The organism is Paraburkholderia sp. RL17-383-BIF-A (genome assembly GCF_046028015.1).
Lineage (GTDB): Bacteria > Pseudomonadota > Gammaproteobacteria > Burkholderiales > Burkholderiaceae > Paraburkholderia.
In genome coordinates, this window is the sequence record NZ_JARESR010000027.1 from 1 (window position 1) to 57,671 (window position 57,671).

The following is a 57,671-nucleotide window of genomic DNA, read 5'->3' on the forward strand; positions in this document are numbered from 1 at the left end:
CCCCCCCCGGGGGGCCCCCCCCCCCCCCCCCCCCCGCCGCCTCAACACCCGTGCGACGGGGCTTTCAGCCCGAACGCACGGATCTGTCACGACCACGTTTTTGGAAGGTTTAAGGAAAAATAAGTACCGCCATTGACGCGGGCTCGCGCATGATCTATTTCAGATAGAAAGCTACCGCTCGCCGGTAGGTCTGACAGTCATGTGTGTTGACAGCCCAGCTGGCTGTCAAACTGACGGGCAGGCTGCCGGTATTCGTCCACGCATGCCCGTTTCGAACACCATGTACACGCCTACCTCTTCTGTTGCGCGCCGTTGCCGTGCGGCGGCCCGCTGATCCGGCCGTCATGAAGGCTTGCCGCCGCGCTCTCCCCACGGTGCCGCTCGACGCCCATGTCGCGACGATGCTGGCCGCCGCCATCGCGCTCGCCGTGTTCGTGATCGACGCGCTGACGCCGCTCGATATCGCAATCGCCGTCTTGTACGTCGTGGTCGTACTGCTGATCGCTTCGACCGGCAACCGCTCGTTCACGGTCACGACCGCCTGGGGTTGCGTCGTGCTGACGCTGCTGGGCTTCGTCATGTCGCACGACGAGGCCTACTCGAGCGGCGCGGTCGCGCGCTGCGCGGTAAGCCTGCTGGCGATCGCCACCACGTCGATGCTGGCGTTGAGGAACCAGGCCGCGACCACCACGTTGCGGGAGCAGGTGGAACTGCTCAACCTCGCGCACGACGCGATCGTCGTGCACGACATGAACGACCGCATCACCTTCTGGAATCACGGCGCCCAGGCGCTGTACGGCTGGACCGCGCAGCAGGCCATCGGGCAATCGCTGCAGGAAATGACGCAGACGGTCTTTCCCGTCCCCTATGACGAGATTCGCGCCGAGTTGCTGCGCTCGAACCGCTGGGTGGGCGAACTCACGCGCGTGCGGCACGACGGCAGTGTCGTCGTGATTTCGAGCCGCGCCGCGCTGTGGCGCGACGAGAAGGGCAACCCGCGCGCGGTGCTGGCGACCAACAACGACATTACCGGGCGCAAGCGGGCGGAGCAGGCGCTCGAGCGCAGCGAGGCCTTTTTGCGCGACGCGCAACGGCTGAGCAACACCGGCAGCATCGCCGTGCGCTTTCCGGACGGCGAGACCTGGTGGTCCGACGAGGCCTACCGCATCTTCGACTACCCGCGCGATACCGTGCCATCGATCGACGCCATGCTCGCGCGCACGCATCCCGATGATCTCGCGCTGGTGCGTGGCGGATTCGAACAGGCCGCTGGCGGCGAAACGCGGGTCGATATCGAGCACCGGCTGGTCATGCCGGACGGCAGCGTCAAGTATGTTCACTACGTTGCCCGTCTCGCGACCCGGCAGCCGGGCTACAGCGAGTATGTCGGCGCGCTGATGGATATCACCGGGGCCCGGCGCGCCCAGGAAGCGCTCGCCCGTTCCAACGACGAACTCGCTCACGCGACGCGGATCACCATGCTCGGCGAGCTGGCCGCTTCCATCGCGCACGAGGTCACTCAGCCCATCGCGGCGATCATGACATCCGGCGGCGCGGCGCTGCGCTGGCTGAACCGTCCGGCGCCGGAAATCAACGAAACGGCGCAGTCCATCGCGCAGATGATCCGCGACGCGAAACGCGCGGACGAGGTGATCCAGCGCATCCGCGCGATGGCGAGAAAGCGCGACCGTCTGCCGGCGACGGTGGATCTGGACGGGATCGTCGGCGAGTCGATCGAACTGGTGCGGCGCGAACTCGATCGTCATCGTATCGAGTTGCACGTCGACCTCGCGGTGCCGCCGCTGACCGCCTACTGCGATCGAGTGCAACTGCAGCAGATCCTCATCAATCTCATCATGAACGCCGTACAGGCGATGGCGGAGGTGGCCGGGCCGCGCAAGCTGCTGATCGCCACGCGCCGCTTCGACGACGAGCGGGCCGAGGTGATGGTGCAGGACTCGGGCACGGGCATCAGCGAAGAAAACGCCGGCCGTTTGTTCAATACGTTCTTTACGACCAAGGACGATGGCATGGGTATGGGACTGTCGATCTGCCGTTCGATCGTCGAGGCGCACGGCGGCCTCATCTGGGCCGAATCGCCGCAAGCGGGCGGCGCGGTGCTGAAGTTCGTTCTGCCCGTCGATGAAGGGAGAAGTCATGAGCAGTGATCCGCACAGCGATGTGAGCGCCGATGCCGGCACTCACGCAATCAGCTCGATGGTATACGTGGTCGACGATGACGAGTCGATGCGCGACGCCGTCAGGAATCTGTTGCGCTCGGTCGGGCTGAGTGTCGAAACCTTTGGCTCCGCGCAGGAGTTTCTCGCTTTCGACATGCCGGACGTGCCGAGCTGCCTGATCCTCGACGTGCGTCTGAAAGGACAAAGCGGGCTCGCGGTGCAGGAGCAGATCGCGGCGAGCGAGTTGGGTCTGCCGATCGTCTTCATGACCGCGCACGGCGACATTGCCATGACGGTCAAGGCGATGAAGGCCGGCGCCAAGGATTTTCTGGCCAAACCGTTTCGCGATCAGGACATGCTGGACGCCGTCGCGCATGCACTGGCGAGCGACGAGGAACGCCGCGCGGCGAGGCGCTCCGTGGCGGACCTGCGCCGCTGCTACGAATCGTTGACGTCGCGCGAACGCGAAGTCATGGCATTCGTCGCCGCCGGTCTGATGAACAAGCAGATTGCGGGCGAGCTGAATCTGAGCGAGATCACCGTCAAGATTCATCGCGGTCAGGCCATGCGCAAGATGGGCGCGCGCTCGCTCGCCGATTTCGTGTTGAAGGCGGAGGCGCTCGGCATCAAGCCGCCGCAAGGCATGGCCACGCCGGCGCGCAGTTCGCGCAGTTGAGCGCCGCCGTGCGCGACGGCGCAGTTTGTGCGTAGAGTCCGCGACCCTCGGGCTAGCGGACTCATACGCAGGTATAGGTAGTTCACCGCTTCTGTTCAGGGAAGCACGGCCGTTCCAACCCATTCTCACACGCGCCCGGCGCTTGCGCCCGCGAGGCGCGGCGTAGCGCTGCCTGCGCGGTTCGCAGCGCGACTAAACCTGAATATGAAACGACCCAACCATTGGTCATTTCAGGCAACCGTATGTAGGGCTGGTTGGGCCCACCGCCGTGCGATACCTTGGAGTCCATGCAGCGCCGCTCTCACCGGGCACTGTCACATCACTTACTCGGATGACCCGATCATGATCAGTTCGTCGATGTCGTATCCCGAAACCGCAACGGATGTCGTGCGCAGGACGCTGGTGAGCCGGGTCGGCACGGAGCATCAATGGCGCTGTCCCACCGACGAGGATACCGGCGCGCATGAGCGCGGCAACATCCTCGTGTCGCGTTGGACCCGTCACGACACGCAGCCGATCGCGGTCGTCAATCCTGGCAGCGTCGCGCACCATTGCGTGGCGATGAATCTCAAATGCACGTCGCTGACGTTCTCCCATGCCGAGCGTACGCTCGTGCGCGGCAGAGTGACCGCGGGCGCCGTGCAGATCACCGCACCGGAGGTGGCGTGCCGCGCCGTGTTCGAGTCGCCCGCCGATGTGCTGCATCTGTTCGTGTCGCAGCAGGTGCTGGGTGAATGTTTCGAAGACACGTTCGGCCGGCCGCACGCGGGCGACATCCGTATCGACGATCCCAGGCTCGTGCGCGATCCCGCGCTCGAACGTCTTGGACAGGCGCTCGCCGTTTCGCAATCCGAAGACGCCGCGCTCGGCAAGGTCTTCACCGACAGCGTGAGCCTCGCGATCGTGTCGCGCGTGATCGCACGGCACTTCACCGTGACCGGGCGGCAGACGCGCGAGGCAAGCGCCTTGCCGGCATGGCGGCTTAGCCGCGCGATCGAATTCGTCGAAGCGCATCTTGCCGAACCGATCGGTCTCGCCGATATCGCCAACAGCACGGGGCTCACGCGGATGCACTTCGCCTCGCAGTTTCGTCGCGCGACCGGCATGCGTCCGCACGACTACCTGTTGCGTCGCCGGATCGAACATGCACAGACGCTTTTGCGCGAGACGAAATACAACGTGCTCGACGTCGCATTGAGTTGCGGCTTCCGTTCGCAGGCTCACTTCACGACGGTGTTCAAACGCATTGTTGGAGAAACGCCTTACTGCTGGAGGATGAAAGCGAATGTCGATCGGTAAACAGATTCACGCGTTTCTGGAAGTGAGCGAGACATTCCTGCGGCAGCCCGCGGTCGCGATGATGAGCGACGCAGGGTCGCCGCCGAGCGGCGCGCGTGCCTCGCATGACGACAGCGTGTTGCGGGTTGGCGCATTGCTCGTTCAGCAGGAAACGGGCAACAGGCAACAAGGGTAATGGCGGAAATGGTGGTCGAGGCCGCGGCGTCATGCCGGCATATCGACCGGGTGGTGCCCGAGCGCATGCGGATGCGTTGATCGGCCCACAGCGCCGGCAATTCCGGCCGGACCGTCCCGATGATCAATGGGTTTATCTGAAACAGGAGTGCAATCATGCTGATGAAAGCGAGTTTCACCGATCCGTGGCTGCAGACCATTGGGTTGTTGTCTGTCCTGTCCGGCAATACGGACGCTGCGGCCTTCGACGTAGCCACGGTGGCGGCTCACGATGGGCGCAAAGAGGCGCATTTGCCGGTGATGGGCGAGCGCTTCGAGGTTCAGGTGCAAGTGATCGACCGCCCGTCGCAATCCACCGCCACGGTGGTGTGGCGCGACCCGACGCATTGCTCGTATGGCGACCAGGTCTGGCACGCCAGCCGTGCACGGGTGGCCGGCATTTGTGCGGTGAGCGGGCGGGCGATTCGTCCGGGCGATGCGATCTATAAGCCCCGGCCTTGCAGGCCGGCACCGCTCAATGTCGGGGCGATGATTCTGGAGCGAGTGGTCAATGAGGCGGTTCTGGATTGATCGGGGAATGTATGCGGCAGGAAGGGAAAGAAAAAGGCGCGAATCGGATTCGCGCCTTTTTGTTGGCTCAGCAGCGCAGGAGAGTGTCCGGGAGATTTACAACAACCCGTTACGACAACCCGCTACAACAACCCGCTACAACAACCCGCTACGACAACCTCCGCCGCCCTCGCGGAGGCCCGCCCATTATTCGCCGGAATGTGCCTCGCCAATCACCTTTCCGCGGAAGATGTAGTACTGGTACAGGTTATAGCCGATCATCACCGGAAAGATCAGGCCGATGCCGATCAGCATGAACACCAGCGTGGAGGTATCGGAGGCAGCCTCGACAATCCCCAGCTTGCCCGGAACGAAGTCCGGGAACAGGCTGACAGCCAGCCCGACGAACGACAACACGAACAACGCAACCGAGGCGCGAAACGGCCCACGCGCACTGCCGAGATAGAGCGACCCCATGATGTAGGCGAAGGCAAGAGCCGAGGCGAGCCCCAGCGCAGCCAGCAGATGAAACACGCCGTGCTGCGTCCACCGATCCTGTCCGACCTCGCTGATGAACCACGTCGCCGCCGTGAGCACGACGGCCGCGGCCACCGTGACAAACGCGCTCAGCAAGGCGAGGCGGCGCGACCATTGCTCGATCGAACCTACGGTCTTCTTCACGAGGTAGGTGGACCCGAGCAGCGTGTAACCCGCCACCACGCCGATAGCGGTCACGGCGATGAACACGCCGCTCATGTCACCCGGAATCAGGCCGGTGATCACCTTGCCGAGTATCACGCCCTGGGCGATCGCGGCGACCAGGCTGCCGATGCCGAACACCTTGTCCCAGGCCGGACCGTGCGACACGCTGTGACGGAATTCGATCGCGGCGCCGCGCATGATCAAGCCGGCAATCAACAGCATTACCGGTAAATACAAGTCCTGCAGAAGCAGCGCATACGCGGCGGGGAAGGCGCCGAACAGGGCGCCGCCGAGCACGACGAGCCATGTTTCGTTGGCGTCCCAGACGTGGCCGATGCTCTGCACCATCACGTCGTGATCTTCGCGGCGCTTGCGCAGCAGGCTGAGTATGCCCACGCCGAGATCGAAGCCGTCGGTGACGACATAGAACACCAGCATCAGGCCGATCAGGCCGAACCAGGTGATGGCGAGCATCGTGTGAGTGGAGCTGTCCATGAGATGTCCTTGCAACGGGAATGGTTTAGTACTCGGTGACGGTCGCCGCCGCTTCGGCCTTGATGGCCGCAGGCGGGTTCAGCGTGAGGTCGGGGCCGGCGCGCAGCCAGTTGCGCGCGAGCACGAAGAAGGTGCCGAGCAACACGACGTAGAAGCAGAAGAACATCACCATGCTGAGCGTCACCGACGAGGCCGCCACGGTCGACACGGCATCTTTCGTGCGCAGCAAGCCGTACACGACCCACGGCTGCCGTCCCACTTCGCGCACGATCCAGCCGGCTTCGACCGCGACATAGGGCAGCGGAATGCACAGCACCCAGGCGAACAGCAGCTTGCGTTGTTCGAGCAGCCGTTCGAGATTGCCGCGTGTTTTGCGCAACACGTACGCGGTCCAGAAGGCCAGCACCATGAAAGCGAAACCGATACCCGCCATCACGCGGAACGCGTAATACAGCAGCGGCAGCATTGGCGGCTGGTCGGCCGGCGCGAAGTCGCTGAGGCCTTTGACCTCGCCGTGCAGCGTATGGGTGGCGAGAATGCTCAACATGCCGGGCACTTCGATCGACCAGTCATTGCGTTGCGCTTTCTGGTCCGGCCAGGCGAGCAGCGACCACGAGGCAGCGGTGCCGGGCTGGTTGGTGGTCCAGTGTCCTTCGATTGCGGCGCCTTTGGCCGGTTGCGTTTCGAACACGCTGCCGCCGCTCGAATCGCCGAGCCAGATCTGCAGCGGCGCGGCGACTACGAGCACGAGCAAAGCGATCCTGAACGAGCGCGCGAAGAACTCCGGATTGCGGCGCTTGAACAGGTTCCACGCGGAAATGCCGGCGATCACGAACATGCCCGTTTCGATCGCCGCGACCCACATGTGCGTGACGCCCCACACCATATCCGGATTGAAGATCGCCGCGGCATAGTCGGTCACGATGATCTTGCCGTTCTCCACCGTCACGCCCGCCGGCGTCTGCATCCACGAATTGGCGACCATGATCCAGAAGGCCGAGATGCTGGAGCCGAGCGCGACCATCGAGGTGGCGAACAGATGCACCGCGCGCGGCACGCGGCCCCAGCCGAGCAGCATCACGCCGATGAAGCCGGCTTCGAGCATGAAGGCCATCGCGCCTTCAAAGCCGAGAATATTGCCGAAGAACTGTCCGCTATAACGCGAAAAGCCGGCCCAGTTGGTGCCGAACTGAAACTCCATCGGAATGCCGCTGACCACGCCCACCGCGAAATTCAGCACCAGCAGCTTGCTCCAGAAGCGCGCGTGCCGGTAATAGCCGACGTTGCCGGTGCGCAGCCACAGCACTTCGATCAGAACGAGGAAGGCCGACAGACTGATGGTCAGAATCGGCCACAGAATGTGAAAAATGGCTGTCATCGCGAACTGGGCGCGAGACAGATCGAGGACGTCACTAAGATGCATGATGGGCTCCCGCAGCGCCGATAATCGCCGCCTGATGAGTGGAGTCGGGACCGACCGCCGCGGCGCGCGCGATCTTCACCGGGACGGATTTGTACGACGGGGTGCGGCTTTTCGGATCGAACGCGTACAGCGGCACGAGCGGATTGGCCTCCGGGTAATACGCGCCGCAGCAGCCGTCGGGCAGCGAATAGTCGATCACCTTGAAGCTGCGGATCACGCGCTCGATTCCATCGGTGGACAGCGCGTACACATCCACCCGGTCGCCCGGATGCAGGTTGCGTTTCTGCAATTCACGCGTGTTCATGAAAATCACGTCGCGTTGGCCGAACACGCCGCGGTAACGGTCCGAGTGCGAGTAGAGCGTGGTGTTGTACTGGTCGTGGCTGCGCATGGTGGTGAGCCACAGCGCGTCGGGATCGTTGTGAACCGGGTTTTCGTCGAGTCCCTTGAAGACGAGGAAATTCGCGCGGCCAGTCGGCGTGGCCCAGACGCGTTCGCGCGCGCTCGAAGCGAGATGGAAGCCACCCGGCACGCGAATCCGTTCGTTGTACGCCTGGAAGATCGGGTAGACGATCTCGATCTTGTCGCGAATGCGGTCGTAGCTCGCCACGAGGTGTTCCCAATCCACGTGGGAGTGCGCGCCGAGCGTGGCACGCGCAATGCCCGCGACGATCGCCGGCTCGCTCTTCAGATGCGGGGAGGCGGGCTCGTTGCGGCCGCCGGAAGCATGCACCATCGACATCGAATCTTCGACGGTGATCGACTGTGGACCGTCCGCCTGGATGTCGATCTCGGTGCGGCCGAGGCACGGCAGAATCAACGCGTCCTTGCCGTGCACGAGGTGGCTGCGATTGAGTTTGGTGGCGATGTGCACCGTCAGGTCCAGCTTGCGCATCGCCGCCTGCACGCGGATCCAGTCGGGCACCGCGGCGGCGAAATTGCCGCCTAGCGCCATGAACACTTTGGCGTCGCCGCGCATCATCGACTCGATCGCGGCGATCACGTCATGGCCGTGCGCCGCGGGCGGCCGGAAGCCGAAGGCCCGTTCGATCCCGTCGATCAATGCCGGCGAAGGCTTCTCCGTGATGCCGACGGTGCGGTTGCCCTGCACGTTCGAGTGTCCGCGCACCGGGCACACGCCCGCGCCGGGCCGGCCCACATTGCCGCGCAGCAGCGCCAGGTTGGCGATCTGCTGGACATTTTCGGTGCCGCGGTGATGCTGCGTGAGCCCCATGCCGTACACGAGGATCACGTTTTTGGCCTTCATGTAAATGTCGGCGGCGTTCTGGATGTCGTCGCGAGACAACCCGCTTTGCTGCGTGATCGCCTCCCAGCGGGTGGCGCGCAGATCGGCGACCAGGTCCGCCAGACCGTGCGTATGTCCTTCGATGAACTCGATATCGAGCACGCGCGGCGCATCGGCGGCGAGCGCCGCGTCGTCCGCCTCGATCACGGCTTTCATCATGCCTTTGAGCACGGCGACGTCGCCGCCCACGCGCACCTGATACAGAAACGAGCTGATCTGCGTGAAGCCCAGCGTGGCCATTTCCAGCGGATTCTGCGGCGACGCGAAGCGCTCCAGCGCGCGCTCGCGGAACGGATTGAACGAGACGATTTTCGCGCCGCGCCGCGAGGCGCTGTGCAGATCGCTCATCATGCGCGGGCTGTTGGTGCCGGGATTCTGACCGAAGATGAAAATCGCGTCGGCTTCCTCGAAATCCTCGAGCAGCACCGTGCCCTTGCCGACGCCGATCGATTCCGGAAGGCCGACACTGGTCGCCTCGTGGCACATGTTCGAGCAGTCGGGGAAGTTGTTCGTGCCGAACTCGCGCACGAAGATCTGGTACAGAAACGCGGCTTCGTTGGACGCTCGTCCCGACGTGTAGAAGTCGGCCTGATCGGGGCTATCCAGGCCGTTCAGATGCCGCGCGATCAGCGCGAAGGCATCGTCCCATTCGATCGGCAGATAACGATCGGAGGCTGCGTCGTAGGCCATGGGGTGGGTCAGGCGGCCGGCCATTTCGAGGTCGTAGTCGTCCCACGCGGCCAGCTCCGAGACGCTGTGCGCGGCAAAAAAGCCGGGTGTGCAGCGATTCGCGGTGGCTTCCCACGCCACCGCCTTGGCGCCGTTTTCGCAGAACTCGAACGACGACGTGTGCTTCGGATCCGGCCACGCGCAGCCCGGGCAGTCGAAGCCTTCCGGCTGGTTCATCCGCAACAGCGTCTTCGCGCCGGACACCGCTACGCCTTGCAGCGCGAGCGCTTCGCCGGTTGCCTTCAGCGCACCCCAGCCGCCCGCAGGCTCGCTGTAGATGCGGATTGTCTTTCGTTTGGACATGGCCGTTTCCAGGTGTTTCGTTGAGGGACATGAAGTGGAAGGATGGGCCGCGCCCGCACTGGGATCTTGTTTAAATGCCCGTCTGTTTCGGATTCGCACGCCGGATACGGTGTGGGCCGGCGGCGCCAGGGCGGCATGGCGGCACGCGCCGTGCATTTTCGAAAGCTCGCAGGCGTTCTGAAAAGATCGGCGCAGTGGCGCGGCGAATAATGGTTTCCACCCGGCGAGGCCACGCGAAGTCCGCGCAGCGGCGCCGCATTCCTTGCGACTCATTCGCTGCGACTCAATCCACGCCGATACCTGGGCACCACCGGAGCATCGAGATGCGCTATCTGAACGAATCACACCGCGACACGAGCGGCACCGATCTGATGTTTGTGCCGGCCGCCGAGCGCGCCGACGCCATGGACTGGCGCGCTCAGGTTTTGGCTCCGGTCGAACCCGCCGCGCTCGGGCGCTGGACGCGCCGGGTCGTTGTCGCGACCGCGGTCTGGTCGGTTTTCGAATTGCCGTTCGAGATCTGGGTCAGCCTGTCCACGCGCGATGCGGCTGCGTGCGTCATCGCCAAATTGCTGTGGGTCGCGCTGGTGGGCTTTGTTCTGTCCGGCAGCCGGATGGCGCGGATCGTCTACGCGTTCCTTTGCACGATCGGCCTGATGGCGGTGGCCTTCGGGCTGCCGGTCGAATATCGCGTGTTTCCGCTGGGATTCGTGCTGTCTTCGGTGGAGTGCCTGCTGAAAGCGACCGCCTTTGTATGCATCGTGTCGGCCGGGGTGTATCCCGACGAGGAATGATCGGGCAGGCGCCGCTTGCGGCGCTTGCTTGCGTTTCCTTCGCTTCTTTTTTCGTTTTTTTTTGTGCTTCCCGCGTAGCGCGTGTTGCGGCGGCTCAGGCCACGCGCGCGCTATTCAATGCCGAGAGCGCGCGCGTCATCGCATAGGCGCTGTGCACCGCGGTTTCGAATGCGCGCTCGTCGGCGAGGCGTCTTCCGTCGACCGCGACGACCCACCGTGCGCCGTCGTGCTCGCACACCAGGCGCCGATCGGCCATCAGATCCGCATACCAGCGCCAGATTTTCGGGTCCGCGATGGTGGCCGCCGGTTTGACACTGGAGGGCACGGCGGGTCGCTGCGATGGGTTGATCATGGAGTACCTCCGATGATTGGCGAGTGGTCGGACGAGAGGGAACGTTTCGGTCACGTCCAGTTCTTCCAGTTTTCGATCGTGCGGTAGTCATCGTGCGCGTTGCTCTTCCGGCGTGGCGTGCTCAGCCTCGCAAAGCCGTTGCCGGCCTCAGCCTTCCCATTGCGCGTATCGCCACTGATGCGTCGGTCTTGCGGCACGGTCCGCTCGGCATGCCGCGGCAATGGAAGCGGTAACGACTGCTCGGTCTGCCGCAGCGCTCGCGATGACGAGGCGGCCGCGTTGCCCGCCGCGACGGCAAACCGTTCGAGCGGCAACTGGGTGTCGAGGTCGGTCTGGTCGAGCGTCTGCACGATGCCGAGCGTGGGCGGCGGATTCACCGCGCCCCAGGCCGCGAGCGCGACACACACGACGGCGGCTGCATAGCCGTAAGCGGGGCGAAACCGGAAGGCTTTCTCGGTGCGCATGACGTGTTCTCCGGGCGCCGGCCGCGAAGGGCTGCGCAACTGAATCGGGTGAGGGAAGACTGACGGGGCCCAGTATCGTGGTCCGGGCGGCCTCGATCTTTCGCCGCAGCACGGTTGCTTGCCGATTCGCACGCAGGAGGCGGCGTAGGCGCGTCATGCCTTGCCTGGCGGGCAAAGCCGGCCGGATAGGCCGGCCCGGCCCGGCGCATGACGCAGTCATACGTTGGTGTGATACGGGACGCGCTCCGCGGACCCGGCAATTGCGCCGCAGACCGCCACCAGCCGGGACTGGGCCCGCTGGTGGCAGGCACTGGCGGCCCGCCTCATATCCCTATGGATAATAGTTTCAGATGACTTTCCCATTTAGTATGGGTTCGACGACGCAAGCTTTGCACTGAGTGCGTTGGTGCAACAGGCGAAATCGCCATAGCGTGCCTGTCCCGCTAATCAACCAGGCGTGAGTGCAGCATGATCAAGATCGGTCGAGTCATAGTGTCGCTGGAAATGCGTGAGGTGTACCTGGAGAATCGATTGCTTCAGGTCGGCTCGCGCGCATTCGATATTCTCGAATTGCTGATCCGCGCGGCAGGCAAAACGGTGACGAAAGACGAAATTCTTCGGCATGTCTGGCCGGACTCGGTGGTGGAGGAAAACAATATCCACGTGCAGTTGTCGTCGCTCAGGAAGATTTTCGGCGCCGATAGCCAGGTGATTCGCACGATCTCCGGCCGCGGCTACCGCCTGACCATTCCGGCCGAACCGTCCGGGCCGGCCGACGTGCACGGCGCCGTTGCGGCGAGGCACGCAGAAGCGGCTCGCTGGAGCAGCTTGCCGGTCTGCCACACGCCCCTGATCGGCCGTGACGCGGCCATTGTCGACATCGCCCGCGCGCTGAAGGGAACGCCGATCGTCACGTTGCTCGGCTCGGGCGGCATCGGCAAAACGCAGCTCGGCATTGCGGTGGCGAAGTCGATTGCGGATATCTCGGACATGGACGTGTGTTTCATCACGCTCGCCTCGGTGCAGAACGCCCAGGCCGCGATCAACACCGTCGCCGACGCGCTCGGTGTGGTGCGCGCGGACGCCGACTTGCCGCTTCAGTCGCTGGTCGCCGCGATTCGCGGCCGCAAGCTGCTGGTGCTGCTGGATAACTGCGAACATGTGATCGAGTCGGCGGCCACCATTTGCGAACTGCTGGTGCAGGCCAGCGCGGATCTGCGCATTCTGGCCACGAGCCGTGAGCCGCTGCGCACGCGCGACGAGAAGTTCTACTGGGTCGCGCCGCTCGACACGCCCGAAGCGGGCGCAAGTTCCCAGGCGATTCTCTGCTGCGCGTCGGTGCGCATGTTCCTCACGCAGATGAACGCGCTCAACGCTGCGGTCGATAGCGACCGCAGCAGCCTCGAGATGGTCGCGACGATCTGCCGCCGGCTCGACGGCGTGCCGCTCGCGCTCGAACTGGCGGCGGCCCGCGCAGCGGTGTTCGGCATCCGCAAGCTGGTTGCCGAACTCGACGACCGTTTCCAGTCGCTCACGGGTGGCCGCCGAACCGCGCCGCCGCGCCAGCAGACGCTGGAGGCCGCGCTCGACTGGAGCTATCAGCTGCTCAGCACGACGGAGCGCCTGGTGCTGCACCGGCTAGGCGTGTTCCCGGCCCGCTTTTCGCTCGAAGCCGCGTGTGCCGTCGCCGCCTGCGCACGACTGCCGTGCAACGAAGTGACGGAGGCGATTGTCGGCCTTGCTTCGAAGTGCTTTCTCATGACGACTTTCGACAGCAAGACCAAAGAGTATTTCCTGCTGGAGACGACCCGTGAATATGCGTTGCGCAAGCTGCACGAATCGGACGAGGCAGACGCAGTGTTGAGCAGACGGGCGGCCTACCTCGCGCCCGCTTACGAGCAGCCATATGGTCGCGTGTTCGGCGCGGCGGCGCTCGGCGGCAAGCTGGCGATGGAAGCCGTTGCCTCGCGATGAGATCGGTATTGACCGCGTTTCGCAGAGCCGTTGGTCGCGTCGGGCCTCATGTACGATGACGGCGCTCGAATTTTTTGTGGACTCTGCAATGCCTGTTCCTTCGGAACTCGAACCGATGGTGTATGTGATTGACGATGAGGAAACGGTGCGTGACGCGCTAGTGCGCCTGTTGCGTTCGGCAGGCTTCAATGCGCAAGGTTTTGCGTCGCCCGCCGAGGTGTTGTCGCAAGCATTTCCGCACGTGCCGATGTGCATTCTGCTGGACATGAACCTGAAAAGCACGAATGGCTTCGACGTGCAAAGCCAACTCGCGCAACAGGGCGTACAGGTGCCCGTTATTTTCCTGACCGGCTACGGATCGATTCCAATGTCGGTGCGCGCGATCAAGGCGGGTGCGCATGAATTCCTCACCAAGCCGATCGACGACGAGGAGCTGCTCGAAGCAGTGCGGCGAGCGTTGGCGGAAGACGAGGCCAACCTCGCGGAGCGCGCGTTCCATGCGGATGTGCTGCAACGTGCCGCCGCGTTGACGCCGCGCGAAATGGACGTATTCGAACTGGCGGTGGAAGGCAGGATGATCAAGCAGATGGCACATGAACTCGGCACGCAGGAAGTGACGGTGAAAGTGCACAAACGGCGAGTGATGAGCAAGATGCAGGCAAAGACGCTCATCGAACTCGCCAGAATGTGGGAAGTGATACGCCGCACGCGCTGAGCCTCCTGAAGCAGTGAATATCGCGCCGGATATTTTTTTCTGTGATTACGTCGGCGCAATTGGAGTATTGGCAGCTATGAGCTTTGTTTGCATCGTCGACGATGACGCATCGGTACGAAGTGGTGTCGGAAACCTGCTGAAAGCGGTGGGTTATACGGCTGTGACGTTTTCGTCGGGAGAGGAATTCCTTGCTTCTCCGGAGGTTGACGATGCGCTGTGTGTCCTGCTCGATGTCAGGATGCAGGGCATGCCAGGCCTCGAAGTGCAACGCCAACTGAACGCGGAGGGCAGAAATATCCCGGTGGTATTCATGTCCGCGCATGGCGACGACGTGACCGTGGCGCGCGCGCTGCGGCACGGCGCCATCAGCTTCCTGCGCAAACCGTTCGCGGAAGAAGTGCTGCTCGATTCGATCGAGCTGGCCATTGGACGCAGGAACGGCGCGGCCTGAGCGCAAGCGTGCGCATCGCGTTCGTTCAACGGTCCGGGATCGCGAGACGCGATCAGCCGTAGCGCGCGGCGGGTGCATCCATCGCGTCCCCCGCGGCGCCGCGCGTGCGGGCATAGTGTTCGTGCCAGCGCTCGACGGTTTCGCTCTCGCCGGCCTCGGCCAGCATCTGCAGCGCGTAGGCCCGGGTCGTTTCGAGCAGGTGATAGCTCATGGCCGAACCGCGCGGCCCGAACATGAGCAGCGACTTCGAGACGAGACCGGCGATCGCTTCGGTCACGTCGTCGACGGAGAGGTCTTCGCATGCGGCAATCGCACACGCCTCACCGAGATGGAAGCTGCCGCGAAACACGCCGAGTCGGCGCAACACGGTGCGCTCGCGCTTGCACAGAAACTGACTGCTCCAGTCGAGCGCCGCCTTCAAGGTTTGCTGGCGTGCCGGCGCGGTGCGCAGTCCGCCGGTGAGCACGCGAAAGCGATTGTCGAGTTGCGCGACCAGTTCGCCGATACCCAGCGCGGTGACTCGGGCCGCGGCCAGTTCCAGCGCGAGCGGCACGCCGTCCAGCCGCCGGCAGATCGTGCCGATCAGGTTGAGGCTTTCGCTGTCGGGGCGAAAGTGCGGATCACGCGCGCGGGTTCGCGCAATGAACATGTGGACCGCGCTGTAGTTGAGAATGTCTTCAGGCGCGACGTCTTCGCGGGGCACCTCGAGCGGCGCCACCCAGTAAATCTGTTCGATGCGGGTTCGCAAGGGCTCGCGGCTCGTTGCGAGGATCCTGAGATTGGGATTGACCTCGATGAGTTGCTCGCAGATGGTCGCGGCCTCCTGAATCACATGCTCGCAATTGTCCAGTACGAGCAGCAGCTCGCGTGCGCCGATGGCTTGAATCAGGTGCTCAGGCGTGGTCTCGGCCTGTGTGGCATGCAATCCCAGTGCCTCGGCGATTGCGCTCAAGGTCGCCTCCGGGTGTTCGACGACCGAAAGATTGACGAAGCGGACCGCCTCGAACGACGCTATCTGGCAGCGCGCCACTTCCAGCCCCAACTGTGTTTTACCGATGCCGCCGGTGCCGACCAGCGTCACGAGCGGCGCGGAATCGAGCGCGGCGATCACGTCCGCGAGTGCCTGCTCGCGCCCGATCAGCGGGGTGCAGCAGTGCGGCACGTTGTGCGCGGCGGGGCGCTCGTCGAGGCGCGGCGGGTCGGCAGACGCTTCGTCCGTCGAGGTGCCTGCGTCGTGTGTACGGATCAGGCGATAGCCGCGGCCCGGTATGGTCTTGATGAGGTCCTTGTCTTCGCCGAGCAACTTCCGCAGCGCGGAAATATGCACCTGCAGATTGCTTTCCTCCACCACCGTTTCCGGCCACACCTGCTGGAACAGCGCCTCTTTGCTGACCAGCCGCCCGCTCGCGTTGATCAGCACTTCGAGAATATCGAACGCGCGCGCGCCGACGCGCAATGGCCGGCCTTCCAGATAAAGCTGCCGAAGCTCTGGCGAAACGTCGACTCGTCCGATCTTTATCATGACCATTCCGCTTGGGGTTTCGTGATTGCACATCCAGGCAATGGAGACGATCTTATGAGCAGCGCGATCTCCTCAGGATGGGGAAATCATTAACGATAGTTAACGCTGCAGTTCGGAAAGCCTGAAGGCGCGCAAGACGCGGGTGATTCGAAGGTGATTCGCAGGTGATTCGCAGTTGATAACCGTGACTCTACCGGCGCCAGTTTGCGGAAAGATTAAAAAAATTTAATGGCATCCGTAAATCGGATGTCGCGCTTTTCGCGGATAATCGGCCGATTGGCGGGTAATTCGCCCGAGGGCATGCTGTTGCCCCCGGCGGTGCATCAAATGACGATGGGAAGGCGCGAGCGTTAAATGAAAATCTTGCTCGTCGAAGACAACGAACAGGTTGCGGGATTTCTGAAAAAAGGCCTCGTCGAGGAAGGCCACGTGATCGATTCGGCCGACAACGGCCGGGACGGCATGTTTCTCGCCGCCAGCGAAACCTATGACGCCATCATCATGGATCGCATGTTGCCAGGCGGGATCGACGGCCTGGGGATCATCACGGCCTTGCGCGCGACCGGCAACCGGGTGCCTATCCTGATCGTGAGCGCGCTGGACGACGTCGACGAAAGGATTCGCGGCCTGAAGGCGGGCGGTGACGATTATGTGGTCAAGCCGTTTGCATTCGGCGAAGTGCTGGCGCGGCTCGATGCGCTGACCCGTCGCGCGCATGAAAGCTACGCGGAGACGACCCTGAAGGTCGGCGATCTCTCGATCGATCTGCTCTCGCGCAAGGTGGCGCGCGCCGGCAAGCCGATCTTGCTGAAGCCGCGCGAGTTCAAGCTGCTGGAGTACCTGATGCGCCACGCCGACCAGGTCGTCACGCGCACCATGCTGCTCGAAAATATCTGGGATTATCACTTCGATCCGCAAACGAACGTCATCGACGTTCACGTAAGCAAATTACGCCACAAGATCGACGCGGGCTTCGAGCGGTCCTTGCTGAGGACGGTTCGCAGCGCCGGCTACATGCTGACGGCGAACGAATAGCGCGACAGGGGCAGGCGGGGGCAGCATGATCGAGTTGGCAGGCTTCGGGTTTGAAACACTCTGTGATGACGGTGAGTTCCTGCTGTCCCGTATCGACCGGCGCGACGGCACGCCAACGTGGCTCACCGTCACCTTGCCGGCGCAGCAACCCAGCGCCACGAGTCAGGCGCGTCTCGAGCATGCGTATGAGTTGCGCGGCCTGCTCGACGGCCGGTTCGCCACCCGGCCGCACGCGCTGATCGAACACCGCGGCAGTACGGCGCTGGTGCTCGAAGACCCGGGCGGCGTGTCGCTGGCCGCGCTGCCGAAAGAGTCTTTGCCCCTTGGCCGCTTTCTGCTGGTTGCCGCCAATCTCGCGTCGGCGCTCGGCGCGCTGCATGGGCGCGGTCTGATCCACAAGGACATCCGGCCAGCCAATATTCTGGTGAATCCGGAAACGGGCGACGCGGCGTTGACTGGTTTCGGCATTGCCTCGCACGCGAGCGGCGAGGCGCTGGCCGGCGCGCTGCCTGACTTCACGGCGAGCGCGCTCGCCTATCTCGCACCGGAACAGACCGGCCGCATGAATCGCGCGATCGACTCGCGCGCCGACCTCTATTCGCTCGGCATCACGTTGTATGAGATGTTGAGCGGCGAGTCGCCGTATCGCGCGAACTCGCCGATCGAGTGGATCCACTGCCATATCGCCAGAACCCCCATTCCGTTGAACGAACTGGCCGGCAACGTGCCGCAACAGGTCGCCGCGATCGTCATGCGGCTGCTTGCGAAAACCGCCGAGGATCGCTATCAGACCGCGCAGGGTCTTGAAGACGATCTGCGCCGCTGCCTGAATGCCTGGGAACAAAACGGGCGCATCGAACCGTTCGCACTCGGCGCTCACGACTTGCCCGAACGCCTTGTGATTACCGAGCGCCTGTATGGCCGCGAAACGGAAACGCAGGCACTGAGCGCCGCGTTCGATCGCGTGGTGCGGCAAGGGGCGGCGGAACTCGTGCTCGTGTCGGGCTATTCCGGGATCGGCAAATCGTCGCTCGTGCATGAACTGCGGACCAGCCTCGGGCCGTCCGGCGGGCACTTCGCCGCGGGCAAATTCGAACAGTACAAGCGCGATATCCCTTATGCGACGCTCGGGCAGGCGTTTCAGAGCCTGACGCAGCATGTCCTCGCCCAGGACGCGGAGCACCTGGCGCGTTGGCGCGGGCGGCTCGCCGAGGCAGTCGGTGCGAACGGTCAACTGATCGTCAACCTGATTCCGGAAGTCGAACAGATTCTCGGCCCGCAGCCGCCGGTGCCCGAGCTTTCGGCGCAGGAAGCGCAGGTTCGCTTCCAAGGCGTGTTCGGGCGCTTCATCGGCGCATTTGCGGACCCGGAACATCCGCTCGTGCTCTTTCTCGACGATTTGCAATGGCTCGACGCCGGCACGCTCAGTCTGCTCGAAAGCCTGCTTGCCGCGCCGAACCTGCGTAATCTGCTGCTCGTCGGCGCCTATCGCGACAACGAGGTAGGGCCTGCCCATCCGCTCGCGCGCGCGCTCGTGGCGATCCGCGAGTTGGGCGTGCCCGTCCACGATATCGTGCTCGCGCCGCTGCAGCTTGGCGACGTGGCGCGTCTGATCGGCGAAGCGCTGCATGCCGCGCCGGCCGAGGTCGCGCTGCTCGCGCAATTCATTGTCGAGAAAACCGGCGGCAACCCTTTCTTCACGGTGCAATTTCTCAAGATGCTCGCCGAGCACCGGCACCTCGCGTTCGATCCGGTGAGCCGCGTGTGGGTATGGGACATGGCGGCGCTGCGCGAGGCGCGCTTTTCCGACAGCGTCGTCGACCTGATGGTCGGCAAGATCGAACGTGTGGCGGATGCCGCGCAGGCCGCGCTCAAACAGTTTGCGTGCTTCGGCAACAGCGCGGCGACCGCGATGCTCGCGCGAGTCAGTGGCAATTCGGACGCGGGCGTACACCGTGCGCTGGCCGATGCGGTGGAAGCGGGCCTCGTGTTCCGGCGCGAGCAGGGCTATGCGTTTTTGCACGACCGGGTCCAGGAAGCGGCCTACGCGCTGATTCCCGAAAACGAGCGCGCGGCCGCTCATCTGGGGATCGGCCGGATGTTCGCGACCAACGCGAGCGCCGCGGACATCGAGCAGAACATCTTCGAGATCGTCAACCAGTACAACCGCGCGATCGAAATTGTCGACGACCCCGCCGAGCGCCTACAGGTGGTGGAATTCAATCTGATTGCCGGGCGGCGCGCCAAGACGTCGTCCGCCTATGCGTCGGCGGCGACGTACCTGTCGATCGGCAGCGCCATGCTCGGCGACGCGGGATGGGAGACCTGCTACGCGCTCAAGTTCGCGCTGGAGAGCGGCCTCGCGGAGTGCGAGTTCCTTACCGGCGACACCGGCTTGGCCAAGGAGCGGCTCGCGGACCTCGCGCGGCGAGCGGTCGATCTGCCGGATCGGGCAACGGTGGCGTGGTTGCGTGTCACGCTGTTCACCGCGCTCGATCAGAGCGATCTGGCGGTGCAGATCTGCCTCGATTATCTGCGCGAGGTCGGCATCGACTGGCAGCCTCATCCCAGCCGCGAGGAGGCGCGCGGCGAATACGACCGGCTTCTCGCGCAGATCGGCGATTCTCCGATCGAGTCGTTGATCGATCTGCCGCTTCTCACTCATCGCGACCGGCGTGCCACGCTCGATGTGCTGACCGCGGTGCTGCCGCCGGCCTTTTTCAGCGACGAGAATCTCGTCTGCCTCGTACTGTGCCGCATGGCGAACCTGAGCCTCGAACACGGCAATAGCGACGCGTCGTCGATCGGTTATGCCTACCTCGGCATGGTGGCCGGCCCGGTGTTCGGCGATTACGAGGCGGCGTTCCAGTTCGGCCGGCTCGGCCTCGCGCTCGTCGACGAGCGCGGGCTGCAACGTTTCAGGCCGCGCGTCTACATGTGCTTCGCGTATCACGTGATGCCGTGGACGAAACACATTCGCACCGCTTTGCCGCTGTTGCGGCGCGCGTTCGACGTCGCCAGCGAGAGCGGCGACCTCACTTACACCGGCTTCAGCAGTTGCTGCCTCGTCACGAGCCTGCTGGCTGCGGGCGATCCGCTCGCCGATGTCGAGCGCGTGGCGCAGCAGCGTTTGGGCGTGGTGCAGGCCGCGAAATTCGGGCTGATCGTCGACATTATCGGGTCGCAGTTGCAACTGATTCGAACCCTGCGCGGGCTGACACCCTCATTCGGCTCCTTCAACGATGAGGCATTCGACGAAACTACCTTCGAAGCGCATCTTGAAGCCGATCCCTGTCTCTCGATCGCGACGTGCTGGTACTGGATCCGCAGGCTGCAAGGGCGCTATTTCGCGGGAGATATAACGGCGGCGACGGCGGCCGCCGCGAAAGCGGCGCCGCTCTTGTGGACCTCGTCCGGTCACTTCGAAATCGCCGAATATCATTTCTACGCTGCCTTGGCATGCGCGCGCCAGTACGACGAGGCGCCGTCTTATCAGCATGAGGCGCAATACCGGGCGCTGGTCGAGCATCAAGCCAGACTCGTCACCTGGGCCGAGCATTGCCCGGGCAATTTCGCCTGCCGTTCGGCGCTCGTGGCCGGCGAGATCGCGCGTATCAACGGCAACGAATTCGAGGCGATGCGCGAATACGAAAATGCAATCCGTCTCGCCCACGAGCACGAGTTTCCGTTGATCGAAGGGCTGGCGCATGAAGTGGCCGGCACGTTCTATCTGGCGCGTGGCTTCACGACCATCGCATTCGTCTATCTGGGCAACGCGCGGCTCGCTTACCTCCGGTGGGGCGCGTTAGGAAAGGTCGAGGCGCTCGACCGGCGCTATCCGAACCTGGTCCACGAACCCGCCGCCATTGCGCCGACGCGCAGCATCGTGGCGGAGCAACTCGATGTCGAAACGGTCGTCAAGGCATCGCAAGCCATTTCGGGCGAAATCGCCTTCGACAAACTGATCCGCACGTTGATGACCATCGTGCTCGAACATGCCGGCGCCGGACGTGCGCTGCTCGTTCTGCCGCGTGACGAGAAATTGTGGGTCGAGGCGCAGGCACTCGCGAATCGCGAGGGTATCGAGGTCCAGCTTCACAGCGCCGTTGTAACGCCGCGCGATGTGCCGGCCTCGATTCTGCATGCCAGCATTCGCACGCAGGAGCGCGTTCTGCTCGACGACGCGTCGCTGCCCAATCCGTTCTCGACGGACGAATACTTCCGCACGACGCGTGCTCGCGCGGTGCTCTGTTTGCCGCTCGTGAAGCAGGCGAAACTGATCGGCGTGCTGTACCTGGAAAACGATCTCGCGCCGGGCGTGTTCACGCCGGCGCGCCTCGCAGTGCTGGAGCTTCTCGCGTCGCAGGCCGCCATTTCGCTGGAAAACGCTTCGCTGGAAGAGAAAGAGGCGCTGCTCGAAGAGAAGGAAGCCTTGCTTCACGAAGTGCATCACCGGGTGAAAAACAATCTGCAACTGATCAGCAGCCTGCTCAACTTGCAGGCGGCGCGTGTGACCGACAAGGCCGTGGCTGAACTCTTCGCCGACAGCCGCAACCGGGTGCGTTCGATGGCGCTGGTGCACGAGAACCTGTATCGCGCCGGCAATTTTGCGCGGATCGAGATGGCGACCCATGTGAAGAATTTGTGCGGCCATCTGGCGCGCGCCTACGACATGCGGCAGATGGAAGTGGAGTTGTCGGTCGAGGTCGACGATGTGCAGCTCGATATGAACCGCGCCGTATCGTGCGGGCTGATTATCAACGAGCTGGTGTCCAACGCCTTGAAGCACGCGTTTCCGCACGGGCGCGGCGGTTGCGTGCGCGTCGAACTCGGCGCGCTCGACAACGAGCGGTGCAGGTTGACTGTCGCGGACGACGGCGTCGGCATCGCGCCGGAATTCTCACTGGAAGAGGCGGACTCGCTGGGCCTGCAACTGGTTCACGACCTGACCCACCAGTTGCACGGCACCGTGGAGCTGAGCCGCGGCGGCGGCACGACCTGCAGCATTCTTTTCAACGCAACCGGACGTGGATAAGCACACTATGGCGCCCGCCCGCATTCTTGTAGTCGAAGACGATCGCGTTGTCGCCCGAGACATTGCGCAGCAGATGAGCCGCGCGGGCCACACCGTGGTCGGCATCACGGCGCGTGGCGAAGACGCATTGCCTCTCGCCGCCGAGACCGAACCTGATCTGATCCTGATGGACGTACGGCTGGAAGGCAAGCTCGACGGCATCGACACCGCGCGGCTGCTTCGCGAAAATATGAATCTGCCCGTGGTTTTCCTGACCGCATATGCCGACGAGGACACTGTCCGGCGCGCCACGGTCACCGAACCGTTCGGCTACGTTCTGAAGCCGTTCGACGACACGCAATTGAAGACCGTCGTCGAAATGGCGCTCTACAAGCACGGCGCGGAACGGCGGCTGCGCGAAAGCGAACAACGCTATGCCGTCACGCTCTCCAGTATCGGCGACGCGGTGATCGCGACCGATCGCGAGTCGCGCATCAACTTCATCAACCCGGTCGCCGAAGCGCTGACCGGCTGGCCGCGCGAGGCGGCAATGGGGCGGCCGCTCGCGGAAGTATTCCGCGTGATCAACGAGACCACCCGCGCGCCGGCCGAAGACCCGGTGGCAGCCGTGCTGGCGGCCGGCACGATCGTCGGGCTCGCGAATCATACGGTCCTGCTGGCGCGCGACGGGCGCGAGATCGCGATCGACGACAGCGGTTCGCCAATCGTCGACGAGCGCGGCGACATCCTCGGCGTGGTGCTGGTGTTTCGCGACGTGACACAGCGGCGTCGCGCCGAAGAAGCCGAAATACTCCGCGAGACCAATGCACGCCTCGAATCGGCGATGTACGGGTCCAACGTCGGCGTGTGGGAAATCGACATGCCCGAGGGCGATCATCGCCGGGGCTTCGCGCGCTTCTCGAACATCTGGGAGTGGCTGGGCTATACGCGTCCGCAGACCTTGCTGGACTACGACGCGTATATGAGCATCCTGCTTCCGGAGGACCGCGCGGGCACCGAAGCCGCGATGCTCCGCTACCTGGGCAAAGAGGTCGATGTGTTCGAGGTGGAGAACCGCCTGTGCCATAGCGACGGAACCGTGCGGTGGGTGCTCGTGCGCGGCATGGCAACGTGGGACGCCGACGGCAAACCGATTCGCTTCGTCGGCAGTCTGGTAGATATTACCCAGCTGAAATTCACGGAACAGGCACTGCGTTCGAGCGAGGCGCGCTTTCGCGGCACCTTCGAAAATGCTGCGGTCGGCATCGTGCACTGCGATCTCGACGGGCGGTTCCTGCGCGTGAATCAGCGCTCGTGCGATATCGTCGGCTATGAGCGCGAGAGTTTGCTGGAAAGGCGTTTCCAGGACATCGCCGATCAGGAATTCCTTGCTGCGAGCGCGGAGAAATTGCGCCAGTTGAGCGAAGGCCGGCTCTCGCACTATTCGGAGGAAATGCCGCTCTTCAGGCGCGACGGCTTGCGGGTTTGGGTGAGCGTGTCGGTCGCGCTTCAGCGTGATTCGAGCGGACGGGCGATCCACACCATTGCGATTCTTCAGGATATCTCGGCGCGTAAGGCGCTCGAAGATACGGTGCGGGTTGCGAAAGACGCGGCGGAATCGGCGAACCGCGCGAAAGATCAGTTCCTCGCCAACATCAGCCACGAATTGCGCACGCCATTGAACGGCATTCTCGGTTACGCGCAGATCTTGCGGCGCGATGCGGCGATGACCGAGCGGCAATTGGCGAGCCTGAGTGTCATCGAACAGAGCGGCGAGCATCTGCTCATGCTCATCAACGACCTGCTCGACTTCGCGCGTATCGAGGCGGGCAAGCTCGAACTGAATGTGACGGATGTGCCGCTCGGGCCGTTCTTGCGCGTGATCGCCGAGATAGTGAGCGTTCGCGCCGACCAGAAGCAGCTCATCCTCAACTATGAGGTGCCGCCGAATCTGTCGAAGGTGATTCGCGTCGACGAGAAGCGCCTTCGTCAAGTGTTGTTGAATCTGCTTGCCAATGCGGTCAAATTCACGGACCGCGGTGAAGTCACGCTGGCAGTACGCATGATTAGCGACGCACGGCTGCGGTTCGAGGTGCGCGATACCGGCGTCGGCGTGAGTCCGGACAGGCTCGAGACGATCTTTCAGCCGTTCGAACAGGCCGGCGATTTCACCCGGCGCACCGGCGGCGTGGGTCTCGGGCTCGCGATCAGCCGTCAGTTGGTGCGCATGATGGGCGGTGAAATCAAGGTGGTGAGCGTCGTCGGTCAGGGCAGCATGTTCTGGTTCCAGCTCGATGCGCCGGTTTCGTATGCGCAGGCCTCGGATTGCGCTGCGGCGCTGGAGATCCTGGGCTGTGACGGCAATGAGCGCCATGTGCTGGTGATCGACGACGTTGCCGGGAATCGTGCGCTGATCGTCGACGCGCTGCAACGCTGCGGCTTTCGCGTTTCGGAGAGTGCCGATGGCCGCGATGCGTTGGCCAAAGCAATGGTATCGCCGCCCGACCTGATCCTGCTCGACACCGTCATGCCGGTGATGGGCGGCATCGAAATGCTCGGGCATATTCGCGCCTCGGAGGAGTTGCGTCATGTGCCGGTGATCGCCGTGTCCGCGGACGCATCGCAACGCAATGCCCAGGCGAACCTCGGTGCGGGCGCGGACGTCTTTCTCGAGAAGCCGCTCGATCTCGACCGGCTGTTAAAAGAGATCGCCGCGCTACTCTGCTTGAAATGTTCGATTCGTCCAACGCCTGTCGGAGCGGACGCAGCGCTGATCGCTCCGCCGCGCGATGAACTGGCCGTGCTGCATCGCTTTGCGTTGCTGGGGTCGATGCGCGACATCGTGCGTCATGCGGATCGTCTCGTCAGCCTCGACAGCCGTTATGAACCCTTTGCGGCGCTGGTGCGCCGTCTGGCAGCAGGCTACGAGTCGCAAGCCTTGCTATCGCTGATAGAACAACATCTGGATATCAACTCGTGAGCTTAGCCGAACCATTCGATACCGATACGCCCGTTGTGCTCGTGGTTGACGACACGCCCGCCAATCTCGGGCTGGTGGTCGAATGTCTGGAGAGCAATAACCTGAGGGTGGCGATCGCCCGCGATGGCATGGAGGCATTGCGGCGTGCGGAACTGGCGCAACCCGATTTGATCCTGCTCGATGTGATGATGCCGGGACTCGACGGTTTCGAAACTTGCCGGCGACTCAAGGCGATGGAGAAAACCCGCGACATTCCGGTGATCTTCATGACTTCCCTGACGCGTACCGAGGATAAGATCACGGGCTTTCGTGCAGGCGCGGTGGACTACATTACCAAGCCGTTGCAGATGGAAGAATTGGCCGCGCGAGTGGATACGCACCTGAAACTGCGGGCGTTGCAGCAATTGCAGGAAAAGCACAATGTCCAGTTGCAACAGGAAGTGAAGACCCGCAAGCAGGCCGAAGAGGCGCTGATCGAAGTGATTCATGGTGTGCGCAACGTGTCGAACGCCATTGCTCACGATTTGCGCACGCCGTTGACCGAATTGCGTGCGCGGCTCGAAGTGCTGACTCGCACGTCGAAACGGCTGGGCAATGAGGAGATACTGCCGGAGTTGGAGGTGGCGCTGTCGGATGTCGACCGGGTGATCAGTATCTTCAACGCGCTATTGCGTCTTGCCGAAATCGACGCGGGTGTCAGGCGCTCGGGTTTTGCGCCGTGCGATCTGAAGACGATTGTTTCGGATGCCGTTGAATTTTATCAACCTGTAGCTGAATTGCGCGGGGTCGCGTTGTCGCTGGAATGCGGGGACGATCTCACGGCCGTGGCCGATCAGCTTTTGCTGGCGCAAGCGATCGGCAATCTGATTGACAACGCGCTGAAGTTTGCGCCGGACTGTGGTGAAACCAAAGTGGTTGCGATTCGCCACGACGACATGATCTCGATCTCGGTGGCGGACGACGGTCCTGGCATTCCGGACGCGCAAAAGCCCAAGGTGACCGAGCGTTTTTATCGCGGCGACGCAAGTCGCGGAACCCCCGGCGTGGGGCTTGGCCTGGCGCTTGTGAAGGCGGTGGCGACGCTGCACCGGGGATCGCTGGAGTTTGCTGACAATAACCCTGGCCTGATTGCGACGCTAAGGGTCAGTTGTCGTCTTTGAGGTTTGAAGCGCCTCGATTCATCGAGCGGGATTTTGCGGGCTTGAATGTTTTCCTGACCCGTCGAGCGTTTGTCGGCTATTGTGCATCCAGACACGACGCGATTCGTTGCGTCAAACGTAGCCAGGCGCGGCAGATTGCGACCGCCCGCCATCACTCTGGACAAATGCCACGCATGATAGTCCGCCAATCCCGAGCCCCGCCGCCAGATCCCCATCGCATACTGTCCGCCGGCATTTTCGATGTCGACGGCGTGCTGCTCGCGTCGCCCCATGAACGAGCCTGGCGCGAAGCGCTCACAGGCTTCGCCGACCCAGCACGCTTCACCACGGCGATCTATCAATCCCAGGTGGCCGGCAAGCCACGGTTCAGCGGCGCGCTTGCCGCGCTGCAAGCGCTGGGGGTCCCGAATGCCGCACAACGTGCCGAAGCCTACGCAGAGAGCAAGCAGAGGCGGCTGGAGGCGCTGATCGGCGCAGGAGCCGTGTCCGCCTTCGCGGACGCGCTTCGCTTCGTCAATGCGGTGAGGACGCTGGGTTTTCCGATTGCCGTTGCGTCGTCCTCGAAAAACGCGAACGACATGATACGGCGCATCCCGCTCGACGATCACCACAGCCTGTTCGATGTATTCGGCGCCAATGTGTGCGGCCGCGATTTGCCTGCCGGCAAGCCGGATCCGGCGATATTCCTGCTCGCTGCCGCGGAGCTGCCCGCCGTGCCTGAGCACTGCTTCGTGGTCGAAGACGCGCCGGCTGGTATCGAGGCCGCCCGCGCCGCTGGCATGGCGGCACTTGGCGTCGCGCGCCTGCACGACGCGACCTCGCTGCAAGCGGCAGGCGCCGATCTCGTCGTGACCAGTCTGGACGAAGTTGATCTCGATCAACTGTCTCGTGGAAGGCTTTGCCGGCGGATTCATGAAAAGTCCTGAACAGTTGGATGAAGTGATGCGCCCAACCGCCGATTCGAGCTGGATCGTGGCCGAAGGTGGCTACGACTCGTTGCTTGAGCGCAGCCGCGCCGCGCGCTTCGCGATCAGTAACGGCTTTTTCGGTGTGCGCGGCGCGCGCGCGATACACCGTGGCGGCCGCTGGGTGGCCACCTCGCGGACCCTCGTCGCGGGACTCTTCGATACGGCCAGTGAAGAACCTGGCATTCCCAAGCTCGCCGTCGCGCCCGATTGGCTGAAAGTCCGGCTTCTGCTGCAAGGGCAGCCTCTGATTCATCACGATCATGACGAAGCGCGGCAGGAGAGGATTCTCGACATGCGCCGCGGTGCGTTGATCAGCAAGGCGCGCCTGTCGAACGCGTCTGCTTTTGGCGTCAAGTTGCGCAGTTTCCATATGACGTCTCTCAGCCAGCGCGCGATTGGAATGCAGATCATCCTGCTGGAAATGGAGCAGGGCGGGATCGAGGTGACGCTGGAAGCGTCGATCGATGCAGTGGATATCGGTCTCGTGTCCGAACGCGCGGAGCAGGGCCTTAGCGTGTGGCGCGCGGCATCCTCCGGCACACGCCTCGCAATGGCCACCGCGGTATCGCTGCAGATCGACCACCAGCTCGTTTCTCCTACCGTATGCGGCCCGTCGCAATGGTCGTGGAAGTGGACCTCGACCCCGGGGCAGGTCGTCTGTCTCGCGCGGATGGTCGCCATGGCACGCGCAGGCAAAGAAGCTATCGATCCCGCTCGCGGCGCGCAGGCCGCTTTGAACTCCGCGCAGACCCTCGGCTGGCCGGCCGTGATAGCGGCGCACGAGAAGGCCTGGGAAGAGCGCTGGGCATGCAGCGACGTCGAGATCGACGGCGATTCGCGCGCGCAACGCGCTCTTAGATTCGCGCTCTACCATCTGAACGGCGCGGCCAATCCAGCCGACGACGACGTTTCGATCGCCGCGCGGGCGCTGACGGGCGACGACTATCACGGACATGTCTTCTGGGACACGGAAATCCATCTGTTGCCGTTTTACACGCTGACGTGGCCCGAGGCAGCAAGGGCGCTGTTGATGTATCGCTTTCACACACTCGCCGGGGCGCGGGGGAAAGCCGCGGCAATGGGCTGGCAGGGTGCGTTGTATGCGTGGGAGTCCGCTGATACCGGCGCGGAGGCGTGCCCTGCTCAAGTTGTCGGCCCTGATCGGAAGCTGGTGGATGTCAAATGCGGCAAGCAGGAACAGCACATCAGCGCGGACGTTGCGTACGCCGTCTGGCAATATTGGCGGGCCACCGGAGATGACGCGTTCCTCCGCGAGGCCGGTGCCGAGATTGTTCTGGAGACGGCACGCTTCTGGGCGAGCCGCGCGAAGAGGGAAGCGGACGGCCATTGTCATATTCGCGGCGTGATCGGTCCGGATGAATATCACGAATCGATTGACGACAATGCCTTTACGAACGTGATGGCGCGCTGGAATATCCGGCGTGCCGTCGAGACTGCGGCATTACTGCGTGCGCGCTGGCCGGAGAGTTGGCAACGTCTCTCGGGGCAACTCAATCTCGACGAAGCCGAACTGCAGCGTTGGAGCACGGTTGCCGAGGCGATAGTCACGGGCTTTGATTCGAACACCGGTTTGTTCGAGCAGTTCGCGGGATTCTTCGCGCTCGAAGACATCGACATCGCCGCCTATGCGGCCCGTTCAGTGCCGATCGACGTCGTGCTGGGCCGCGAGCGCATCCAGCGATCCCAGCTTGCCAAACAGGCCGATGTCGTCGCCCTGCTGGCGCTGCTGCCTGAAGAGTTTCCTGGCGACGCCGCGGCGGCGAACTTCAACTACTATGCACCGCGCTGCGGTCACGGCAGTTCGTTGAGTCGCGCCATGCATGGCTTAGTCGCTGCGAGACTGGGTCAGTGCGAAGCGGCGCTCGACTGTTTTCGCAGAACCTCGGCCATCGATCTCGACGACACGCATGCCGCCATGGAGGGTGGCGTGCACATTGCCAGCCTCGGTGGCATGTGGATGATGGCGATACTGGGTTTTGCGGGCGTGTCGCTTGCCGATGACCATCTATGTCTGGCCCCGGCATTGCCCGCGTCGTGGAAGAACGTTGCCTTCGCGATGCAATGGCGGGGTCGTCATCTGCGGATCAGCATGGGTGAGGCGAGTGACGGCATTCGTGTAACGCTGGAAATGGGCGAAGCGATGAAGCTTGCAATCGGTGGTGAGATGTTCATGCTGAGCCGCGCGGCGCCGCTGCTCGTGAATCGCAAAACGCACATTGTGCCGGCCGCATAACAGGCGATGCCTCGGGATCGAGCCGTTCGATACCTTCGGAGGTTGATCTACACCACGTCCCGGGCAACGTCCCGGTACGGCACCGTACCGATTTTCCTCGCCATTGCGTGCACCGTCATCTTCACTCTCGCGAAACTCGCGCTGGATGAGTCCCTGTTCTAAGCGAATCACCATTGGCTAGCGTGAGGCCGTCGACCAACTGACGGCGATCGCGGCCTGAAGCATGACCCACGGGATAACGATCGACGCTCACGCGTCGATCCCCCATTTCACTGGAGACAAGCATGGCAACTGAAACCAACCCCATCGCCGACATGACGAGAATGATGCAGGAATTCAAGATCCCAGGGTTCGATATGGCGCCGATCATCGAGTCGCGGCGCAAGGACATGGCGGCTCTCGTCGAGGCGAGCGAAGCGGCGCAATTGGCGATGCAGGCGCTCGTGCGCAGGCAGACCGAGATCGTGACCGAGGCAATGGCGGGCATCCAGGAATCGGCCAAAGCCTTGGGGGCCGGCGGCGCTCACGCGTCGGATCCTGGCCGGCAGGCAGCATTGTTGAACGACGCTTATCAGAAGTCGCTTGCCGATATGAAGGAGCTTGCCGAGATGGCGCGCAAGTCGCAGGTGGACGCAATGGCCATCATCACGAAGCGGGGCACCGAAAGTCTCGCGGAAACGAGAAAGCTGATGCAGGCCGGATAACGGCACGGGTAGGGGGTACGCTTCGGGTGCGCAGGCCGCTGCGTATCCGGGCCGAATCGCTGATACGTCGCTAACTCGGAATGCACGGACGCGTGCTTGAGCGTGTGCGAAACGTCGCTACGGCGGTTCACGAACAGATGTTTTTCTTCGCCTTTAAAGCGCTCCCCGGCGGATAGCGGCGACGACTTCTTGCAGACCGCCTTTCCCGCTTTGACCCGAAGCGGTGTAGCGAACGCGCAATTTTGCTGGCCCGGCCGGATTGGTATAAAGTCAGTCCGTAATCGTCACGCGATGGATACCCATTGCCGCTCCCATCCCTCATGGGTCTGCCGCCAGTATGAAATACAAAGACTATTACGAAGTCCTGGGTCTCGAGCGAAGCGCGTCTCAGGATGACGTTAAACGTTCGTATCGGAAGCTCGCACGCAAGTATCACCCGGACGTCAGCAAGCATGCCGACGCCGAAGACCGTTTCAAGGAGCTGGGCGAAGCCTACGAGGTGCTCAAGGACCCCGAGAAGCGCGCGGCCTATGACCGCATGGGCAGCGAATGGCGCAACGGCCAGGAATTCCAGCCGCCGCCGAACTGGGACGAGGGTTTCGAATTCAGCGGCGCGGGCAACGAGGCCGGCGAGCAGGCCGATTTCCACGATATCTTCGAGAAGATGTTCGGCGGCGCGCGCGGTGCGCGTGGCGCGCATCCTCGGCAGCGGCCTTTCGACGCGCGCGGCGAAGACCATCACGCCAAGGTGCTGATCGATCTCGAAGACGCGTATCGCGGCGCGCAGCGCGCGATTTCTTTGCAAATGCCGGTAGTCGATCCGCAAGGCCATGTTTCGCTGGAAACGCGAACGCTCAATGTCACCATTCCGAAGGGGATTCGCGCGGGCCAGCATCTGCGGCTGAGCGGCCAGGGCGCCGCGGGCGCCACGCCCGAAACGGCCGGCGACCTCTACCTGGAAATCGCCTTTCGGGAACACCCGCGCTTTCACGTGGACGGCCGCGACGTCTCGCTCGACTTGCCGGTGGCTCCGTGGGAGGCCGCGCTCGGCGCGCAGGTTACCGTGCCCACGCCCGATGGTTCCGTCGAGATGACGGTGCCGGCGGGTTCTGCCGGCGGCAGGCGCTTGCGGCTCAAAGGCAAGGGCATTCCGGCCAACCCGCCTGGCGATCTGTATGTGATTCTGAACATCGTCCTGCCGCCGGCGGATAGCGACGCAGCGAAGGCCGCTTACGATGCGATGCGGCAGGCGTTCAATTTCGATCCGCGCGCACACTTCTATCGGTGATCATCGTGAAAGAGACGACTACGACGACCTATTTGCAAGGCCAGATTGTCGATGAGAACGTGGAGTTCACGCTGGTCGAATTGAGCCGGGTGAGCGGGGCATCGGAGGAGGAGTTGACGCTCTGGGTGGCTGAAGGCGTGTTCGAGCCCACGGGCGAGCGGCCGCAGGAATGGCGCTTCAGCGGCGCCGCGCTGCGGCGCGTGCAGACTGCGCAGCGGCTGGCGCACGACTTCCAGATCAATCCTCCGGGTGTCGCACTGGCGCTCGATCTGCTCGACGAGATCGACCTGTTGCGCTCGCATGTAAAACGCGCTCGAGGGACTTAGGCGAGCCTGCGCGTCATTCAGCGTTAGACACGCAAGCCCCTGTCTGATATCGCCGCGACACGGCGCTTCGAGGGCGACGCAGTATTGCGTCGGTTGAACCCATTTCAGGCGCCATGTTCGAAGGGCGATTGATGCGAATCAACCCATGCGAAGTTGCAGTTGTCGAGCGGCGTGCCGCGTGGTGCAACGCGGTATCGCGCGTGCGTTCGCGTATCGGCCATTCGGACACTCTCTCAGTTGACTGTAGTCAATGGTTGGTTCGTTCATCCGGATAATCTGAATTGGATTGAGTCCCGGCGAGTCATGGACTCTCTTCTCGGGAGGATACGGAAAATGAATGCGGGCGATATCTGTACAAGAGACGTTGTGACGTGCGGACTGAACACGACCGTGCTGGAAGCATGCCGGATCATGCGCGATCGTCACGTTGGGGATGTCGTGGCCGTGGAGACCAGCGCGGATGGAAAGCTTCATGCCCGTGGCGTGCTGACCGACCGCGATATCGTGCTGGCGGTTGTAGCACGAGAAGTCGATGCGTTCGGGCTTTTCGTCGGCGATGTCATGTCCTCGCCGCTCATCGTCGCGTACGAGGGGGAAGACGTGTGGCAACTCGTCAAGCGGATGCGATTGCATGCCATACGGCGCATGCCGGTGGTCAGCGAGTCGGGTGAACTGGTCGGGCTGCTTTCGTTCGACGATCTCCTCGACGCGGCATGCGCATTCCTCGCCGAACTATCCCTTGTGACAGCGCGGCAGCCGCATTTCGAGGAGAAAAATCGCGCCTGAGCTTTTCTGCCGCATCAGGCATGTGTGCGGGGCACGAGGGTCGTCTGGCGTGCGTCGGCCCAAGCATGCAAGTCAGGCCATCTGACCGATGGTTCTGCGAAAACGCTGCAATGCCATTGCAAACAGAACCGACCCGATCGCGATCAGAATCAGGAACGGCCGCCACGCGACATCGAGGCCGGCGCCGCGATACAGGATGGCCTGCCCAAGCTCGACGAAGTGAGTCGTGGGTGCGAAAAGCATAACGTCCTGCACGATCTTCGGCATGCTTTCCCGCGGGGTGATGCTTCCGGACAGCATTTGCAAAGGCAGCAGCACGAGGACCACCAGCATGCCGAACTGCGGCATGCTGCGCGCGAGCGTCGCCATGTAAATGCCCATCGAGGTCGTGGCGAACAGATGCAGCGCGGTGCCGACCATGAACAGGGCCACCGAGCCTTCAATCGGCACATGCAGCGCGCCGCGCACCACGAACGTCAACGAGGCCGTGGCCACCACCATGACCACGAGCCCCATCGACCAGATTTTCGCCAGCATGATCTCTGCCGGCGTGACCGGCATGACGAGCAGATGTTCGATCGTGCCGTGTTCGCGCTCGCGGATCAGCGCGGCGCCGGTGAGGATGATCGACAGCATCGTGACATTGTTGATGATTTCCATCAGCGCGCCGAACCAGGTCTGATCGAGGTTCGGATTGAAGCGCATATGCACGGCGAGATCGACGGGCGGCGCGGCGGTGTCGCGGTAGCGCGCCGCAAATCCGGCAATCTCGTCGGTCACGATCTGCTGCACGTAGCTGCTGCCCGTGAACGCCTGACTCATGCGGGTCGCGTCGACATTCAACTGGATCGATGCGGATCTTCCGGCCAGCACGTCGCGCTGGAAGTTCGGCGGAATGTCGAGCGCGAACGTGTATTCGCCCGTATCGAGCCCGCGGTCGACCTGCGCGGGGGTGATCAGGCGCGCAATGCCGAACTGCGGCGGGAAAAACGCCGAGGCGATGCGGGCGGACAACGGCGAGGCGTCTTCGTCGACGATCGCGATCGGCGCCATATGCAGCGTGTCGGGTTGTGCGGTAGCGGCGGAATAGATCGCCACCGTGAAGGTGTAGGCGATCAGCACGAGCATGGTCGGGTCGCGCCACAGGCTCCACAGTTCCTTGACGCCGAGGCGGTAGATGTTCGAGAGGCGGCGCACAGTCAGGTCTCCTGCTTCTTGAGCAACGCCGTGGTCAAGCCGAGAACCACCGGTATGGCGGCAAGGAGCGGCCAGAATTGCGCCTGAAGATCGGCGAATCCCAGCGCCTTGTTGATGACACCGCGGCTGATCGTGAACATGTAGGTCGCCGGATAGATGGAGCCGATAATCCGCCCGCTGCCTTCCATCGACGACAGCGGATTGATCAGGCCGGAGAACTGGATCGCGGGAATGAGCGTGCCGATCATCGTCAGGAAGATGGCGGCGATCTGGCTGCGGGTGAACGTGGATGCCAGCATGCCGATGCCGGTCGCGACGATGCTGTACACCAGCACGGCGGCAAGCAGTGTCAGGAAGTTGCCTTTGACCGGCACGCCGAAAGCGATCCGCGCCAGCAGCGTCATCAGCAGGAAATTGAGCACGGCTAGTAACACGTAGGGCACCTGCTTGCCCATCAGGAACTCGCTGCGCGTGACCGGTGTGACATACAGATTGATGATCGAGCCGAGCTCACGCTCCCGCACGACCGCCAGCGCGGTCAGCATGGCCGGCAGCATGAGGAGCAGCAGCGGGATGATCGCGGGCACCATCGCGGGCGCGCTCCTCACGTCGGGGTTATAGCGAAAGCGCGTCTCGATGTTGACCTGCGGCGCGGGCGTCATGCCGAGCCGGTGAATGCTCTGCTCCATCAGCCAGGCTTGATGGAGCCCGAGCACATAGCCACGGATGGTTTCCGCGCGCTGCGGCATGGCGCCGTCGATCCACACGCCGAGTTGCACGGGCGTGCCGCGCTCCAGGTCACGTGCGAAGTGCGGCGGAATTTCGATCGCGAGCGACAGCTTGCCGCCGCGCATGCGCTTGTCCAACTCGTCGTAGTCGCTGAGCGGGGCCTGTTCCACGAAGTAGCGCGAGCCCGACATGTTCAGCGCATAGTCGTGACTCAGTTCAGTCTGGTCGCGGTCGAGGACGGCGTAGGTGAGACTTTCGACATCGAGACTCACGCCATAGCCCATCACGAGCATCAACACCAGCGAACCGAGCAGGGCGAGCGTGGCGCGCACAGGGTCGCGGCGCAGTTCGAGCGCCTCTCGCCACATATAGGTGAACGCGCGGCTGAGGCTGAAGGCGCTCGGGCGTGAGCGGTTCGGCGACTCGGGCAGCGCGCCCGTGCCGGATTCGCTCGCGCTTGCCGGCGCTTCGATCGTGGTTTCGACGCTACCGCCTTCTTCCGCCTTGTCGGCACCCGCTTCGACCAGGTAGCCGATGAAGGCCTCTTCGAGCGTCGCCGCGCCGCGCAAGCGTACGAGTTCGGCCGGTGACCCGGTCGCGAGCACGCGGCCGGCATGCATCAGCGAGATGCGGTCGCAGCGCTCCGCTTCGTTCATGAAATGCGTCGAGATGAAGATCGTGACCTTGTCGCGGCGGGCGAGCTGGATCATCAACTGCCAGAAATTGTCGCGAGCGACAGGGTCGACGCCTGAAGTCGGTTCGTCGAGTATCAGCAGCTCGGGCTTGTGCACCATGGCGACGGCCAGCGAGAGGCGTTGCCGCATGCCGAGCGGCAGGCTGTCGGGCAACGCGTCGCGTACTTCGTCGAGGCCGAAGCGGCTCACCATCTCGTCGACTCTGGCGGCGATCGCCTCTGGCGGCACATGAAAGAGCTGTGCATGCAATATCAGGTTCTGCTGAACCGTCAGTTCGCCATACAGCGAGAATGCCTGCGACATGTAGCCGACGCGGGCGCGCGTGTCGATGTCGTTGGGATCGACTTCGCGTCCGAACAGCCTGGCCGTGCCTTCGCTCGCGGGCAGCAGGCCGGTTAGCATTTTCATCGTGGTCGACTTGCCGCAACCGTTGGAGCCGAGAAAGCCGAAGATCTCGCCGCTGCGAATGCGAAAGCTGACGTGGTCGACCGCGACGAAATCGCCGAAGCGCATGGTCAGATCGCGGGCTTCGATGGCGAGCTCGCCCGCGGCATCGGCGGGCAGTGGTTCGACGACGACCGGCTGGTGACCGCGGCGCCGTTCCTCGGGCAACAACGCGATGAACGCCGCTTCCAGCGTGTCGCTGTTCGTGCGCGTGAGCAGGGCGCGCGGCTCGCCGGTTGCGAGGATCCGGCCCGCGTCCATCGCGACGAGCGTATCGAAGCGTTGAGCTTCGTCCATGTAAGCCGTCGCGACGATCACGCTCATGCCGGGGCGGCCCGCGCGAATACGCGCGATCAGATTCCAGAATTGCGCGCGAGCGAGCGGATCGACGCCGGTGGTCGGCTCATCGAGAATCAGCAGATCGGGGTCGTGGATCAGCGCGCAACAGAGCGCCAGCTTCTGTTTCATGCCGCCGGACAGTTTGCCCGCCGGCCGCGCGAGAAACGCCTGAAGGCCGGTGCTGCGAGTCAGCGAGTCGATGCGCTGGCGGCGCTCGGCGGCATCGTGGCCGAAGAGCCGCGCGAAGAATTGCAGGTTCTCCTCGACCGTCAGCGTCGGGTACAGATTCTTGCCCAAACCCTGCGGCATGTAGGCGATACGAGGGCAGACGAGCGCGCGGTGCCGGCGCGAGCGCATGTCGCCGCCCAGCACTTCGACGGCGCCTTGCTGAATGGCGCGGGCGCCCGCGGCAAGCGCCAGCAGGCTGGACTTGCCGACGCCGTCCGGGCCGATCAGCCCGGTCATGCGGCCTGCCGGAAAATCCAGCGTGAGGTTGTCGAGCGCAACGGTCTTCGCGTAACGCAGCGCGACGTCGCGCAGCCGGACGACCGGCGGGGCGTCTGCCGTCATCGCGCCACTCACTGCGCCTTTCACTGCGGCACCTTGATCGCGAGCGAAGCGGGCCACGCGGCATGCTGATCGATCCTGATCCAGGCGACACCCGGCAGGCCTGTCTTGACGAGCTTCAGATGCTGGAGCAGCAGTTCGCGGTTGATCCTCGCCTTGACGCGGAACATCAGTTTTTGGCGCTCACTGGTGGTTTCCACGGTCTTCGGCGTGAACTGCGCGGTGCTGGCCACGAACGAAACGGTCGCGGGAATCACATAGTTGGGCGCCGCATCGAGTATCACGCGCACTTCGGCGCCGAGTGCGACCTTGCCGACTACCGTCTCCGGCAGGAAGAACGTCATGTAGACATCGGAAAGATCGGCGATATTCAGGACCTTGCCACCTGCTGGGAGCACTTCGCCGGCCTCGGCGATCCGATATTGCACGCGGCCGTCACGTGGCGCCGTCAACTGGCTGTCGCTGATGTCGGCTTCCACACGCGCCACGGTCGCGAGCGCGGCATGCTCCGCGGAATGCGCGGCGACGAGTTGCGCGCGCGTTGCATCGACGGCGGCCTGGGCTGCGGTGACCTGAGCGCTCGCGGCGCGCACCGTGGCTTGCGCGCCGCGCTCGCGGGCGCGATCGTCGTCGAGTTCCTGCATGGAGGACGCGCCGTCGCGCGACAGGGTTTCCGAGCGCGCCAGTTTGCGGCGCGCGGCGTCGAGTTCGCTTTCGCGCTGGGAGACCACGGCTTCGGCTGCCACCTTGTCGCTCTGCCGCTGCACGACCTGCGCTTCGATGCTGAGCGCGGTGTTGATCGCCTGCTGATGCTGTGCGCGGGCTTCGGCGAGTTGCGCGTCGAGCACGGTCACTTGCATCGTCGCAAGCGGCTGCCCCGCCTTGACGAAGTCGCCTTCGTCGACGGTAATGGTTTCGACACGGCCAGGCAGTTTGGTCGCCACGTCGATTTCGGTCGCCTCGATGCGGCCATTGCCGCTCACGAAACCTGCCGCGGGACCCGAGTCGTGCACCATCGTCCACGCGTAGTAGGAGGCCGCAACGATCACGGCCAGTAAGGCAACGGCAGCTATCTGTTTCTTTCTGCTGGGGCTCATGGCAATGGGCCTTGATTGAGTGTGATGTCAGCGGCTGAAGGCGAGGGCGTCGGTTCCGCGTCCTGCACGCCTCCACCGAGCGCGGCATACAGCGCGACGCGGCTCGCGAGCAAGGCGCGGCGCGTCTGGATCAGCTGCTGTCGAGCGTTGAGCAGGTCGCGCTGTGCGTCGAGCACTTCCAGAAAGGGCGTCGCGCCGTTGTCGTACCGGAGCCTGGCAAGGCGCGCGCGCTCGGACTGCGCGACGAGCGTGTCGGTTTCCGCCTGAACCTGCGCGGCAAGCCACTCTCGCGCCGAGAGTGCGTCGGCTACGTCGCGAAAGGCTTCTTGAATGGTCTTTTCGTATTGCGCCACCGCTTCGCCTTCGCGGGCGTTGGCAAGTTCCAGGTTGTTGCGATTGCGCCCGGCGTCGAAGATGGGTAGCGAGATGTTGGGCATGAAGATCCACGCGCCGCTACCCGAGGCGAACAGGCTATGCAGATCGGTGCTCGTCGAGCCGACCGCACCAGTGAGCGTGACGCGTGGAAAGAACGCCGCGCGCGCCGCGCCGATATTCGCATTGGCGGCGCGCAGCCGGTGTTCCGCCGCGACGATGTCCGGACGCCTTTCCAGCAACGATGACGGCAGTCCTGCCTGCAGGTCCGCGTACACGCTCGCGTCGTCCAGCGGGGCAGACTGCAACGGGGCGGGTGCGCCGACCAGTACGGCGAGCGCGTGGGCCTGAGTGGCGCGCGACTGTTCGAGCTGCGCAACCAGCGTCTGCGCCTGCTGCAACAGAATTTCCGACTGCCTGAGATCCAGCTTCGAGATCGCGCCGACTTCGAAGCGTCGGCGGAAGATGCGCAGCGATTCCGAACGGCTCGCGATCGTCTCCCTCGCCACGGCAATGCGCTCATCGAGTTCGCGCAGCAGCAGGTAATTGTCCGCGACGTTCGCGATCACGCTGAGGGTGGCCGCACGGCGCGCGGCGTCGCTCGCCAGAAATTCTTCGAGGGCCGCGTCTTTCAGGCTGCGTACGCGGCCCCAGAAGTCGAGTTCCCAATTGCTTTCGGTTAGTCCGACCTGATACGCCTCGGCGTCGATACTTCCGCCTGGCAGCAACACGCCGGGCGCGCGGAAACGGACATAGGAGCCGCCGGCGGCGATCGTCGGAAAAGTATCGGCGCGGCGAATGCCGTAGGTTGCACGCGCTTCTTCGACACGCCTCACGGCAATGCGCAGATCGCGGTTTCCACTGAGCGCCTGCTCGATCAAGGCCTGCAGTTGGGCGTCGGGAAAGTAGCTGCGCCAGTCGATCTGAACCGTTGGCGATGTGCCGTCGGCGGGTGCTGGAGCGTCGGCGGACGGAGCGGCGGCCCACGTATCCGGAACCGGCAGCGCGGGACGCACATAGGACGGCGCGAGCGACATGCATCCGCCCAGGTTGAGCGCCGCGGCCAGTGCGAGCGCCGATGCGAACCCTGTGCCGCTGGGAGGCGAGCGGCGTGTTGCTGGCGGCGGTCGTGAGTGCGACGATGAGAACATGAGAGCGTGTGAGTCTGGTGAGTTCGGTGGGATGCTTCGATCGAGGCAACGGCCTGTGCCGGCGCCGACTACGCAATGCGCATCGCGCTCGCCGGGCAGGCGAGCGATGACGTTCGAGTCGACGCGTTGCATGCGTCAAGACCGGACCCGCGACCGGATCCTGAAGCGCTTATCCTGCAAATACTTATAACCGACGCTACCGATGGGACAACTTGATCTGGATCATCCCGTTACGGACTGGTCGGGCCCGTTTTCTGTGTATCGCAATGTATCCACTCCGCGGCCCGATACATGACGTTTCATTCGCGGACATTGGCGACACAAGCCAGATACGTGTGGAAGGTCTAATGCTTCCAGGCCGGTTCATCTGGCTCAACGCTTTCGCACATAAGGGGAATAGCCATGTCTGAACAGATCAATGATCGGCGTCGTCGTTTGCTGGGGACGGCCGTTGCGGGCCTCAGCCTGATGGAACTCGGGCTGAGCGGACGCGCCCACGCGCAGTCCGGCGGCACGAAGACTGGATCGCGCGTCACGTCCTTCGATAACCTGAAGCAGATCAACGCCGGGACGCTCAGCATGGGATATGCGGAAGCGGGCCCGCAGAATGGACCCGTGGTGATCCTGCTGCACGGTTGGCCCTACGACATCTACAGTTTCGTCGAAGTCGCACCGTTGCTCGCCGCCGCCGGCTACCGGGTCATCGTGCCGTATCTGCGCGGCTACGGCTCGACGCGGTTCCTGTCGGCTGACACACCCCGCAATGGCCAGCAGGCGGTCGTCGCCGTGGACATCATCGCGTTGATGGATGCGCTGAAGATCGACAAGGCGATTCTCGGCGGCTTCGACTGGGGCGCGCGCACGGTGAACATCATCGCGGCGCTGTGGCCGGAGCGATGCAAGGCGATGGTGTCGGTGAGCGGCTATCTGATCGGCAGTCAGGAAGCCAACCGGACGCCGTTGCCGCCGAAGGCGGAACTGGCATGGTGGTATCAGTTCTACTTCGCCACGGAGCGCGGCTATGCGGGCTACGAAGCGAACCGCCACGACTTCAACAAGCTGATCTGGCATACGGCATCGCCGAAATGGGATTTCGACGATGCAACCTTCGAGCGTTCGGCGGAATCGTTCAATAATCCGGACCACGTCGCGGTGGTGATCCACAACTATCGCTGGCGTCTGGGGCTGGTCAAGGGCGAAGCGCAATACGACGCGCTGGAGAAGCGCCTCGCCCAGGCACCGGTCATTACCGTGCCGACCATCACGATGGAGGGCGACGCGAACGGCGCGCCGCATCCCGAACCGGCCGCGTACGCGAAGAAGTTCACCGGCAAGTATGCGCACCGGAACATCGGCGGCGGTATCGGGCACAACCTGCCGCAAGAGGCGCCCAAAGCATTCGCCGATGCGATCATCGACGTCGCCCGGTTCTGAGGGCGATTGACCGTCCCGCGCCTGCCGCGTCGATCTATTCGACGCGGCCGCGCTGCATGACGCGCTCGTGCGCATCGCGCCCACCAGTGTGATTCACCCGTTGACCGACCTGCCGCCGCTGCCAGAAAGCCGCACTCGCCACCGTCCCAAACCGCTCGATTCTTCAGTCAAATCACCCTGATTGACCAGGGGTATTTACCTACAAAACAGTACGCCAGACGCCGGTTTAACAAAGTTAGAATGTTTCATCTAATTCTGCGCGGCAGAAGCGATTCGAGGGGGCCGGGGCTGTTGGGTCAGCATCTGCATGCTTGCGAGCTGTTTTCGCCCACCTCGTATCGAGCGATTTGTGGGCTTAACGAAGGAGTGCAGAGTGGTTTTTTCGACGCCAGATCAATTTATCTCGATGCAAAGTGCCAATGTTGCTGTCGCGTTTTCGTTGGTACAGCAAACATTCCAGTATGTTGAAGACCTGACCAGATTGAACCTGCAGGCCGCCAAGGCCACGCTCGCCGAGAGCGAACAGGCCTGGCAACTGGCATTCTCCGGTAAGACACCCGTCGAATTATTCGTTCAGCAAGCCGGTAACGCGAGACCGGCAGCGGAGAAAGTGCTGTCTTATAACAGTCACGTACTTGGCATTGCGAATCACGCGCAGGCCGAGTTTCTGAAGGTATTCGAAGATCGCTGCGCCCAGTCCAACGCAAGAATGCAGACGGTCGTAGACGACTTTGCGCGCAATGCCCCGGCCGGTTCCGAGGTCGCGGTCACCGTCTTCAAGTCGGCGGTTTCCAGCGCGGGCGCCGCCTACGACGCAATGCGCAAAGCCACCGCGCAAGCCATTGCCATGGCGCAGGCAGGTCAGCCGACAAGCCCTGTGCCGACGCGCGCCAAATAAAGACAATCAGCCAACAGCAATGCTCATGCAGCCTGGCGGAAACGTTTCAGGCCTGTTGTTTCGCTTTCCTGTAAGCAGGACGGATCAGCCGATTCGGAGACGAAATGGGTATCGCATTGCTTGCCAACTCGTTCGAAGGTCGATCCGAAGGCGCTTTTAAGTTAGCCGGGAATGTAATGGGAAGTCACGCGTCTTTTAAGAACGATCTTTTGCATATCGAAACGATAGTCACAACGCTTGAGAGATTGACTTCAAAAGGTGATTCGGTGGCTTGCACGTCGTTAGTGAACGAGCCGGGTTATTGGCGTCGGCGCATCGAGGCGATACTGAATCAGCGCGAAATATCCAAAGTCGATCGCGAGCATGCGGACGCTTTGCTCAGGCGACTGCGCGGCATCGTCAAAACGTCATCGTAAAGCGTAAGAATCGAGCGGACATCCGAATACCGCGGCAAACGCGGAAATAGCCAAGTCCACAGCAGGGGCAAGACATGACCCAAGAAGGTTCTGAGAGCGGTTTGAAAGTGCTGACGGCCCACGCTTCAGGCCGTTATCGACTTGTGGTGCGCGCGGCACTTCACGGTACGCGCATTGCCGCCATCTGGCAGGTGCTACTGCCATTTTCCCGCAACGTCGAAAAGGTCGACGTGACGACGCTGCCCGCCAGCGGTGTCGAGGAGGTCACGATTGCACTCGCGCAAGCGCAATGCGAATGGGTGGATGCCATGATCGCGCGCTTCAGGAGCATGCCGTGGGTGACAAGCGCGACGCTTTGCTGAGCGGCATGTCCGGCACAACCGTGACCCATTCACTAGCGGTTATTCCAGCGCCGCGGCCGGGCCGAAGAATTCATATCGGCTTTGCGACTCCGGCACGCCGATCGCTTTCAGGTGCTTCTTGACGGCCTTCATGAACGCGATCGGTCCGAGAAAATAGACGTCGACGTCGCGCGTTTCCGGCAGCCACGCATCGAGACGCGTTTCGTCGAGATAGCCGATGCCGTGCGCGTCGGCATCATTCGCGCGGCGTTGTTCGTAGCAATAGAAACGCTTCAATTTCGGATGACGCGCGGCCAGTTGCTCGATCGCGTCGCGGAACGCATGCACGCCGCCATGACGCGCGGAGTGAATGAAGTGGACGGTGCGATCGGTATTCAGCGCGGCTTGCAGCATGGCCAGCGTCGGTGTAATGCCCACGCCGCCGCTGATCAGGACCAGCGGCTTGTCGCTATGTTCGAGCTTGAAGTCGCCGGCCGGCGCAAACAGTTCCAACGTGTCGTTCTCGTTGACGCGCGTGTGCAGATGGTTCGATACCTTTCCGTTCGGTTCGCGCTTCACGCTGATACGGTATTCGCGGCCATTCGACATGGCCGAGAGCGAGTAATTGCGGCGCACTTCTTCGCCGTCGACCGTGAGCCGCACGCCGATATATTGTCCCGGATGAAACGCGAGTAACTCGCCGTTATCGTCGGGGCGCAGATAGAACGACGTGATCTCGTCGCTCTCCCGCACTTTACGGGCGACGCGAAAGAGCCGCGTGCGGCGCCAGCCGCCCGGCGCCGCTTCCCGCTCGGCGTAGATTTTTTCTTCGAGCCCGATCAGCAGATCGGCGAGTTGCTGATAGGCGGCGGCCCACGCTGCGATGACCGCATCCGTTGCGATTTCTGCGCCGAGCACTTCGCGGATGGATCTGAGCAGGCACTGTCCGACAATCGGATAGTGCTCCGGCAGGATATTCAACGCGACGTGCTTGTTGATGATCTGCGAGACCAGTCCGCCGAGTTGTTCGAGTTGATCGATGTGGCGCGCGTACATCAGCACGCCGTTGGCCAGCGCGCGTTGCTGCGCGCCGCTTGCCTGGTTCGCGAGGTTGAACATGGGACGCACTTCCGGATGCTCGCTGATGAGCATGTTGTAGAAGTGCGTGGTCAACGCTTCGCCGCCGCTTTCCAAAAGAGGAACGGTGGCTTTGACGATGGCGCGGTGTTCGGCGGAAAGCATAGGAAGTCCTGGTTGGTGGTGGATAGTCAGTCAGCTTCGACTGTCGTGCTTTTCTATCCATGTTTCGTGCCAGGTATAAAATGCAATTAAATCAATGATGTGAATTCCATGATGGTCAATTCGACCTTGGTCGGAAAGACTCCTGCCGGAGTCAATCTGACTGCACAAGATTTACTCGACGTCCTGACGCCCCTGATCCTCGATCTTTCGCGCGACCTGACCGACCGCGAGCGCTACCGGCGCCTGCTCAGCAGCTTGCGGGCGCTGTTTCCCGGCGATGCCGCCGCTTTGTTGCGTCTGGAGGGCGACACGCTCGTGCCGCTCGCGATCGACGGATTGAGCAGCGACACGCTTGGGCGGCGTTTTCGTGTCAGTGACCACCCGCGCTTCGAGCAACTTCTATCGCGGCCCGAGCCGACGCGTTTCGCCGCCGATTCCGATTTGCCGGATCCGTATGACGGCCTCGTGCAAGGCGCGTCTGGGCATCTCGAAGTTCACGATTGCCTCGGATGTCCGCTGTTCGTTCGTGGCCGCCCATGGGGTCTGCTCACGCTCGATGCGCTGGATCCGGCGCGCTTCGACAGCATCGACATGGCTTCGTTGCAGGCGTTTCTGAGCCTGGCTGCCGCCACGGTGAGTGTCGTCGAGCGAATCGATACGCTGGCGCGCAGCAGCGAGGAAGAGCGGCGCCGCGCCGAAGCCTACCGGCAGGCGAGCAGCCAGAGCCGGCGCGAGATGATCGGCAGCAGTGACGCTCACACGCAACTGGTGCGGGAAATCGAAGTCGTGGCGGGCAGTGATCTGACCGTGCTGATCACCGGTGAGACCGGCGTCGGCAAGGAACTCGTGGCCAACGCGATCCATGCGCTTTCGTCGCGGGCGAACAAGCCGCTCATCAGTCTGAACTGTGCTGCGCTACCCGATACGCTGGTCGAGAGTGAACTGTTCGGGCATGTGCGCGGAGCGTTCTCCGGCGCGTCGTCGGACCGGCGTGGCAAGTTCGAGCTGGCGGACGGCGGAACGATTTTTCTCGACGAGGTGGGAGAGTTGCCGCTTATGGTGCAGGCCAAGCTTTTGCGGGTCCTGCAAAACGGCCAGCTGCAACGAATCGGCTCGGACCACGAACACAAGGTCGACGTGCGGCTCATCGCGGCAACCAATCGCGATCTCGCCGAAGAGGTGCGCGCGGGGCGGTTCCGCGCCGATCTCTACCATCGTTTGAGCGTCTATCCGTTACGCGTGCCGCCGTTGCGCGAGCGCGGCCGCGATGTGCTGCTCCTTGCCGGTTTTTTTCTTGAGGAGAATCGCTCGCGGCTCGGCCTGCTGAGCCTGCGTCTCGCGGCGGACGCGCAAGCCATGCTGTTGCGCTATCCGTGGCCGGGCAACGTGCGTGAACTCGAGCATCTGATCGGGCGAAGCGCGCTCAAGGCACTGGCCGCGAATCGGGAGCGCCGCCGGATCCTGACGTTGACCGCCGCCGACCTGGCGCTGTCGTCTACACCAGACGAAGCCAGAAGTGAGACACCCGCCGATACAGCAGGCAGCGAAACCAGGGACTTCCGCAGCGCGGTGACCGAGTTCGAGCGAGCCACCGTGCTCGACGCGTTGGCGCGTCACAACCAGAATTGGGCGGCCGTCGCGCGTGAACTCGGCCTTGATCGGGCGAATCTGAACCGCTTAGCCAAACGGCTTGGACTCAAATGAGCCGGCGTCGAGAACGGATCCACGCCGCCGGCCGGCTGTTACTCCGCGATTGAAAAACGCGCCGGCCGCTTTTGCGGTGCTTTGCGGGGCCGCTCAATGCGCCGGTTGGCGCCGCGAATGAAGAGAATGGCGCAAATGGCCACCATGGACCAGATGCAGAGAATTACCGTTAGAGCGCTCATTTCAGTTATCAGAAGTTGAGACTGCGATTGATGCTGCCCGGCCTGCCGGCCGGTCAATGTGTCGTATGCGGACCGGTGCCGTCGAACAGAAGTTCGTCGATCAGACGCGTGGCGACCGCCAGTTGCTGTTCGAGCGATGCGCGCGCTAATTCCGCGCCCGCCGCGTCGCCGCGTGCCACTGCTTCGTAGGTCTGCGTCGCGAGGCACAACACGCTTTCCGACGCGAGGTGCAACCCGCGCATCGTTCCCGCGTCGGCGCCCGGCACCGGGCTGGTCCATTCAGTACTCGAAACAGGCGGCAAGCCGATTTCGAATTCGTTATCTTTGTCGTGGCGGGAAGACATCGCAGGCTCCTGGCGCGATTGGCATGATGGCAGTGTGCTCCGGCAGGGCGGGTTTCAATCCGTCGAACAGAAGCCTGTTTTTTGGTCAATCTGCGGTAGTTGGGTGGGCGAAGTATTCCGCTGAAGAATAGACGCTCTTCGGGCTGTAGTAAACCCTAAGAAACCCCCGGCGGCGCTGCATCTTCTCACTCAGGCTTCTTTCCCTCTGGCTCGTCCTGCGACTCTAGTTCCGCCACCATTTCGCTCACCGCGATCTGGAGTTCCGGCACGTAGCGCCGTTTTGCCTCCGCGAGGGTCACTGCTCGCGAGAGAAACACCACATTCAGACTCCCCAGCACCCGTTCGCGCGAGACGATCGCAACCGCGACCGCCCCGATCTTGCTTTGCGCGGACCAGTCTCCGTGATTGGAGCCGAAGCCGTCCGCGCGCACCCGCTTGACCAGGCTTCTTATCAATTTGTCGTTCGAGGCGAGGGCTTTCTGTTCTTCACCGCCCGCGCCTGAGCGCAGCAAGTCGAGAATGTCCTCGCGCTCGCCGTCGGGACACATCGCAAAGTAGGCGCGCCCAGCGGCGGTCAGCAGAATCGGCAAACGGCGCCCGACCATAGAACGGTGAAACGAGAGCGGACTGAAACGGTGCGTCGTCTCGCGGATGATCATCGCGTCGCCGTCCGGCGTGGTCAGATCCGAAGGCCACGCAACGCGCTGCAATAGCTGCCCCATGATCGGCGGCGCAATCGTCGCAATCCGTTCGTTGTCCGTAAAACCTTCGCTTAACGAACGCACCTGGAGCGTCAAGCGAAAACTGTCGTCCGACGCGCTACGACGCACGAATCCTTCCTCCATCAACGTCTCCAGCAGCCGCCGCGCCGTGGTGCGATGCAGGCCGGTCAGGTCGCTGATCTGCTGGCTGGTGGCGCGGCCGCTGTCCATGGAGTTGAGCGCCTGCAACACTTGCAGGCCGCGCGCGAGACCTCGCACACTCGTATATTTCGTCACCGAAAAACCTCAATAAATCAACTGTGTGCATTGTATGCACATTTTTCACAAATTGTTGAGGTGATCCGGTGCGAGTCCTAGACTGCGATCAAATCAACGATTCAAGGAGACGCGAGATGCCGCATCCCATGCGCGACTTTTCGCCATGGCGATACGCGATCGTCACGCCGTGCCCTCCCTGAATATTCCAAACAAGTCCGCTATCTGAAGCGACGGCGCCGTGTGCCGTTCGCGAGAAAGGAGACAGAATGTTCCCATCCACCGATCTGGCGGCCGCGAGCGGCCGCAGCGAAACCGTGTCCGCCGATGTGGCGATTATCGGCGCCGGCCCTGTCGGCTTGATGATTGCCAATTACCTCGGCTTGCAGGGCGTGCGCGTGGTGCTGCTGGAAAAACTCGAGCAGATCATCGACTACCCGCGGGCCATTGGCCTCGACGATGAAGCGCTGCGGGTGTTCCAGTCAGTCGGCCTCGCCGATGTGCTGTTGCCGCACACCACGCCTGATCACTGGATGCGTTTTGTCACGCACACCGGTCACTGCTTTGCGTCGATCGAACCGCGCACCGACGAGTTCGGCTGGTCACGCCGCAATGCATTCATTCAGCCGCTCGCGGATCGTGTGTTGTACGAAGGACTGCGCCGCTTCCCACACGTTCAGGTGCTATTCGGCACTAGCGTGAGCGGTTTCACGCAGGATCAGACCGGCGTGACGATCGAAGCGGAGGACGAGAAAGGCGGCCGCCGCACAGTACGCGCGTCGTACATGGTCGGCGCGGACGGCGGCAACAGCTTCGTGCGCCGCATGCTCGACGTGCCGTTCGAAGGACGCACCAAGCCGAATCAATGGATCGTGGTGGATGTGCGCAACGATCCGATCGGCTCGCCGCATGTCTACATGCATTGCGATCCGAAACGGCCGTACGTGTCGGCCGCACTGCCGCATGGCATTCGCCGCTTCGAATTCATGGTGATGCCCGGCGAAACCGAAGAGGAATTGTCGAAGCCGGAGAGCATGGCCGCGCTGATCCGCAAGGTGGTCGCCGATCCGCAAAAGGTGGACTACATTCGCAAGCGCGTCTATACGCACAATGCGCGCCTCGCGAGCCGCTTTCGTGTGGATCGCGTGCTGCTGGCCGGCGACGCCGCGCACATCATGCCGGTCTGGCAGGGGCAGGGTTACAACAGCGGGATCCGCGACGCGAGCAATCTCGGCTGGAAGCTGGCGATGGTGGTCAGACAGATCGCCGGCGACGCGTTGCTGGACACCTATACGGCGGAGCGGCGCGCGCACGCCCGCTCCATGATTCATCTGTCCGAAGTGGCCGGCGACATTTTCGCGCCGACGAGCCGCTTCGGCATCAAGTTTCGCGACGCCTTCGTGCGGACCTTCAACGTGGTCCCCGCCATGAAGCGCTATTTCGTGGAGATGCGTTTCAAGCCGATGCCGCGCTATGAAACGGGCGTCGTCCTGCTGGCGGAGCACAAACGCAAGCATGGCGTTCTGGCTCGCATGCTGGAGCGTTCCGGTCATTCCGCGCCCGGCCGGCTGCTCGGGCTGATGAGCGAGAAGCGCGAGTCGCTGCTCGGCCGCCTCGTGTATGGCCGTGATCCGTCGTGTCATTCGCCGGTCGGGCGCATGTTCATTCAGCCGCGCGTGCGCACGCTGGACGGCAGCGTCGCGCGTCTCGACGACGTGCTCGGCAATCGCTTCGCGATTATCGGCTGGGGTTCGGATCCCACGTTCGGCTTGTCGCCGCTCGCGCGTGAAACCTGGCAGCGCCTTGGCGGCTGCTTCGTGCTCGCGAAACCCGACACCCAGCTCGCTTTTCATGACGACGTGTCTGACGGCGTGATCGCCGTCGGCGATGTGCAGGGCCGTCTGAAAGAGTGGTTCTCGCGCGTGCCGGAATCCGTGGTGCTGCTGCGGCCCGATCGTTTTGTCGCGGGCATGTGCACGCCGCAACAGGTGTCGGCGTGCATCGGCGAGCTTGCCGTCAAGCTGACATTGAAGACCGGCGAGCGGGCCGTCGCCACGGCGGCGGTGAGCACGCCGGCGAAGGCGTCCGAAAGCGATGTCGCCATCGCGGCGGGAGCCTGATATGCCGATGTTGCTCGAATGTCTTTCGCACACGCCGCTCCGCGGCTATTGCGACCCGGCGCCGGACATTGTCGCAGAAGTCGCGCGGATTCACGCGGCGGCGCGCGCACGTGTGGCCGCTTTCGATCCGCAACTGGTCGTCGTGTTCGCACCGGACCACTACAACGGTTTCTTCTACGACGTGATGCCGCCGTTCTGCATCGGCGCGTCGGCGAGCGCGATCGGTGACTTCGGCAGTCTGGCGGGGCAGCTTGCCGTACCCGCCGCCACCGCGCTCGATCTCGCGGAAGCCACGCTCGCCGCGGATGTCGACGTCGCCGTGTCGTACCGGATGCAGGTCGATCACGGTTGTGCGCAGGCGCTGGAGATTCTCACGGGCGCACTGGACCGTTATCCGGTTGTGCCGGTGTTCATCAATTCGGTCGCGCCGCCCATGGCGTCGTGCCGCCGGGCGCGACTGCTCGGCGACGCGCTGGGCCGCCGCCTCGCGCGTTCGGACCAACGTGTGCTGGTGATCGGCTCCGGCGGCATTTCGCACGAGCCGCCGGTGCCGGAACTCGCGGGCGCAACGGATGAAGTCGCCGAGCGGCTGATCGCCGGCCGCAATCCGTCGCCCGAAGCGCGCGCGGCGCGTCAGGCTCGCACCGTCGCGGCGGCCCGTGCATTCGCCTCGGGAGATAGCCGGCTGCATCCGCTCAATCCCGAATGGGACCGCGCGTTTCTGAAAACGCTCGAAGAAGGGGAGCTGTGCGCGCTTGACGGCTTGACCGACACCGCGATCACGCGCGACGCGGGCAAATCCGCGCACGAGGTTCGCACGTGGATCGCCGCATTCGGCGCGCTGCAGGCGTACGGACCTTATCGCGCGACGCTCGATTACTACCGGCCGATCCCCGAATGGATCGCGGGCTTTGGCGCGATGCACGCGCGGCCCATTGCCGAAACCGCATGACGAATCACGGAACCCGCCATGACCCTGACCCAACGAAGCAATGCTGAAGCGCTGGCCCTGCGGCTGCGCGAATCCGAACGCACGCGTCAGACCATCGCGCCGTTGCGCGACGACGAGCGCTTCACCCATTTGAATCCGGCCACCGCCGCCGGATTCGCCTACATGGTGCAACAGATCAACGTCGAGGCGCGAGTGGCGGCGGGCGAGCGCATCGTTGGGCGCAAGATCGGTCTGACCTCGCCCGCGGTGCAGCGCCAACTCGGCGTCGATCAACCGGACTTCGGCGCGCTGTTTGCGTCGATGGCCTACGGCGACAACCAGCCGATCGCGCTCGGCGAACTGATCCAGCCGAAGGTCGAAGCGGAAATCGCACTCGTACTCGAACACGACCTCACGCATGAAAAACACACCTACGCCGACCTGATTCGCGCGACGGCCTACGCGGTCGCCGCCATTGAAGTCGTGGACAGCCGCATCGAAGGATGGAATATCCGCTTCGTCGATACCGTCGCAGACAACGCATCGAGCGCGCGTTTCGTGCTCGGCAGCCGGCCGGTATTGCTGCGCGACGTCGATCTGGCGGCCTGCGCGATGACCCTCTCGAACGACGCCGAAACGCTCTCGCGCGGCAACGGCGCGGCGTGTCTGGGCAATCCGCTGAACGCCGCCGTGTGGCTCGCGGACCGCATGCAGCAGTTCGGCACGCCGCTGCGAGCCGGCGACGTTCTGATGACCGGCGCGCTCGGTCCGATGGTCGCGGTGACGCGGGCCGGCACTTTCAGTGCGCAGATCGAAGGCCTCGGCAGCGTTCGCGCGATTTTCTCCGCATAAGCAATCACCCGATTGAGGACTGACATGGCAAGCGAAAAACTCAAGGCCGCGATCATCGGCTCCGGCAACATCGGCACCGATCTGATGATCAAGATCATGCGGCACAGCGAGCATCTGGAAATGGCGGCGATGGTCGGCATCGACGCGGCATCCGACGGTCTCGCGCGCGCAGCGCGGCTGGGCGTCGCGATCACGCATGAAGGCGTGGAAGGACTGACCCGTCTTCCTGTGTTCAACGACATCGACTTCGTGTTCGACGCCACCTCGGCCGGCGCGCATGTGAAGAACGACGCGTACCTGCGCGCGCTGAAACCGGGCATCCGCCTGATCGACCTGACGCCTGCCGCGATCGGTCCGTACTGCGTGCCGGTGGTAAATCTCGACGCGCATCTCGACAGCCGCAACGTCAACATGGTGACGTGCGGCGGTCAGGCCACGATTCCGATGGTGGCCGCGGTTTCGCGCGTGGCGAAGGTGCACTACGCGGAAATCGTCGCGTCGATCAGCAGCAAGTCGGCCGGCCCAGGCACGCGCGCGAATATCGACGAGTTCACCGAAACCACCTCGAAGGCGATCGAAGCGGTGGGCGGCGCCGCCAAAGGCAAAGCGATCATCGTGCTCAATCCGGCCGAGCCGCCTGTGATGATGCGCGATACGGTCTATGTGCTGTCCGATCTCGCCGACCGCGCACAAGTGGAAGCCTCGATCGAAGCCATGGCCGCTGCCGTGAATGCCTATGTGCCGGGCTACCGCCTGAAGCAGAAAGTGCAGTTCGACGAGATCGCCGTGGACGCGCCGTTGAACATTCCGGGCCTCGGCCGTTTCAGCGGATTGAAGACTTCGGTGTTCATCGAGGTGGAAGGCGCCGCACATTATCTGCCGGCGTATGCGGGCAATCTCGACATCATGACCTCGGCTGCGCTCGCGACCGCTGAGCGCATGGCGCAATCCCTGGTTCAGGCTTAAGGAGACGCATCTCATGGACAGAAAACTCTATATCTCCGACGTGACGCTGCGCGACGGCAGCCACGCGATCCGTCATCAGTATTCGATCGACAACGTGCAGCAGATTGCCCGCGCGCTCGACAAGGCGAAAGTGGACAGCATCGAGGTCGCGCATGGCGACGGCCTGCAAGGATCGAGTTTCAACTACGGCTTCGGCGCGCATAGCGACCTCGAATGGATCGAAGCGGTGGCGGACGTGGTCGGACACGCGCAGATCGCGACGCTGCTGTTGCCCGGCATCGGCACGATTCACGATCTGAAGGCGGCGTACCAGGCCGGCGCGCGCATCGTGCGGGTCGCCACGCACTGCACCGAGGCGGACATCTCGAAGCAGCACATCGAATACGCGCGCGAACTCGGCATGGATACGGTTGGCTTCCTGATGATGAGCCACATGACCACGCCGGAAAACCTCGCCGTCGAAGCGAAGAAGATGGAGCAATACGGTGCGACATGCATCTACGTGGTCGACTCCGGCGGCGCGATGAACATGAACGACGTGCGCGCGCGCTTTCGCGCATTGAAGGCCGTGCTCAAGCCGGAGACGAAGACCGGCATGCACGCGCACCACAACCTGAGCCTCGGCGTCGCGAACTCGCTGGTCGCAGTGGAAGAAGGTTGCGACCGCATCGATGCGAGTCTGGCGGGCATGGGGGCGGGAGCGGGCAATGCGCCGCTGGAGGTGTTCATCGCCGCGGCCGAACGCGCCGGCTGGCACCACGGCACCGATCTCTACACGTTGATGGATGCCGCCGACGATATCGTGCGGCCGTTGCAGGACCGTCCGGTGCGCGTGGACCGGGAAACCCTGGCGCTCGGTTACGCGGGCGTGTATTCGAGCTTTCTGCGGCACTCCGAAGTGGCCGCGAAGAAGTACGGCCTGAAAGCCGTCGACATTCTGGTCGAACTGGGCAAGCGGCGCATGGTCGGCGGCCAGGAAGACATGATCGTCGACGTGGCGCTGGACCTGAAGCGCGCGGCCGGCGTCTAGCGCATTTGTCTGGAAGCATGGCGGCCGCCTGCGCCGCCGACCTCAACCCAGCGTTATCGCCGCCAAGAGCGATGCTGAAAACACATTGGAGACTTTTCATGCAGCGATCAAACAACCCTCGCGCCACCGGCGCCGTCACGATCGGCTTATGCCTGATCGTCGCATTACTGGAAGGACTGGATCTGCAATCGACCGGCGTCGCGGCGCCGCGCATGGCTCGCGAGTTTCATCTCGCGGTCGCGCAGATGGGCTGGGCATTCAGTATCGGCGCGCTCGGGCTGCTGCCCGGTGCGGCGATCGGCGGAAGGCTCGCCGACAAGCTCGGCCGCAAGCGCGTGCTGATGCTGTCGGTCGCGCTGTTCGGCCTGTTTTCGATTGCCACTACGCAGGTGTGGGACTTGAACAGCCTGTTGGCCGCGCGCTTTCTCACCGGGCTCGGGCTTGGCGCCGCGATGCCCAACCTGATCGCGTTGTGCGCCGAAGCGGCGTCGCCGGATCAACGCAACACCGCAGTCGGCGCGATGTATTGCGGCATGCCATTCGGTGCGGCGCTCGCGGCGGTGATCGGCATCGTGAGTCCGGGCGATGCGAGCTGGCGGCATATCTTCTATGTCGGCGGAGTTGGACCGCTGCTCGTGTTGCCGTTGCTGGCGATCTTCATGCGCGAGTCGGCGCATTTCGTCGCCGCGCGCTCGGGAGTGGCCGGCGCGCGTGGAGTGGGCGAGACACCGTCCGGCATCGCGCAGGCATTGTGGAAGGAAGGGCGGGCCGGCACGACCGTCGCATTGTGGATCAGCTACCTGGGCACGTTGATCGTGCTGTACTTCCTGATCAACTGGCTGCCGTCGCTCGTGCTGAGCCGCGGACTCTCGCGCGTGCAATCGAGCGTCGTGCAGATGATGTTCAACATCGGCGGCGGCATCGGGGCCATCGTGATCGCAAGCCTGATGGATCGCATCGGCAAGCGCCGCACCGTGACCGGCATGTATCTGGGCATCGCCGCGGCGCTGGCCGCGCTCGTGGCGGCAAGCGGCAGCGTATCGATGGCGTGCGGCGGCCTGCTCGCCGGCCTGTTTCTGGTCGGTGGACAGTCGGTGTTGTATGCGCTCGCGAGCAGCATCTATCCGACACAGGTGCGCGGCACCGGCGTGGGCGCCGCGGTCGCGGTGGGGCGCATGGGCTCGATTCTCGGCCCTTTGATCGCCGGGCAACTGCTCGCGATCGGCCAGAGCGCCTCCGTGTTGCTGAGCGCGAGCATTCCGTTGATCGCCGTCGCGGCGGTCGCGGCTTGGCTCGTCGTTGGCAAGTCCGCGCCGGTTTATGCGCCGGCTGCCGCGCAATAACGCTCATCGCTTCAATAGCGCCGCCAATGCTATCCGCGCACGACTGTGCGACGTGCGCGGTCAATCAACTCTCTTCAGATCAAGGAAAGCAACATGACCTCGAATGTATCGGCAATCACCGAAGCATCGACCAGCCAATTCGTGCGTATCAAGGAAGGCGAGCGGGAAGTGCAGTTGCACTACAACGACGCCGGGCAGGGCGCCGAAACGGTGGTGATGCTGCATGGCTCGGGCCCGGGTGCGAGCGGCTGGGCGAACTTCAACCGGAATGTCGAACCGCTCGTCGCCGCGGGTTATCGGGTCATCCTGATGGACTGCCTGGGCTGGAGCAAAAGCGACCCGGTTGTGTGCGACGGCTCGCGCTCCGAACTCAACGCGCGTTCGCTGAAGGGTTTGCTCGATTCGCTCGACATTGAACGCGCGCACATCATTGGTAATTCGATGGGCGGCCATAGCGCCGTCGCGTTCGCGCTCGCCAATCCACAGCGTGTCGGCAAACTGGTGTTGATGGGTGGCGGAACCGGTGGCCCCAGTCAGTTCGTGCCGATGCCGACGGAAGGCATCAAGCTGCTGCAAGGCCTCTATCGCGAACCGACGATCGAAAACCTGAAACGGATGATGAACGTCTTCGTGTTCGACACCAAAGCGTTGACCGACGATCTGATGCAGGCGCGGCTCGACAATATGCTGGCGCGCCGCGATCATCTGGAAAACTTTGTGAAGAGTCTCGCGGCCAATCCGAAGCAGTTCAACGACTTCGGACCGCGTCTTGGCGAGATTGCGGCGCCGACGCTCGTGATCTGGGGGCGCGACGATCGTTTCGTGCCGATGGATGTGGGTTTGCGTCTGGTTGCCGGCATGCAGAACGCCGAAATGCATATTTTCAGCCGCTGCGGCCACTGGGCGCAGTGGGAGCATGCGGAAAAATTCAACCGCATGGTGGTGGACTTTCTGGCGCATTGAGCCGTGGCAGCCGGGGACGCCGCGTGGAGGCACGCGAGCGTCAAAAGTGTTTCGGACTGCAGTCTTACTGCGTACCGGTCGGTGTTGTCGACGGCGTTTGCGAAGAAGCTGGATTGACCCGGGCGGATTCCCGCACCAGTGCCTGCGTCATCGCGGCGCCGACGGGGTTCGAGCCGTGGTGATCCTGGCCGACCGGCGCGGATTGAGTCTGCGTTTGCGTCTGCGCCTGCGTTTGCGGCGGCATCGGCAACGACGGGTCGGGTTTGGACGATTCCTTGACAAGCTGCTCCGTCATGGCCGCCGCGACGGCATTCGAGCCGTGCCGGGTCAGATCGGCGCGCGCATGGGCAACCGGCTGCGCGGTATCTGCTTTCGCGGCGACGGACTCGCGCGCATCCGCCGGTGCCAACGCGCGGCCTGGCTGTTTATGCCGCGATGTTTGCGGCCGCGCTTGCGCGTCATTGGCGATGGGAGCCGGTTTGATTGGCTGCGGCGCGGCCGTGATCTCGCCCGTGCTATTCGCAGATGGCGAAGTGGACACCACATTGCCCGCGCTCACGTGCGTGCCGTCCACTCGCGAACCGGCTGCCGACGCCGTGACCGAATTGGCCGTTACCGTGTCTGGCGCGGCTTCGGAGTGATTGCCTTTAGGGAGAAGCTGGTAAGAGATGAATCCCACGTCCACCAGAACCAGCGCGATTATCAACGCCTTGCCTGTATTCGTCATATCCAACACCGAGTCGTTCGAGTGAGATGATCGAATCATGATAATCGACCGCCAAAAAACATTCTGCGCGGGCGTTTTGCAATGCGATTTATTCGGTTTTCTCCACACGTATTGACACCGTTTTGACACCCCCCGTCAGTTGGGCCATCAACTGGTTCATCAACTGCCTGCCGGCTCTCCGCGTTTCGCACCGAAGTCCCAAGGCATCGAACGCCAGCGCATAAGCACGCCCATGCATTGAGAAAGCGGCTTCGCGTGGCGCGTGCTGGCCGGAGCCGCCAAGGTGCTCGACTAAGCGTCTCCGCCTTGCGCGACGATCAGATCGAGCGAGCCGGCGAGAATCGATCTCGCGAGTTCGGGGTCGTCGACGGCACGCGCGAGCGTCACCGCGCCGACGATGGTCGCGACAATGCCGAGCGCGAGGCTCTCGCTATGGCCCGCCAACGTCTGCGCGATGCGTGCTGCCAGCTTGTGCACGTATTGCGTCAGACTCTCGCGAACTTCCGGTGCCGCGTGCCGCGCCTCGCCGGCAAGCGCGCACAGCGCGCAGCCGTTACCCGGATTCCTGATGTGTTTCTCGCTGAGGAACATCTCGGCGATCGTCTGCAGCGGTTCTTTCTTTGCGGACCCGTTGCCGTTCGCCGCCGCGAGTGTCGCGGCGATCCGTTTCTCGCTCTGTGCGACCGCATATTCCAGTGCCTCGACGATCAGCGCGTCACGCGACTCGAAGTGGCCGTAGAACGCGCCATGGGTGAGACCCGCGCGCCGCATGCAGTCTGCCACCCCGAGCGCCTCGATCCCGTCTTCCCGGATCTGCCGTGCCGCTGTTTCCAGCACACGCTGCCGGCTTTCTGCTTTTTGCGCCTGCGAGTAGCCCATCTCCGTCACCCCTCTTGACAATCTGCATGACGAGCATAATACTGAAAATGTGCATGATGATCAACATGCAGATTGTTGGGCGAGGGCGTCTTTCGCGGATGTCCGTATGCGGCGGCTTTTTGGCCGCTCGACTGTTACAGGCGTCGCGCGACCGGGCTTTCCGGCGCTCCGGCGGCGCAATCAAGGAGAGAGATGATGCGATTCAACGGAAAAACAGCGTTGGTGACCGGTGGCAATAGCGGCATTGGTTTCGTCACGGCGAAGCGGCTGATTGCCGAAGGCGCCCGCGTGGTGATCACCGGCCGCGATAGCGCGAAGCTGGATCAGGCCGTGTCCGAACTCGGCGAAAACGCGCTGGGCGTAAAGGCCAACCTGGACGACGAAGCGGAAATCGGCGCGTTGTTCGAACAGATCAAGAGCAAATTCGGGTCGCTGGATATCGTGTTCGCGAATGCCGGCATCTCCGGGCCCACGCCGCTCGGCGGCACCACGGCCGCGGCGTTCGAGGCCATTCTTCGCACCAATCTGACGGCGGTCTTCCTGACGGTGCAAGCCGCACTGCCGTTGATGAGCGAGGGTGGCGCGGTCGTGTTGAACGGCTCGGTGATGCGCGAACTCGGCTCACCGGGCTCGGCGGCTTATTCGGCCACCAAGGCCGGCATCACGGGCATGGCGAAGGTGTTCGCGTCGGAGTTGGTGCAGCGCGGTATTCGCGTGAATACCGTGATCCCGGGCGGCACGCGCACGCCGATCTGGACGCGTGGCGCACGCGCGGGCGCCACGCTCGACGGAACCGAACAGGCCCTTGCGCCGCGCGTGCCGATGGCGCGCCTCGCTGCGCCGGAAGAAGTCGCGGCGGCGGTGCTGTTCCTCGCCTCCGACGATGCGTCGGGAATGACGGGTGCGGAGATCGTCGTGGATGGCGGCACGACCGGCGCACCGTGGGGCGCGCCGATTTTCCGCCAGGGTTGAGGCGGCGTCTGATGTCATTAGCCGCGCCGCGCGATGAGTCGGCGGCGCGGCTGTGGCGTGGCAGTGACTTGGCAATGGCTGGGCCGTGGCTCAATACGCGCCACTCACCAGATTTGTCGGCGCACCGCTGACAAAG

48 protein-coding genes (1 of these 48 running past the window's edge) are annotated in these 57,671 nt (G+C 63.4%); 32 read left to right on the top strand and 16 right to left on the bottom strand.

What is annotated here, in order from left to right; genetic code table 11:
* The first annotated feature begins 344 nt into the window (after window positions 1-344).
* The 5 genes from P0D71_RS25930 (at window position 345) to P0D71_RS25950 (ending at window position 4,899) form a co-directional block, all read left to right on the top strand.
* Window positions 345-2,168, top strand: a complete 1,824-nt coding sequence (locus P0D71_RS25930; RefSeq protein WP_091808864.1) for a PAS domain-containing sensor histidine kinase — start codon at window positions 345-347, stop codon at window positions 2,166-2,168.
* Window positions 2,158-2,856 carry a response regulator transcription factor gene (locus tag P0D71_RS25935; protein WP_408482767.1) on the top strand — a complete coding sequence of 233 codons (699 nt, stop codon included), beginning with the start codon at window positions 2,158-2,160 and terminating at the stop codon, window positions 2,854-2,856. The genes P0D71_RS25930 and P0D71_RS25935 overlap by 11 nt, the downstream gene beginning before the upstream one ends.
* Window positions 2,857-3,198: 342 nt before the next feature.
* Window positions 3,199-4,155, top strand: coding sequence for a helix-turn-helix domain-containing protein (locus tag P0D71_RS25940; RefSeq protein ID WP_408482769.1), 957 nt, complete (start codon window positions 3,199-3,201; stop codon window positions 4,153-4,155).
* Entirely contained in the window at window positions 4,142-4,330 is a 189-nt protein-coding gene (locus tag P0D71_RS25945) for a hypothetical protein (RefSeq protein WP_408184870.1), read from the top strand. The genes P0D71_RS25940 and P0D71_RS25945 overlap by 14 nt, the downstream gene beginning before the upstream one ends.
* 155 nt (window positions 4,331-4,485) lie before the next feature.
* Window positions 4,486-4,899 (top strand): DUF3331 domain-containing protein, encoded by a 414-nt coding sequence (locus P0D71_RS25950; RefSeq protein ID WP_091808862.1) that lies wholly within the window; start codon window positions 4,486-4,488, stop codon window positions 4,897-4,899.
* Between the two features lie 186 nt (window positions 4,900-5,085).
* Here P0D71_RS25950 and P0D71_RS25955 read toward each other — a convergent pair whose 3' ends face one another.
* The 3 genes from P0D71_RS25955 to P0D71_RS25965 are packed head-to-tail and all read right to left on the bottom strand — an operon-like array spanning window position 5,086 to window position 9,836.
* Complete coding sequence (locus P0D71_RS25955; protein WP_408482771.1) at window positions 5,086-6,075, bottom strand: cytochrome d ubiquinol oxidase subunit II; 990 nt, start codon at window positions 6,073-6,075, stop codon at window positions 5,086-5,088.
* Window positions 6,076-6,100: 25 nt separating this feature from the next.
* Window positions 6,101-7,498: a cytochrome ubiquinol oxidase subunit I gene (locus tag P0D71_RS25960; RefSeq protein ID WP_091803327.1), complete on the bottom strand. Its 1,398-nt coding sequence runs from the start codon at window positions 7,496-7,498 to the stop codon at window positions 6,101-6,103.
* The gene (locus P0D71_RS25965; protein ID WP_091803324.1) at window positions 7,488-9,836 is read right to left on the bottom strand and encodes an FdhF/YdeP family oxidoreductase; all 2,349 of its coding nucleotides are present in this window, start codon (window positions 9,834-9,836) and stop codon (window positions 7,488-7,490) included. The genes P0D71_RS25960 and P0D71_RS25965 overlap by 11 nt, the downstream gene beginning before the upstream one ends.
* Window positions 9,837-10,159: 323 nt before the next feature.
* On the opposite strand from P0D71_RS25965, the gene P0D71_RS25970 reads away from it, so the two are divergent.
* Complete coding sequence (locus P0D71_RS25970) at window positions 10,160-10,630, top strand: hypothetical protein (RefSeq protein ID WP_408184867.1); 471 nt, start codon at window positions 10,160-10,162, stop codon at window positions 10,628-10,630.
* A gap of 94 nt (window positions 10,631-10,724) precedes the next feature.
* Here P0D71_RS25970 and P0D71_RS25975 read toward each other — a convergent pair whose 3' ends face one another.
* Window positions 10,725-10,982, bottom strand: a complete 258-nt coding sequence (locus P0D71_RS25975; protein ID WP_408184866.1) for a hypothetical protein — start codon at window positions 10,980-10,982, stop codon at window positions 10,725-10,727.
* A gap of 50 nt (window positions 10,983-11,032) precedes the next feature.
* Window positions 11,033-11,446 carry a hypothetical protein gene (locus tag P0D71_RS25980; protein ID WP_408184865.1) on the bottom strand — a complete coding sequence of 138 codons (414 nt, stop codon included), beginning with the start codon at window positions 11,444-11,446 and terminating at the stop codon, window positions 11,033-11,035.
* 468 nt (window positions 11,447-11,914) lie between these two features.
* On the opposite strand from P0D71_RS25980, the gene P0D71_RS25985 reads away from it, so the two are divergent.
* From P0D71_RS25985 to P0D71_RS25995, 3 genes are all read left to right on the top strand, one after another.
* Window positions 11,915-13,420 carry an ATP-binding protein gene (locus P0D71_RS25985; RefSeq protein ID WP_091803311.1) on the top strand — a complete coding sequence of 502 codons (1,506 nt, stop codon included), beginning with the start codon at window positions 11,915-11,917 and terminating at the stop codon, window positions 13,418-13,420.
* Between the two features lie 88 nt (window positions 13,421-13,508).
* Window positions 13,509-14,135: a response regulator transcription factor gene (locus P0D71_RS25990; RefSeq protein WP_408184863.1), complete on the top strand. Its 627-nt coding sequence runs from the start codon at window positions 13,509-13,511 to the stop codon at window positions 14,133-14,135.
* A gap of 13 nt (window positions 14,136-14,148) precedes the next feature.
* Complete coding sequence (locus tag P0D71_RS25995; protein ID WP_286162100.1) at window positions 14,149-14,586, top strand: response regulator transcription factor; 438 nt, start codon at window positions 14,149-14,151, stop codon at window positions 14,584-14,586.
* Window positions 14,587-14,638: 52 nt separating this feature from the next.
* On the opposite strand, the gene P0D71_RS26000 is transcribed toward P0D71_RS25995, so the two are convergent.
* Window positions 14,639-16,108, bottom strand: a complete 1,470-nt coding sequence (locus P0D71_RS26000; protein WP_408482773.1) for an ATP-binding protein — start codon at window positions 16,106-16,108, stop codon at window positions 14,639-14,641.
* 354 nt (window positions 16,109-16,462) lie between these two features.
* Here P0D71_RS26000 and P0D71_RS26005 point away from each other — a divergent pair, with 354 nt between their 5' ends.
* The 10 genes from P0D71_RS26005 (at window position 16,463) to P0D71_RS26050 (ending at window position 32,623) form a co-directional block, all read left to right on the top strand.
* The gene (locus tag P0D71_RS26005) at window positions 16,463-17,143 is read left to right on the top strand and encodes a response regulator transcription factor (RefSeq protein WP_091803302.1); all 681 of its coding nucleotides are present in this window, start codon (window positions 16,463-16,465) and stop codon (window positions 17,141-17,143) included.
* Between the two features lie 25 nt (window positions 17,144-17,168).
* Window positions 17,169-22,178 carry an AAA family ATPase gene (locus P0D71_RS26010; protein WP_408482775.1) on the top strand — a complete coding sequence of 1,670 codons (5,010 nt, stop codon included), beginning with the start codon at window positions 17,169-17,171 and terminating at the stop codon, window positions 22,176-22,178.
* On the top strand, window positions 22,171-25,137 hold the full coding sequence (locus P0D71_RS26015) for a PAS domain S-box protein (RefSeq protein WP_408482777.1): 2,967 nt from the start codon (window positions 22,171-22,173) through the stop codon (window positions 25,135-25,137). Before P0D71_RS26010 ends, P0D71_RS26015 begins: the two co-directional genes overlap by 8 nt.
* A complete protein-coding gene (locus P0D71_RS26020) occupies window positions 25,134-26,297 on the top strand; it encodes a response regulator (protein ID WP_408482779.1) in 1,164 nt (387 codons plus the stop codon). The genes P0D71_RS26015 and P0D71_RS26020 overlap by 4 nt, the downstream gene beginning before the upstream one ends.
* A 173-nt stretch (window positions 26,298-26,470) precedes the next feature.
* A complete protein-coding gene (locus tag P0D71_RS26025) occupies window positions 26,471-27,223 on the top strand; it encodes an HAD family hydrolase (protein WP_408482859.1) in 753 nt (250 codons plus the stop codon).
* A complete protein-coding gene (locus tag P0D71_RS26030; RefSeq protein ID WP_408482780.1) occupies window positions 27,210-29,519 on the top strand; it encodes a glycoside hydrolase family 65 protein in 2,310 nt (769 codons plus the stop codon). The genes P0D71_RS26025 and P0D71_RS26030 overlap by 14 nt, the downstream gene beginning before the upstream one ends.
* A gap of 284 nt (window positions 29,520-29,803) precedes the next feature.
* On the top strand, window positions 29,804-30,223 hold the full coding sequence (phaP, locus tag P0D71_RS26035) for a TIGR01841 family phasin (RefSeq protein ID WP_091803283.1): 420 nt from the start codon (window positions 29,804-29,806) through the stop codon (window positions 30,221-30,223).
* Between the two features lie 337 nt (window positions 30,224-30,560).
* Window positions 30,561-31,511: a DnaJ C-terminal domain-containing protein gene (locus P0D71_RS26040; protein WP_408184854.1), complete on the top strand. Its 951-nt coding sequence runs from the start codon at window positions 30,561-30,563 to the stop codon at window positions 31,509-31,511.
* Window positions 31,508-31,837 (top strand): chaperone modulator CbpM, encoded by a 330-nt coding sequence (locus tag P0D71_RS26045; protein WP_408482782.1) that lies wholly within the window; start codon window positions 31,508-31,510, stop codon window positions 31,835-31,837. Before P0D71_RS26040 ends, P0D71_RS26045 begins: the two co-directional genes overlap by 4 nt.
* Window positions 31,838-32,170: 333 nt before the next feature.
* The gene (locus tag P0D71_RS26050; RefSeq protein ID WP_408482784.1) at window positions 32,171-32,623 is read left to right on the top strand and encodes a CBS domain-containing protein; all 453 of its coding nucleotides are present in this window, start codon (window positions 32,171-32,173) and stop codon (window positions 32,621-32,623) included.
* A gap of 72 nt (window positions 32,624-32,695) precedes the next feature.
* On the opposite strand, the gene P0D71_RS26055 is transcribed toward P0D71_RS26050, so the two are convergent.
* From P0D71_RS26055 to P0D71_RS26070, 4 genes are read right to left on the bottom strand one after another with little or no spacing between them, the layout of a single operon-like run.
* Complete coding sequence (locus tag P0D71_RS26055; RefSeq protein ID WP_091803269.1) at window positions 32,696-33,820, bottom strand: ABC transporter permease; 1,125 nt, start codon at window positions 33,818-33,820, stop codon at window positions 32,696-32,698.
* 2 nt (window positions 33,821-33,822) lie between these two features.
* Window positions 33,823-36,597: a ribosome-associated ATPase/putative transporter RbbA gene (gene rbbA, locus P0D71_RS26060; protein ID WP_408482786.1), complete on the bottom strand. Its 2,775-nt coding sequence runs from the start codon at window positions 36,595-36,597 to the stop codon at window positions 33,823-33,825.
* A gap of 20 nt (window positions 36,598-36,617) precedes the next feature.
* On the bottom strand, window positions 36,618-37,691 hold the full coding sequence (locus tag P0D71_RS26065) for an HlyD family secretion protein (protein WP_091803266.1): 1,074 nt from the start codon (window positions 37,689-37,691) through the stop codon (window positions 36,618-36,620).
* Window positions 37,688-39,214, bottom strand: a complete 1,527-nt coding sequence (locus tag P0D71_RS26070) for an efflux transporter outer membrane subunit (RefSeq protein ID WP_408482788.1) — start codon at window positions 39,212-39,214, stop codon at window positions 37,688-37,690. The genes P0D71_RS26065 and P0D71_RS26070 overlap by 4 nt, the downstream gene beginning before the upstream one ends.
* A 402-nt stretch (window positions 39,215-39,616) precedes the next feature.
* On the opposite strand from P0D71_RS26070, the gene P0D71_RS26075 reads away from it, so the two are divergent.
* The 4 genes from P0D71_RS26075 (at window position 39,617) to P0D71_RS26090 (ending at window position 42,324) form a co-directional block, all read left to right on the top strand.
* Window positions 39,617-40,648 carry an alpha/beta fold hydrolase gene (locus P0D71_RS26075; protein ID WP_408482790.1) on the top strand — a complete coding sequence of 344 codons (1,032 nt, stop codon included), beginning with the start codon at window positions 39,617-39,619 and terminating at the stop codon, window positions 40,646-40,648.
* A 373-nt stretch (window positions 40,649-41,021) separates the two neighbouring features.
* Window positions 41,022-41,546 carry a phasin family protein gene (locus tag P0D71_RS26080; protein ID WP_091803257.1) on the top strand — a complete coding sequence of 175 codons (525 nt, stop codon included), beginning with the start codon at window positions 41,022-41,024 and terminating at the stop codon, window positions 41,544-41,546.
* A 104-nt stretch (window positions 41,547-41,650) separates the two neighbouring features.
* Window positions 41,651-41,962, top strand: a complete 312-nt coding sequence (locus P0D71_RS26085; RefSeq protein WP_143048396.1) for a hypothetical protein — start codon at window positions 41,651-41,653, stop codon at window positions 41,960-41,962.
* A gap of 74 nt (window positions 41,963-42,036) precedes the next feature.
* Entirely contained in the window at window positions 42,037-42,324 is a 288-nt protein-coding gene (locus P0D71_RS26090; protein ID WP_408482791.1) for a hypothetical protein, read from the top strand.
* A 39-nt stretch (window positions 42,325-42,363) separates the two neighbouring features.
* On the opposite strand, the gene hmpA is transcribed toward P0D71_RS26090, so the two are convergent.
* Window positions 42,364-43,545 carry an NO-inducible flavohemoprotein gene (gene hmpA, locus P0D71_RS26095; RefSeq protein WP_408482793.1) on the bottom strand — a complete coding sequence of 394 codons (1,182 nt, stop codon included), beginning with the start codon at window positions 43,543-43,545 and terminating at the stop codon, window positions 42,364-42,366.
* A 111-nt stretch (window positions 43,546-43,656) separates the two neighbouring features.
* Between hmpA and norR the strand changes: the two genes are divergently transcribed.
* Window positions 43,657-45,249, top strand: a complete 1,593-nt coding sequence (gene norR, locus P0D71_RS26100) for a nitric oxide reductase transcriptional regulator NorR (protein ID WP_408482861.1) — start codon at window positions 43,657-43,659, stop codon at window positions 45,247-45,249.
* Window positions 45,250-45,484: 235 nt separating this feature from the next.
* Here norR and P0D71_RS26105 read toward each other — a convergent pair whose 3' ends face one another.
* Window positions 45,485-45,775, bottom strand: coding sequence for a hypothetical protein (locus P0D71_RS26105; RefSeq protein ID WP_408482795.1), 291 nt, complete (start codon window positions 45,773-45,775; stop codon window positions 45,485-45,487).
* Window positions 45,776-45,960: 185 nt separating this feature from the next.
* Window positions 45,961-46,773, bottom strand: a complete 813-nt coding sequence (locus P0D71_RS26110) for a DNA-binding transcriptional regulator (protein WP_091803238.1) — start codon at window positions 46,771-46,773, stop codon at window positions 45,961-45,963.
* A gap of 248 nt (window positions 46,774-47,021) precedes the next feature.
* Between P0D71_RS26110 and P0D71_RS26115 the strand changes: the two genes are divergently transcribed.
* The 7 genes from P0D71_RS26115 (at window position 47,022) to P0D71_RS26145 (ending at window position 54,957) form a co-directional block, all read left to right on the top strand.
* A complete protein-coding gene (locus P0D71_RS26115) occupies window positions 47,022-48,872 on the top strand; it encodes a bifunctional 3-(3-hydroxy-phenyl)propionate/3-hydroxycinnamic acid hydroxylase (protein ID WP_408482797.1) in 1,851 nt (616 codons plus the stop codon).
* A gap of 1 nt (window position 48,873) precedes the next feature.
* Complete coding sequence (locus tag P0D71_RS26120) at window positions 48,874-49,824, top strand: 3-carboxyethylcatechol 2,3-dioxygenase (RefSeq protein ID WP_408353876.1); 951 nt, start codon at window positions 48,874-48,876, stop codon at window positions 49,822-49,824.
* 18 nt (window positions 49,825-49,842) lie between these two features.
* Window positions 49,843-50,655, top strand: a complete 813-nt coding sequence (locus tag P0D71_RS26125; protein WP_408482799.1) for a 2-keto-4-pentenoate hydratase — start codon at window positions 49,843-49,845, stop codon at window positions 50,653-50,655.
* Window positions 50,656-50,679: 24 nt separating this feature from the next.
* Window positions 50,680-51,621: an acetaldehyde dehydrogenase (acetylating) gene (locus P0D71_RS26130; protein WP_408482801.1), complete on the top strand. Its 942-nt coding sequence runs from the start codon at window positions 50,680-50,682 to the stop codon at window positions 51,619-51,621.
* A 13-nt stretch (window positions 51,622-51,634) separates the two neighbouring features.
* Complete coding sequence (gene dmpG / locus P0D71_RS26135) at window positions 51,635-52,651, top strand: 4-hydroxy-2-oxovalerate aldolase (protein ID WP_091803227.1); 1,017 nt, start codon at window positions 51,635-51,637, stop codon at window positions 52,649-52,651.
* A gap of 98 nt (window positions 52,652-52,749) precedes the next feature.
* Complete coding sequence (mhpT, locus tag P0D71_RS26140) at window positions 52,750-53,994, top strand: 3-(3-hydroxy-phenyl)propionate transporter MhpT (protein WP_408482804.1); 1,245 nt, start codon at window positions 52,750-52,752, stop codon at window positions 53,992-53,994.
* A 93-nt stretch (window positions 53,995-54,087) separates the two neighbouring features.
* Complete coding sequence (locus tag P0D71_RS26145; protein WP_408299426.1) at window positions 54,088-54,957, top strand: alpha/beta fold hydrolase; 870 nt, start codon at window positions 54,088-54,090, stop codon at window positions 54,955-54,957.
* 64 nt (window positions 54,958-55,021) lie between these two features.
* Here the strand turns inward: P0D71_RS26145 and P0D71_RS26150 are convergent, their stop codons facing one another.
* Both P0D71_RS26150 and P0D71_RS26155 read right to left on the bottom strand, forming a co-directional pair.
* Window positions 55,022-55,684, bottom strand: a complete 663-nt coding sequence (locus tag P0D71_RS26150; RefSeq protein ID WP_408482805.1) for a hypothetical protein — start codon at window positions 55,682-55,684, stop codon at window positions 55,022-55,024.
* A gap of 291 nt (window positions 55,685-55,975) precedes the next feature.
* Window positions 55,976-56,563: a TetR/AcrR family transcriptional regulator gene (locus P0D71_RS26155; protein WP_408482807.1), complete on the bottom strand. Its 588-nt coding sequence runs from the start codon at window positions 56,561-56,563 to the stop codon at window positions 55,976-55,978.
* Window positions 56,564-56,758: 195 nt separating this feature from the next.
* Between P0D71_RS26155 and P0D71_RS26160 the strand changes: the two genes are divergently transcribed.
* Complete coding sequence (locus P0D71_RS26160; protein WP_408184874.1) at window positions 56,759-57,535, top strand: SDR family NAD(P)-dependent oxidoreductase; 777 nt, start codon at window positions 56,759-56,761, stop codon at window positions 57,533-57,535.
* A gap of 90 nt (window positions 57,536-57,625) precedes the next feature.
* On the opposite strand, the gene P0D71_RS26165 is transcribed toward P0D71_RS26160, so the two are convergent.
* Window positions 57,626-57,671, bottom strand: the end of a protein-coding gene (locus P0D71_RS26165; protein WP_408482809.1) for a D-2-hydroxyacid dehydrogenase. It continues 920 nt past the right edge of the window; only the last 46 of its 966 coding nucleotides appear in the window; its start codon lies beyond the right edge, outside the window; the stop codon is at window positions 57,626-57,628.

Excerpts from the sequence above, each read along its gene's own strand:
- P0D71_RS25930 (WP_091808864.1), top strand. The coding sequence starts at position 345 with ATGAAGGCTTGCCGCCGCGCTCTCCCCACGGTGCCGCTCGACGCCCAT.
- P0D71_RS25935 (WP_408482767.1), top strand. The coding sequence starts at position 2,158 with ATGAGCAGTGATCCGCACAGCGATGTGAGCGCCGATGCCGGCACTCAC.
- P0D71_RS25940 (WP_408482769.1), top strand. The coding sequence starts at position 3,199 with ATGATCAGTTCGTCGATGTCGTATCCCGAAACCGCAACGGATGTCGTG.
- P0D71_RS25945 (WP_408184870.1), top strand. The coding sequence starts at position 4,142 with ATGTCGATCGGTAAACAGATTCACGCGTTTCTGGAAGTGAGCGAGACA.
- P0D71_RS25950 (WP_091808862.1), top strand. The coding sequence starts at position 4,486 with ATGCTGATGAAAGCGAGTTTCACCGATCCGTGGCTGCAGACCATTGGG.
- P0D71_RS25955 (WP_408482771.1), bottom strand. The coding sequence starts at position 6,075 with ATGGACAGCTCCACTCACACGATGCTCGCCATCACCTGGTTCGGCCTG.
- P0D71_RS25960 (WP_091803327.1), bottom strand. The coding sequence starts at position 7,498 with ATGCATCTTAGTGACGTCCTCGATCTGTCTCGCGCCCAGTTCGCGATG.
- P0D71_RS25965 (WP_091803324.1), bottom strand. The coding sequence starts at position 9,836 with ATGTCCAAACGAAAGACAATCCGCATCTACAGCGAGCCTGCGGGCGGC.
- P0D71_RS25970 (WP_408184867.1), top strand. The coding sequence starts at position 10,160 with ATGCGCTATCTGAACGAATCACACCGCGACACGAGCGGCACCGATCTG.
- P0D71_RS25975 (WP_408184866.1), bottom strand. The coding sequence starts at position 10,982 with ATGATCAACCCATCGCAGCGACCCGCCGTGCCCTCCAGTGTCAAACCG.
- P0D71_RS25980 (WP_408184865.1), bottom strand. The coding sequence starts at position 11,446 with ATGCGCACCGAGAAAGCCTTCCGGTTTCGCCCCGCTTACGGCTATGCA.
- P0D71_RS25985 (WP_091803311.1), top strand. The coding sequence starts at position 11,915 with ATGATCAAGATCGGTCGAGTCATAGTGTCGCTGGAAATGCGTGAGGTG.
- P0D71_RS25990 (WP_408184863.1), top strand. The coding sequence starts at position 13,509 with ATGCCTGTTCCTTCGGAACTCGAACCGATGGTGTATGTGATTGACGAT.
- P0D71_RS26000 (WP_408482773.1), bottom strand. The coding sequence starts at position 16,108 with ATGATAAAGATCGGACGAGTCGACGTTTCGCCAGAGCTTCGGCAGCTT.
- P0D71_RS26005 (WP_091803302.1), top strand. The coding sequence starts at position 16,463 with ATGAAAATCTTGCTCGTCGAAGACAACGAACAGGTTGCGGGATTTCTG.
- P0D71_RS26010 (WP_408482775.1), top strand. The coding sequence starts at position 17,169 with ATGATCGAGTTGGCAGGCTTCGGGTTTGAAACACTCTGTGATGACGGT.
- P0D71_RS26025 (WP_408482859.1), top strand. The coding sequence starts at position 26,471 with ATGATAGTCCGCCAATCCCGAGCCCCGCCGCCAGATCCCCATCGCATA.
- P0D71_RS26030 (WP_408482780.1), top strand. The coding sequence starts at position 27,210 with ATGAAAAGTCCTGAACAGTTGGATGAAGTGATGCGCCCAACCGCCGAT.
- phaP (WP_091803283.1), top strand. The coding sequence starts at position 29,804 with ATGGCAACTGAAACCAACCCCATCGCCGACATGACGAGAATGATGCAG.
- P0D71_RS26040 (WP_408184854.1), top strand. The coding sequence starts at position 30,561 with ATGAAATACAAAGACTATTACGAAGTCCTGGGTCTCGAGCGAAGCGCG.
- P0D71_RS26050 (WP_408482784.1), top strand. The coding sequence starts at position 32,171 with ATGAATGCGGGCGATATCTGTACAAGAGACGTTGTGACGTGCGGACTG.
- rbbA (WP_408482786.1), bottom strand. The coding sequence starts at position 36,597 with ATGACGGCAGACGCCCCGCCGGTCGTCCGGCTGCGCGACGTCGCGCTG.
- P0D71_RS26065 (WP_091803266.1), bottom strand. The coding sequence starts at position 37,691 with ATGAGCCCCAGCAGAAAGAAACAGATAGCTGCCGTTGCCTTACTGGCC.
- P0D71_RS26070 (WP_408482788.1), bottom strand. The coding sequence starts at position 39,214 with ATGTTCTCATCGTCGCACTCACGACCGCCGCCAGCAACACGCCGCTCG.
- P0D71_RS26075 (WP_408482790.1), top strand. The coding sequence starts at position 39,617 with ATGTCTGAACAGATCAATGATCGGCGTCGTCGTTTGCTGGGGACGGCC.
- P0D71_RS26085 (WP_143048396.1), top strand. The coding sequence starts at position 41,651 with ATGGGTATCGCATTGCTTGCCAACTCGTTCGAAGGTCGATCCGAAGGC.
- P0D71_RS26090 (WP_408482791.1), top strand. The coding sequence starts at position 42,037 with ATGACCCAAGAAGGTTCTGAGAGCGGTTTGAAAGTGCTGACGGCCCAC.
- hmpA (WP_408482793.1), bottom strand. The coding sequence starts at position 43,545 with ATGCTTTCCGCCGAACACCGCGCCATCGTCAAAGCCACCGTTCCTCTT.
- norR (WP_408482861.1), top strand. The coding sequence starts at position 43,657 with ATGGTCAATTCGACCTTGGTCGGAAAGACTCCTGCCGGAGTCAATCTG.
- P0D71_RS26105 (WP_408482795.1), bottom strand. The coding sequence starts at position 45,775 with ATGTCTTCCCGCCACGACAAAGATAACGAATTCGAAATCGGCTTGCCG.
- P0D71_RS26115 (WP_408482797.1), top strand. The coding sequence starts at position 47,022 with ATGTTCCCATCCACCGATCTGGCGGCCGCGAGCGGCCGCAGCGAAACC.
- P0D71_RS26120 (WP_408353876.1), top strand. The coding sequence starts at position 48,874 with ATGCCGATGTTGCTCGAATGTCTTTCGCACACGCCGCTCCGCGGCTAT.
- P0D71_RS26125 (WP_408482799.1), top strand. The coding sequence starts at position 49,843 with ATGACCCTGACCCAACGAAGCAATGCTGAAGCGCTGGCCCTGCGGCTG.
- P0D71_RS26130 (WP_408482801.1), top strand. The coding sequence starts at position 50,680 with ATGGCAAGCGAAAAACTCAAGGCCGCGATCATCGGCTCCGGCAACATC.
- dmpG (WP_091803227.1), top strand. The coding sequence starts at position 51,635 with ATGGACAGAAAACTCTATATCTCCGACGTGACGCTGCGCGACGGCAGC.
- mhpT (WP_408482804.1), top strand. The coding sequence starts at position 52,750 with ATGCAGCGATCAAACAACCCTCGCGCCACCGGCGCCGTCACGATCGGC.
- P0D71_RS26145 (WP_408299426.1), top strand. The coding sequence starts at position 54,088 with ATGACCTCGAATGTATCGGCAATCACCGAAGCATCGACCAGCCAATTC.
- P0D71_RS26150 (WP_408482805.1), bottom strand. The coding sequence starts at position 55,684 with ATGACGAATACAGGCAAGGCGTTGATAATCGCGCTGGTTCTGGTGGAC.
- P0D71_RS26155 (WP_408482807.1), bottom strand. The coding sequence starts at position 56,563 with ATGGGCTACTCGCAGGCGCAAAAAGCAGAAAGCCGGCAGCGTGTGCTG.
- P0D71_RS26160 (WP_408184874.1), top strand. The coding sequence starts at position 56,759 with ATGCGATTCAACGGAAAAACAGCGTTGGTGACCGGTGGCAATAGCGGC.